General features: G+C 47.6%; 44 protein-coding genes. 21 read left to right on the forward strand and 23 right to left on the reverse strand.

Annotated elements, in window-relative coordinates; all coding sequences use genetic code 11:
• Positions 1-218 precede the first annotated feature (218 nt).
• Genes ACH2BK_RS05545 through ACH2BK_RS05570 form a run of 6 tightly spaced genes read left to right on the forward strand, consistent with a single transcriptional unit; the run spans position 219 to position 6,636 of the window.
• On the forward strand, positions 219-1,442 hold the full coding sequence (locus tag ACH2BK_RS05545; protein ID WP_395002462.1) for a hypothetical protein: 1,224 nt from the start codon (positions 219-221) through the stop codon (positions 1,440-1,442).
• The gene (gene gspM / locus ACH2BK_RS05550) at positions 1,435-1,986 is read left to right on the forward strand and encodes a type II secretion system protein GspM (RefSeq protein WP_394995329.1); all 552 of its coding nucleotides are present in this window, start codon (positions 1,435-1,437) and stop codon (positions 1,984-1,986) included. Before ACH2BK_RS05545 ends, gspM begins: the two co-directional genes overlap by 8 nt.
• Before the next feature lie 5 nt (positions 1,987-1,991).
• Positions 1,992-2,354 (forward strand): hypothetical protein, encoded by a 363-nt coding sequence (locus tag ACH2BK_RS05555; RefSeq protein ID WP_394995332.1) that lies wholly within the window; start codon positions 1,992-1,994, stop codon positions 2,352-2,354.
• A gap of 5 nt (positions 2,355-2,359) precedes the next feature.
• Entirely contained in the window at positions 2,360-4,111 is a 1,752-nt protein-coding gene (gene mshL, locus ACH2BK_RS05560) for a pilus (MSHA type) biogenesis protein MshL (RefSeq protein ID WP_395002464.1), read from the forward strand.
• Positions 4,108-5,583: a GspE/PulE family protein gene (locus ACH2BK_RS05565; RefSeq protein WP_395002466.1), complete on the forward strand. Its 1,476-nt coding sequence runs from the start codon at positions 4,108-4,110 to the stop codon at positions 5,581-5,583. The genes mshL and ACH2BK_RS05565 overlap by 4 nt, the downstream gene beginning before the upstream one ends.
• A 3-nt stretch (positions 5,584-5,586) precedes the next feature.
• On the forward strand, positions 5,587-6,636 hold the full coding sequence (locus ACH2BK_RS05570) for a type II secretion system F family protein (protein WP_395002468.1): 1,050 nt from the start codon (positions 5,587-5,589) through the stop codon (positions 6,634-6,636).
• A 6-nt stretch (positions 6,637-6,642) separates the two neighbouring features.
• On the opposite strand, the gene ACH2BK_RS05575 is transcribed toward ACH2BK_RS05570, so the two are convergent.
• Positions 6,643-7,491 (reverse strand): phospholipase A, encoded by an 849-nt coding sequence (locus ACH2BK_RS05575; protein ID WP_395002470.1) that lies wholly within the window; start codon positions 7,489-7,491, stop codon positions 6,643-6,645.
• Between the two features lie 84 nt (positions 7,492-7,575).
• Between ACH2BK_RS05575 and glmS the strand changes: the two genes are divergently transcribed.
• Positions 7,576-9,363, forward strand: a complete 1,788-nt coding sequence (gene glmS / locus ACH2BK_RS05580) for a glutamine--fructose-6-phosphate transaminase (isomerizing) (protein ID WP_394995347.1) — start codon at positions 7,576-7,578, stop codon at positions 9,361-9,363.
• A 52-nt stretch (positions 9,364-9,415) separates the two neighbouring features.
• On the opposite strand, the gene ACH2BK_RS05585 is transcribed toward glmS, so the two are convergent.
• Positions 9,416-10,129 carry a carbonic anhydrase gene (locus ACH2BK_RS05585; RefSeq protein WP_394995350.1) on the reverse strand — a complete coding sequence of 238 codons (714 nt, stop codon included), beginning with the start codon at positions 10,127-10,129 and terminating at the stop codon, positions 9,416-9,418.
• 100 nt (positions 10,130-10,229) lie between these two features.
• Entirely contained in the window at positions 10,230-11,639 is a 1,410-nt protein-coding gene (locus ACH2BK_RS05590; RefSeq protein WP_395002472.1) for a M23 family metallopeptidase, read from the reverse strand.
• Positions 11,640-11,799: 160 nt separating this feature from the next.
• Here ACH2BK_RS05590 and ACH2BK_RS05595 point away from each other — a divergent pair, with 160 nt between their 5' ends.
• From ACH2BK_RS05595 to lon, 7 genes are all read left to right on the forward strand, one after another.
• A complete protein-coding gene (locus ACH2BK_RS05595) occupies positions 11,800-12,978 on the forward strand; it encodes a peptidoglycan DD-metalloendopeptidase family protein (RefSeq protein WP_395002474.1) in 1,179 nt (392 codons plus the stop codon).
• An 8-nt stretch (positions 12,979-12,986) separates the two neighbouring features.
• The gene (locus ACH2BK_RS05600; RefSeq protein WP_395002476.1) at positions 12,987-13,574 is read left to right on the forward strand and encodes an NUDIX domain-containing protein; all 588 of its coding nucleotides are present in this window, start codon (positions 12,987-12,989) and stop codon (positions 13,572-13,574) included.
• On the forward strand, positions 13,571-14,287 hold the full coding sequence (locus tag ACH2BK_RS05605; RefSeq protein ID WP_394995361.1) for a plasminogen-binding N-terminal domain-containing protein: 717 nt from the start codon (positions 13,571-13,573) through the stop codon (positions 14,285-14,287). Before ACH2BK_RS05600 ends, ACH2BK_RS05605 begins: the two co-directional genes overlap by 4 nt.
• Positions 14,288-14,303: 16 nt before the next feature.
• Positions 14,304-15,452, forward strand: coding sequence for a flagellar biosynthesis protein FlhB (gene flhB, locus ACH2BK_RS05610; protein WP_394995364.1), 1,149 nt, complete (start codon positions 14,304-14,306; stop codon positions 15,450-15,452).
• Positions 15,453-15,749: 297 nt separating this feature from the next.
• Positions 15,750-18,413 (forward strand): alanine--tRNA ligase, encoded by a 2,664-nt coding sequence (alaS, locus tag ACH2BK_RS05615; protein ID WP_395002478.1) that lies wholly within the window; start codon positions 15,750-15,752, stop codon positions 18,411-18,413.
• 88 nt (positions 18,414-18,501) lie between these two features.
• Entirely contained in the window at positions 18,502-19,143 is a 642-nt protein-coding gene (locus ACH2BK_RS05620; RefSeq protein ID WP_395002480.1) for an outer membrane protein assembly factor BamD, read from the forward strand.
• A gap of 24 nt (positions 19,144-19,167) precedes the next feature.
• Entirely contained in the window at positions 19,168-21,531 is a 2,364-nt protein-coding gene (gene lon / locus ACH2BK_RS05625; RefSeq protein ID WP_395002482.1) for an endopeptidase La, read from the forward strand.
• Between the two features lie 488 nt (positions 21,532-22,019).
• On the opposite strand, the gene ACH2BK_RS05630 is transcribed toward lon, so the two are convergent.
• The 4 genes from ACH2BK_RS05630 to ACH2BK_RS05645 form a co-directional block, all read right to left on the reverse strand.
• Positions 22,020-23,171: a capsular biosynthesis protein gene (locus tag ACH2BK_RS05630; RefSeq protein WP_394995372.1), complete on the reverse strand. Its 1,152-nt coding sequence runs from the start codon at positions 23,169-23,171 to the stop codon at positions 22,020-22,022.
• Complete coding sequence (locus tag ACH2BK_RS05635; protein ID WP_395002484.1) at positions 23,161-23,865, reverse strand: hypothetical protein; 705 nt, start codon at positions 23,863-23,865, stop codon at positions 23,161-23,163. The genes ACH2BK_RS05630 and ACH2BK_RS05635 overlap by 11 nt, the downstream gene beginning before the upstream one ends.
• Complete coding sequence (locus ACH2BK_RS05640) at positions 23,865-25,070, reverse strand: hypothetical protein (protein WP_395002486.1); 1,206 nt, start codon at positions 25,068-25,070, stop codon at positions 23,865-23,867. Before ACH2BK_RS05640 ends, ACH2BK_RS05635 begins: the two co-directional genes overlap by 1 nt.
• A gap of 177 nt (positions 25,071-25,247) precedes the next feature.
• Positions 25,248-25,424: a hypothetical protein gene (locus tag ACH2BK_RS05645; protein ID WP_395002488.1), complete on the reverse strand. Its 177-nt coding sequence runs from the start codon at positions 25,422-25,424 to the stop codon at positions 25,248-25,250.
• Between ACH2BK_RS05645 and ACH2BK_RS05650 the strand changes: the two genes are divergently transcribed.
• The gene (locus tag ACH2BK_RS05650) at positions 25,424-26,629 is read left to right on the forward strand and encodes a HipA domain-containing protein (RefSeq protein WP_395002490.1); all 1,206 of its coding nucleotides are present in this window, start codon (positions 25,424-25,426) and stop codon (positions 26,627-26,629) included. The genes ACH2BK_RS05645 and ACH2BK_RS05650 overlap by 1 nt on opposite strands.
• A 197-nt stretch (positions 26,630-26,826) precedes the next feature.
• On the opposite strand, the gene ACH2BK_RS05655 is transcribed toward ACH2BK_RS05650, so the two are convergent.
• From ACH2BK_RS05655 to ACH2BK_RS05705, 11 genes are all read right to left on the reverse strand, one after another.
• Positions 26,827-28,212 carry a radical SAM protein gene (locus ACH2BK_RS05655; RefSeq protein WP_395002492.1) on the reverse strand — a complete coding sequence of 462 codons (1,386 nt, stop codon included), beginning with the start codon at positions 28,210-28,212 and terminating at the stop codon, positions 26,827-26,829.
• Complete coding sequence (locus ACH2BK_RS05660; RefSeq protein WP_395002494.1) at positions 28,212-29,294, reverse strand: glycosyltransferase family 8 protein; 1,083 nt, start codon at positions 29,292-29,294, stop codon at positions 28,212-28,214. The genes ACH2BK_RS05655 and ACH2BK_RS05660 overlap by 1 nt, the downstream gene beginning before the upstream one ends.
• On the reverse strand, positions 29,218-29,415 hold the full coding sequence (locus ACH2BK_RS05665; protein WP_395002496.1) for a hypothetical protein: 198 nt from the start codon (positions 29,413-29,415) through the stop codon (positions 29,218-29,220). The genes ACH2BK_RS05660 and ACH2BK_RS05665 overlap by 77 nt, the downstream gene beginning before the upstream one ends.
• Positions 29,416-29,475: 60 nt before the next feature.
• Positions 29,476-29,985, reverse strand: a complete 510-nt coding sequence (locus ACH2BK_RS05670) for a hypothetical protein (RefSeq protein WP_394995385.1) — start codon at positions 29,983-29,985, stop codon at positions 29,476-29,478.
• A 97-nt stretch (positions 29,986-30,082) separates the two neighbouring features.
• Positions 30,083-31,126: a cytochrome-c peroxidase gene (locus ACH2BK_RS05675; protein ID WP_395002498.1), complete on the reverse strand. Its 1,044-nt coding sequence runs from the start codon at positions 31,124-31,126 to the stop codon at positions 30,083-30,085.
• 249 nt (positions 31,127-31,375) lie between these two features.
• Positions 31,376-33,031: a conjugal transfer protein TraF gene (gene traF, locus ACH2BK_RS05680; RefSeq protein WP_395002500.1), complete on the reverse strand. Its 1,656-nt coding sequence runs from the start codon at positions 33,029-33,031 to the stop codon at positions 31,376-31,378.
• A gap of 26 nt (positions 33,032-33,057) precedes the next feature.
• On the reverse strand, positions 33,058-34,188 hold the full coding sequence (traF, locus tag ACH2BK_RS05685) for a conjugal transfer protein TraF (RefSeq protein ID WP_395002502.1): 1,131 nt from the start codon (positions 34,186-34,188) through the stop codon (positions 33,058-33,060).
• 105 nt (positions 34,189-34,293) lie between these two features.
• Complete coding sequence (locus ACH2BK_RS05690; RefSeq protein ID WP_394995394.1) at positions 34,294-34,872, reverse strand: hypothetical protein; 579 nt, start codon at positions 34,870-34,872, stop codon at positions 34,294-34,296.
• 54 nt (positions 34,873-34,926) lie between these two features.
• Positions 34,927-35,481: a hypothetical protein gene (locus ACH2BK_RS05695; protein ID WP_394995397.1), complete on the reverse strand. Its 555-nt coding sequence runs from the start codon at positions 35,479-35,481 to the stop codon at positions 34,927-34,929.
• Positions 35,482-36,498 (reverse strand): hypothetical protein, encoded by a 1,017-nt coding sequence (locus ACH2BK_RS05700; RefSeq protein ID WP_394995401.1) that lies wholly within the window; start codon positions 36,496-36,498, stop codon positions 35,482-35,484. It abuts the gene before it with no gap.
• A 47-nt stretch (positions 36,499-36,545) separates the two neighbouring features.
• Positions 36,546-37,208, reverse strand: a complete 663-nt coding sequence (locus ACH2BK_RS05705) for a lysophospholipid acyltransferase family protein (RefSeq protein WP_394995405.1) — start codon at positions 37,206-37,208, stop codon at positions 36,546-36,548.
• A 140-nt stretch (positions 37,209-37,348) separates the two neighbouring features.
• Between ACH2BK_RS05705 and mqnE the strand changes: the two genes are divergently transcribed.
• From mqnE to ACH2BK_RS05720, 3 genes are all read left to right on the forward strand, one after another.
• Positions 37,349-38,437 carry an aminofutalosine synthase MqnE gene (mqnE, locus tag ACH2BK_RS05710; RefSeq protein WP_395002504.1) on the forward strand — a complete coding sequence of 363 codons (1,089 nt, stop codon included), beginning with the start codon at positions 37,349-37,351 and terminating at the stop codon, positions 38,435-38,437.
• A gap of 60 nt (positions 38,438-38,497) precedes the next feature.
• Positions 38,498-39,406: a UDP-3-O-acyl-N-acetylglucosamine deacetylase gene (gene lpxC, locus ACH2BK_RS05715; RefSeq protein WP_394995411.1), complete on the forward strand. Its 909-nt coding sequence runs from the start codon at positions 38,498-38,500 to the stop codon at positions 39,404-39,406.
• A gap of 544 nt (positions 39,407-39,950) precedes the next feature.
• Complete coding sequence (locus ACH2BK_RS05720; RefSeq protein ID WP_395002506.1) at positions 39,951-40,115, forward strand: hypothetical protein; 165 nt, start codon at positions 39,951-39,953, stop codon at positions 40,113-40,115.
• A gap of 287 nt (positions 40,116-40,402) precedes the next feature.
• On the opposite strand, the gene rpsR is transcribed toward ACH2BK_RS05720, so the two are convergent.
• From rpsR to holA, 4 genes are all read right to left on the reverse strand, one after another.
• Positions 40,403-40,657, reverse strand: a complete 255-nt coding sequence (rpsR, locus tag ACH2BK_RS05725) for a 30S ribosomal protein S18 (RefSeq protein WP_394995416.1) — start codon at positions 40,655-40,657, stop codon at positions 40,403-40,405.
• A gap of 10 nt (positions 40,658-40,667) precedes the next feature.
• On the reverse strand, positions 40,668-41,177 hold the full coding sequence (locus ACH2BK_RS05730; RefSeq protein ID WP_395002508.1) for a single-stranded DNA-binding protein: 510 nt from the start codon (positions 41,175-41,177) through the stop codon (positions 40,668-40,670).
• Positions 41,178-41,201: 24 nt separating this feature from the next.
• The gene (gene rpsF, locus ACH2BK_RS05735) at positions 41,202-41,621 is read right to left on the reverse strand and encodes a 30S ribosomal protein S6 (RefSeq protein ID WP_395002510.1); all 420 of its coding nucleotides are present in this window, start codon (positions 41,619-41,621) and stop codon (positions 41,202-41,204) included.
• A gap of 78 nt (positions 41,622-41,699) precedes the next feature.
• The gene (holA, locus tag ACH2BK_RS05740; protein WP_395002518.1) at positions 41,700-42,716 is read right to left on the reverse strand and encodes a DNA polymerase III subunit delta; all 1,017 of its coding nucleotides are present in this window, start codon (positions 42,714-42,716) and stop codon (positions 41,700-41,702) included.
• 136 nt (positions 42,717-42,852) lie between these two features.
• Here holA and ACH2BK_RS05745 point away from each other — a divergent pair, with 136 nt between their 5' ends.
• From ACH2BK_RS05745 to ACH2BK_RS05755, 3 genes are read left to right on the forward strand one after another with little or no spacing between them, the layout of a single operon-like run.
• Positions 42,853-43,311 carry a hypothetical protein gene (locus ACH2BK_RS05745; RefSeq protein ID WP_394995420.1) on the forward strand — a complete coding sequence of 153 codons (459 nt, stop codon included), beginning with the start codon at positions 42,853-42,855 and terminating at the stop codon, positions 43,309-43,311.
• A gap of 11 nt (positions 43,312-43,322) precedes the next feature.
• Entirely contained in the window at positions 43,323-43,460 is a 138-nt protein-coding gene (locus tag ACH2BK_RS05750; RefSeq protein ID WP_395002512.1) for a hypothetical protein, read from the forward strand.
• 16 nt (positions 43,461-43,476) lie between these two features.
• Positions 43,477-45,717, forward strand: coding sequence for an ATP-dependent endonuclease (locus ACH2BK_RS05755; protein WP_395002514.1), 2,241 nt, complete (start codon positions 43,477-43,479; stop codon positions 45,715-45,717).
• Positions 45,718-45,720: 3 nt separating this feature from the next.
• Here the strand turns inward: ACH2BK_RS05755 and ACH2BK_RS05760 are convergent.
• Positions 45,721-47,906 (reverse strand): RNB domain-containing ribonuclease (locus tag ACH2BK_RS05760; protein ID WP_395002516.1); only part of this gene is annotated, 2,186 nt, incomplete at its 5' end.

Below are 47,906 nucleotides of genomic sequence, written 5' to 3' on the forward strand. Positions count from 1 at the left end.
GATACAAGATTTAGAATGATTGATAAAACTTGATTTGCTCTAAGCTCCTCAAAATTGGGAAACGAAATACTACACATACAAAGCTTAAAGTTTGCTTTATAAGAAAAATTTCTATAGCAGTTCTCTTTAATAAAAAATAAAGTTTTCTTTAACTACAATTCTGGCTTTATTTTTTATTCTGCGTAGAGCAATGAACGATCTTAAAACCAAAGGTTATTATGTCTGCATATTCGCATATCTTTTATAATGGCACTCTTTTTGACAAACGCACTTTCGCGCCATCACCCACCACAAAACGAGCCAAGATTCTCTATGTCTGCGAGCTAGACAAATTGCCCAAATTCGCATTTGATATCTCCGCTTCACTCAACTCCCAGATTCAAGAAGATACAGAAAAGATTATAGAATCCATCTATGCAAAAGCCAACGAGAGCGGTATTATCGACTCTTCGCACACATACAGCCTGTATTTTGCGTGCAAGCCGCATTTTTATGACGAGAGCCTACAGGAGTGCGAGGCATACCTCATAGATCACAGCATTTTTGCCCAGCTACCCAAGCACTTCAAAGTGTGTGAGATCGCTCTAGACGCGCATCTTTTGGCATTGCATATCCAAGAGGGCTTTGTGTATATCAAAAAATCCCAAATCCTCTATTACATCAATCACGCGCAGGTTCTTAGCACGATCGCTAGCACAGAGAGTAAGATCACACAAAAAGCCCAGCTTTTTGCCAAAATGTTTGGCGAGCACACGCTGCAGATTCTAGAATCTATGCCCACCACCACGCTTTTAGAATCTAGCGCAATCCGCTTACAGAGCAAGCGCAGCAGATTCTCTACCTTTATCCAAAAATGCAAAGACGAGTATTACACCTGCACGAGAGCCCTGCTGCACAACAAGCTCGGCTTTGTCCGCAATGCTTTTGGGCTCTTTGGCAAATCACAAACACACATTTTTCGCAACCTAGCCATAGCCCTTAGCGTGGGCTTTGGGCTTGTCTATCCCAGTGCGCTTTTTGCCCACACCCACACGCTCAAATCCCACATCGCCGCCCTCCAATCCCAAGAATACGATTTCCTTAGCCTAGAATCTAGCACCACAGCCCAAACCAATGAGCTAAACGAGCTCCTAACGCAAAATAAAAATATGTATCAAAAAATCTCCTTTGTGTTAGATTCACTAAATGCCCCGCTCCTAGGCGAGGCTATGGAGGAGGCTTTCTCACTCCTCTCCCAGCACGCCACGCACACCACTCGCGTGAGCTTTGCCAAAGCCACAGGCTCGAGCGTGGCGATTATGGACATCTACGCTCCGACACAATCCCACATCACGCAGCTACTAAAAACCCTCAACACCGAAAAATCACAGGCTAAAATTACCCATATCACGCACCAAGATGGCAAAGCCCATTCCCAAATCTCTATGGTGCGCTATGAGTAGATTCACCCGCCTCAAACCACGCGAAAAGATTCTAGCCTTCATCTGCGCCCTGCTTGTGTTTGTGCTCTGTGCGCATATGCTTCTGATACAGCCTGCCGAGCAAGCCCACAGCCACGCCTCTAGCCTGCTAGCCCAGCTCCGAGAGGACGACGCCCTGTATGAGAGCAGCTATAAGCAAGCCCTGCAAGACACCACCACGCTCCATTCCCAACGCTCCGAGCTCCTCACAGAGCTTGTGCGAGCCAATGCCTCGCTCCATTCCTTGTGGCGCGAGATTACCACCAATGGGCGCAATGCCTTTGAGAATCTAGATTCTATCCTCACGCTTTCCCAAGATTATCGCCTCACGCTCACGGATATCAACATCACTAATGAAAAGCTGGGTATCATCTCCCTAAAGGGCAGCGGGGCGTTTGAAGACATCGCCCGATTTATCGACAGCATCGAGAGCCTACAAAGGCGGTATGTGAGCCTAGATTTTGTCCATATCGCGCTCCAAGACGCCCTAGAGTTTGAGCTCCTTATCCAAGATATGAGGATTTAACCTAAATGCGCTACGCCCTCATCTGCCTGCTTGCACACCTTGCCTTTGGTGCAGAATCTATCCCTTGTGATGTGCTCTGTGCTGATACTCTCCACTCTCACATACAAAGCCACAAATCCCCTAAGAATCTAGCGCACAATCCTTTCCCCACTCCCGCACCACACCCACCCACGCGCGTGCAAAAGCCCCATTACCTCAAGCTCGAAGCGGTGATGAATGCCAAAGCCCTCATTGATGGCGTGTGGTATGCAAGCGGCAAAGCACCCTTTGGCACGATCACAGGCGTTTATAGTGATCACATCACTCTAGCCCAAGGAGGCAAGCTCCACACGATAAAAATCTCCCAAAACATCGTGTGGTATAAGTGAGAGCAGTGAGCCTTTTATCCACGATTTGGCTGCGTGCGATATTTGCGCTCTTCCTCTTTTCCCAGCCTCTGCTCCACTCCTGCGAGTCTATCAGCTTTAGTGCTAGCACCACGCTTTCTAAGATCCTAGAGGCTATCGCTTCAGACTGCAAGCTCAATGTCATCTACACCCAAGATCTCGCCCGCAAGATTTTAGATTCTAAAAAAATGTCCTTGCAGTTTTCTGACACCCCACTGCAGCAAGTTTTAGATACCTTGCTCACACAAAACGATCTAAGCTTCACGCTCCAAGACAATCTCCTTAGCATTTGGGCACTCCAGACTAAAACCTTTAGTATCAATTACATATCCACCGCGCGCGTGGGCTCTAGCAACACCGATGTGTTTTTCTCTCAAGATTCTCAAAACACCCTAAACACTTACCAAAACTCCTACGCCACACAGGGCTTTAATACCTTTGAATCCACCCAGCAAGCGCACAAAATGGCACTCAACAAAGCCGCCGGGCACACGCTTGGCACGGGCAAAAGCGGCACGAAAATTTATTCTATCGATGAGATGGATTTTTGGGGCGAGCTGGAAAATGAAATCTATAACATTGCCTATCGCCCGGGGGATTGGTATGTGCCAGATTCTAGCAATGGCGCACAATCTCAAGAATCTAAGCTCGCACACAAAGATATTGTGATCAACAAAGGCGCGGGGCTTTTGACCATCACAGGCTCACAGAGGCAGGTGAGTCGCGTGGAGGAATACCTCGCCTCGCTTGCCCAAAAGATTCACGCACAAGTGCTTATTGATGTCAATATTTTCAATGTCGAGCACAACGATAGCGCGACTTATGGCATTGATTGGGAGCAGTTTTTTAACCTCACCAACCTCGCCACCACACCCATAGGGAGCGAGGGCTCTAGCTCGCTTGTGCTTAATAATGCGGGCAATTCCTATGGGATTAATATATTCTCACAAGGCGTGAGCATCGAGCGTATTGTGGAGTTTTTGCAAACCTATGGCAAAGTAGAATCTATCTCCAATCCCAAAGTCCTCACGCTCAATAATCAGCCCGCCATCATCAGTGTGGGCAGTGTGCTGCGCTATCAGCAGAGCACCACATACCAAACCACCACGCAAGGCACTTCGGTGCAAAATGCCTCCGAGATTTTCCCCTCAGTGTTTGCGGGGATTTTGCTTGATGTTACGCCAAGCATTCAAGACAAAAAGATTATCCTAAAGATTAATCCCTCGATTACCAAGACTAAAGATTCATCAGTGGAGAATCAAACAACCGCCCTTAGCTCCCCGCCCAATCTCGCCACCAAGCACCTCTCCTCGCTCGTAGCCATTGACGATGGGCAGCGTATCGTGCTAGGCGGGCTGATTGACAAAACCAACGCAAAGATTCTCAAAAAAGTCCCCGTGTTGGGGAGCATACCGCTTGTAAAATACCTCTTTAGCTATACCAAAAACACGCAGGTAACCAAAGAAATGGTGATAATCCTCTCGCCAAAGATTATGACTAAAGAAGCAATCCAAGCCCAAGAGCTGCCACAGATATTGCTAGAATCTAGAGAGATGCTAGATTCTCAAAAACCCCAAAAATCAGCCACAGAATCTCTAGAATCCACACAAATCCTAGAGCAGCTCCAAGATAAGCTCCCGCCCATAGATATGTTACAATCCCCAGATACCAAAAGCATAGATTCACATCACGCACACGCTCTCACGGGGCAATCTCACGCTATCATAGGCACTCTATGAGCACCGCCCCCACGCACTCCCCTGAGAACCTCGACCACAAAGCCCTCTGCGCGCTCAATCTCTCGTTTATAGAAAAGCTGCGCTGCTTTGCCTTTAAGCTAGATTCTACTCATATCGCCCTCGCCACAGATCCGGATAATCCCCCAGATATGGAGCTTGTGAGGTTTCATATACACAAACAATTCCCAAACCTTGCCCTAGAATGCACCCCCATCAACGACTTTGAGCTGTTTTATCAAAAAGCCCTTGCTAATGCTAGATTCACTGCCCTCACACAAAGCCTATGCGCCAACCTCACGCTTTTGCAAGGAGACACAGAGACTACTAGCGACAAAAGCGGCGATATTGGCAGCCTCCTAGATTTTATCCTCGAGTATGGCATACAACACCAAAGCAGCGATATACATTTAGAATCTAGCGCGCACGCGGCAAGTATCCGCTATCGCATTGATGGAATCTTGCACAAAAGTTTTGAAATCCCCCTTAGCCTCTTTGAGGTGCTCTCCACGCGCCTCAAACTAGAGTGCAAGCTTGATATCAGTGAAAAGCGCAAAGCCCTTGATGGGCGATTTTCTCGGGATTTTGCACAAGGTGCGTTTGATTTTAGATTCTCAAGTATGCCTAGCATTGATGGCGAGTCGCTTGTCCTGCGTATCCTGCAAAAAGGAGCCAAAAGCCACACGCTCCACTCCCTAGGATTTTTGCCCTCTACTCTCCATCTTATCCATCAAGAAATCACTAAAGGCAGCGGCGTGGTGCTACTCGTAGGACCCACAGGCTGTGGCAAAAGCACCACGCTCTATGCAATGCTAGAGGCGATAAAAGATAGCACCAAAAAAATCATCACCCTAGAAGATCCAATAGAATACCAAGTGAGCGGCATTACCCAAGTGCTCCTTAATCCGCAATACGATTTTAGCTTTGAGCGCGCCCTGCGGGGCTGCCTACGGCAAGATCCCGATGTGCTGATGATAGGGGAGATTCGCGATTTTCAGACACTTGAGCTCGCGCTCCAAGCCTCGCTTACCGGACATTTAGTCTTTGCAACCTTGCACGCTAACGACACACTAGGTGCGCTTGATAGAATCTTAAGCCTAGGTGGCAAGCCCGAAATCCTCACGACAAATCTTAGTATGATTATCGCCCAACGCCTCGCTCGCAGGCTCTGTGAGCATTGCAAATATAGCGTGCCACAAGACTTTTATGCTACCTTCAAAGAGGGCTTATACCAAGACTTCCTCGCACGCTTTGTACTCCAAACCCCGCTCTATCGCTCTAGGGGCTGCGCGTATTGTGATAATAGCGGCTTTAGCGGGCGTTTGCTGCTTAGCGAAGTGCTCCAAAACCCTCGCGCCTCTAGCCTTAGCAAAGACACCTTGCAAACACACCTCATACCTATGCGCACGCATATCATAGACATTCTCACGCGAGGGCTGTGCAGCGTAGAAGAGATCTATCGTGTGTGGGGCTAGGCTATGAATCTAGGGCGCACGCCAAACCCGCAGGATCTTAGCGCGCTCTTTTTGCAAATGGGGCTTTTGTTAGATTCTGGCGTGGGGGTGCTAGAGTGTATGCAAAGCGTGCGAACCCCTCACAAAGCCCTTAAATGCGTCATAGATGATATAGCCCAAAGCCTCCAACACGGGCGAAACCTCGCCCAATCCTTTGAGAAGCACAAAGCGGTGTTTGGCGAACTCTCCTGCGTGCTCCTTAGTCTGGGGCAGCAAAGCGGCAACCTCCCATCAATATTGCTTGAGTTAAGCGAGTATTTCAAAAAACGCGCCCAAAACAAAGCCATCATCACCAAAGCCCTATTCTACCCCGCCCTTGTGCTATGCGCGATGGTGGGGGCGTTTTTGGCGATTATTTGGTTTGTGATACCGCCATTTATGGTGCTTTTTGGCGAACTTGGCGTGGAGCTGCCTATCTATACGCAAATACTGCTATGGCTCTATGAGTTTGCGCACACCTTTGGGGCTTTGAGTGTCCTTTTGCTCGTGCTTATTGGCTTTATCACACTCCTTGCATACAGGCACCATCTCGCCTTTAGGCACAGGCTTGATGCGCTCGCGCTCCGCCTGCCGCTTGTGGGTGCGCTCATCATCTCACAGGAGCGGTATAGATTCTCATTTGCGCTTAGCTGTATGCTAAAGGGCGCGCTGCCGCTAGATAGAGCTCTCCCACTTGCTGCCAAAAGCGTGCAGAATCGCGCTCTACGCTCACGCTACCACGCCCTTTTGGGCTATATCCAAACCACCGCAGCCACGCTAAGCCAAGCCCTTGAAGCACTTAGCCTCTTAGATCCTCTCTCTATCACGCTCGTGCGCGCAGGCGAGAAGAGTGCCAAACTCCCCCAAATCTTTGAATCCATCGCCCAAAATCTCCAAACTCACAATACCCAAAAACTCGACACACTCGTGCGCCTCATAGAGCCCACGCTTAGCCTTATTATGGGCGCACTCATCGTGTTTTTGGCATTAGGAGTGTTTGTGCCTATGTGGGATATGAGCGCAAATGTGCTCTAGCACTCACTAAAACACGCCCTGCCAGAGCCGAAGCCCGATCCCTAGCCTATTTGAGTGGATATTGTATTCATAGATATTATCGCCATAGCCATTGCTGTATTGCACGTAGATTCCGAGATTTTTGGTTAGGCGATAGGTGTAGCCTATCTCAAAGTGGGGTTTATAGAATCCAAAATCGCTCACGATGGGCGAGGCTTTGAGCTCTAGGAGGTGGTTGGTGTATTTGAGATACAAAAACAAATCCGCATAACCCCGATAGCGCGCCAAATCCGGATTATCGTGCAGATAGCCCTCATAACGCAAACTCATCCAAAGCCAAGTGCGCGCGATTGCCCCGATTTTTAGCCCCCAAGGCGTGTCGTATTGCAAACGGACTTTGAGCAAAAGCTGATTTTGGGTGCGTGAGCGCAGGGCACGCTCGCCATTTGAGATGTGTTTGTAGCCTAGCTGCACCCAACGCACGATATCATTTATCCCCTCATAGGACCAATACAACTCCGGCGCATAGTCCGTATCGCGAAACGGGCGTGAATCTGGCTCATTGTAGTTTTGGAAAAACGCGGTTTGCGTGTAGGCAAAGAAAAATCTATTGCGCTCACCGATAGAAAACATAGGGATTCTGAAGCTAAATTGGAATTTTGTCTCTGTCGGCATATTGTTGTCATAAGTGGGTGAAAAGCTATGATAATAGGGCAGGATATAAATCGCCTCGTGCGCATAGAGCGCGCTAAGCCGCGAAAATATCTCTTGGGGGCTCTCCTGCTTTGTGGGTGTTGGTGAATCTGTAGCTAGATTCTCATCTGCGAGCACCCACACACCCACCACCAAAGCCAAAACCACAAAGCCCTTTCTCATCACGCACCCTCAAACTTAAGCTAAAAAATCGTAAGATTGTAGTCCTAAAACGCTTAAAAGTAAAGTTTGTGTAAAGGATTGTAAATGTGTGGGATCGTGGGCTACATCGGCAGTAATGAAAAAAAGCAAATCCTCCTTGATGGCTTAAAAGAACTAGAATACAGAGGCTATGACAGCGCAGGAATCGCGGTATTAGCCCACAAGCAACTCCATAATTTTAAATCCGTGGGCAAAATCGCCAATCTCGAAGAAAAATGCAAAGACTTCCACTCAGAGGGCTTTGGGCTAGGCATAGGGCACACGCGCTGGGCGACACACGGCAAGCCCACAGAGGCAAATGCCCACCCACACTTCGCAGAATTTAGCAATGTCGTGCATAATGGGATCATTGAAAATTACGCCCAAATCAAGCAAGCCCTCAAAGACAAAGGGCATCAATTCACTAGCCAAACCGATACGGAAGTTATCGTGCATTTGTTTGAAGAAAACCTAAAAACCCACAAAGATCCGATGGAAGCTTTCAAGCACACCATACAAGCCCTTAGCGGCGCGTATGCAATCCTGCTTATCACCAAAGCCGATGAAGAGGCGATTTTTTATGCCAAAAAGGGCTCGCCACTCATTATCGCCCAAGGCGAAGGGGGCGTGTATTTTGCTAGTTCGGACGCGCCGCTTATCGGGCTTGCTAGTAAGGTGCATTATGTCGCCGATGAGAGTATCGGGCGTATGGATTTGGAGGGCTTTGCGCATTTGCAGGATATCAAAGAGCTTAGTATCAGTAAGTCTTATGCGCAAAAAGATGGCTATCGATTCTTTATGGAAAAAGAGATTTATGAGCAGCACAAAGTCCTGCTAGAGACGATGATGGGGCGCGTGAGCGATGAATTTATCGGATTTGAAGAAGTGGGGGGCGAGTTTTTTAGTGGTATTGAGGAGATTACAATTTGTGCGTGTGGGACGAGCTACCACGCGGGGCTTAGTGCCAAATACCTCCTAGAGCGACTAGCCAAAATCCGCGCTAATGTCGTCTTTGCTAGCGAGTTCCGCTACGCCAAGCCCGTGCTGCACCCAAATGAGCTCTTTGTGTGCGTCTCTCAAAGTGGCGAGACTGCCGATACACTCGAAGCCCTCAAACTCGCCAAATCTAGCGGGCTAAAAACCCTCGCCATCTGCAATGTCGATAATAGCTCCATTGTGCGTGAAGCGGACAAAACAATCCTCACGCGCGCAGGGATAGAAAAGGGCGTGGCAAGCACCAAAGCCTTTGCCACACAGATGATGGTGCTTTGGATTCTCAGCGTGTATTTGGGGCATTTGCGCGGGCACATTGGGGCGGGGGATTTCAAGCACTACGCTCGCACAATGCTAAATGCTGCTAAGCTCACCAAGATAGATTCACAACTCCACGATCGCTTGAAGCGACTTTCTAAGCGGTATTTACACGGGCACGGCTTTTTCTTTATCGGGCGCGATATTTTCTACCCACTCGCACTTGAGGGCGCACTCAAGCTTAAAGAGATTAGTTACTTGCACGCCGAGGGCTACCCAAGCGGCGAGATGAAGCACGGACCTATCGCGCTTGCTGATGCCGAGCTCTTTTGCCTCGCACTCCTGCCCAAAAACCTGCTCTTTGAAAAAATCAAAAGCAATGTCGAGGAGCTAGGCGCGCGTGATACGACGATTTGTGCGATTTGTAGCGAAGAGATACAAGAAGCCGATGATATGGTGTATATCCCCAAATGCAGCGAGTATATGGAAGAGTTTTATGCGATGATGGTGGTGCTCCAGCTCCTCGCCCTTGAGATCGCCACCAAACTCGGCAATGATGTGGATATGCCGCGCAACCTCGCCAAATCCGTAACCGTGGAATGAGGCTTGGCGATAGTGTAAGCGAGATTGGCACAAATACAGAATCTAGCGCGATCTAGCGCGCGCTTTTGACTTCCCTGCCATTGAGCGGCTGGACATCACGCGAGTTATCGTGCATAATCTTATGCAGCCCATCAATTTGCTTTTTAGACGCGCTTAGTGCCTCTCCCAGCACCACCCACTGCACCTTTTGACTACAAGGGGGCGTCGTCAAACTCCCATCAAACGCGTAATACGCTTGTGATTGTGGCAAGAGATTGCGGGGATTGAGCTTAGTGAGCTTGTTGTTGCCGCCATTTTTTTTGGGTGCGCTAGAGAGGATTTTTTGCAGCTCCGCATTTGCCCCACCCTCCTCAAAAAGCACGCCAATCACGAGCAACTCCCCTTCAGCACTACTATGCACGAGGTGCATCTCTAGCGGATAGACGACATTATCTATCGTGTTTTCTGAAGGCGTGTGAAAATGCAGCTGCATAAGCTTGTATTCCTTGCCCTGATAGGTTATGCCGCCCTTTTGTGTGAAATTCACTTGCACAGAATGCCCATTATTGATGATATTTTTAGAATCTGCTTCATACGCGATTGAAAGTGCGCGCTCTACCGAAGTCGTGTTTTTGGTAAGGATATTTATGGGGGATTGCTCCTTGCCATTGCACTCGGGGTAATGCTCGCCCCACTTACTTGGTCCATTATGCTCATCATACCCCCAGTGCGCTGCATTTAGCACACCAACGCCCAGCAAAATTGCTAGTAGCCAACCACACTTCATTACAAACTCCTTGAAACAAAAATAAAAGCCGTATTGTTACGCATTTTGGCTTAAAAATGCTTTGTGCGGGGCGGAGATTCTTAGTTTGTGAAAATTTTGGCTATTTGGCTTGCCCTCTTAGCATATTTTGCTCTAATAATCGCGCTCGGGCTTGCTCAAACACCGCATTTATGCTCTCTTGCACCCATTTGGGATTGCTCCACTCCTGCACGCTCACCGCGTGCCCCTGCACAAGTATCTCCAAATGCAAATGATCGCCAAACGCCCATCCGCTAGAGCCTGTGTAGCCGATGATATCGCCGCTTTCTATCTCATCGCCCACTTTGAGCGTGGAATCCGACATATGCGCATACAGACTTGAGAGCCCAAAGCCGTGGTAAATCACAGCGGTATTGCCGTGCAAGCCTAGGTATTGGCGCAATATTACCACGCCGCCATTACTCGCAAATATCGGGGCATTGCGCACGCTCGCGAGATCTAGCCCCATATGATACACCACGCTCACAAGGTTTTTGTCTAGATAATAACTCCGCTCATCGCCAAAATACCCCACGACAACGGCATTTTTGAGCGCGGAAAATGGCGAGATTCCATAAGGAATGTAGCTTTTGTTAGAAATCGTGGTGGTGGTGGCTTCTAAAATCTGCTTAGAATCCCTAGAGCGCGCCTGCTCGTTGATAAACAAAAACCGCTCTTTATCGTCTGCAAACCCCTCATAACTCACATTGCTGATTTGCTCAAGCAAAGATCGGAGCTTAGATTCTAAAAACTCCGGTTTTAGGCGTATGTTAGACTTCCGGATAGGGGCGGTAAGGTTTTTGGGGAAATTAAGCGCGATTTGTGCGCTATTGGCAGCCTTATCCACGGCTTTAATCCTGCCCTCAAAAAGCACATTTTCTAGGGGCCACGCGACAAACGCCCCATACACCGCCTCATCGGGCGCGAGCACAATGCCATCAAAATGATGCCTAAAGGCGCGAAATTCATTTTTGCCATTGCTAAGGGTTACAGAATCTAGCGCGAGATCTTTGACTTTAAAGAGCACAAAGGCACTGCCACTGCGAGAGATCTTAGGCGAGCGCGCGAGAATCTCAATCTGTGGCGCGCTCGTATCGATGATGAGAGACACATCGACACAAGTTGTGTTGCCTGCGAAAAAATTCGTATTGCTCCAATCACTCACACAGACTTTATACACGAGCGTTGTGCCGTCCTTTAGCTCGGTTAGGGGCTTAGGGAGGGAGAGCGTGAAATTTTTGGGCTTATTGAGCACCACTTCACCTTGACTAAAGAGGATTTGAGAATCTAAAAGCACCTCCACGCTATAGCTCCGTATCCCGCTCTCATCGCTAAAGCGTAGCGACAAATCGTCCTTTAGATTCCAATGTGTGGGGAGGCTAGAGAGTGATTGGAAGATAGGCTTTTGGCGTTCAAAAACAAAAAAATTAAGCACCAAATACAAAACCGCACCCAAACACGCCACAAAGACTGCAATGACTAGATTCCTCACTCTACTCCCTTAGCCTAGAATTCCCACTATATCGTGGTTTTTTCACAAAACTTAAGTGAAATTTGCCTATTTTTTTAGGATTTTTTATGATAGGATTGCAAAAGCCGATTTGGTGGTGTTGCGTTGTATCTCACACATTATTCTCTTTTTAAGGTTAGCAATGAAGCGGTATTTTTTAATTTTGTGCGTGGCTTATCAGGCGGCTTTTGGCGCGGTGGTAAGCAATCAGATTTGGGAGAGCGGTAGCACACTTTTTGGATTTTTCCAAAAATACAATATCCCCGCAAGCGTGTATTACGACTTGCCCCCAGAGGACAGAGAGCTTACAAGCGAGATTTATGCAGGCGTGCGCTACTACACGGCGTTCAGCGAGGAGGGCAGCCTTTTACAAGCCCTTATCCCCATCGGCGATGGTATGCAAATTCACATCTTCCGCTACAAAGACGGCTACAAGATGGACTTCACACCCATCGCGTATTTTGAAAATGAGCAGCGCATCGTGCTCCCAATCCAACGCTCCATCTATCAAGATCTTATGGAAGTTACCGACGATCAAGGGCTTGTCAATGAGCTACTCAATGCCTACAAAAACAGCATTAGCTTCAATCGCACTGTGCTAAAGGGCGATAAAGTCGCGCTCATCTACAATCGCAAATACCGCCTAGGCAAGCCCCTAGGCAATGCCCAAATCAAAGTCGCTATGGTGGAAACCAACAAAAAACCAAACTATCTCTTTGCCTACAATGGTCGTTATTACGACATCAAGGGCAAGGAGATTGAGGGATTTTTGCTCTCTATGCCAATTGTAGGGGCGCGCATTAGCTCCAAATTCTCTCTAGGGCGCAAGCACCCGATACTAGGCTTTGTGCGCCCACACTATGGCGTGGATTATGCCGCACCAAAAGGCACGGTGGTGAGCGCAGCGGGGAGTGGCACCATCATATTTGTCGGGCAAAAGGGCGGCTATGGCAATGTCATCGAGGTGCGCCACGAAAATGGCATAAAAACCGTGTATGCGCACCTCAACTCCTTTGCTCCCGGAATGAAAGTGGGCAAATATGTCAAAAAGGGGCAATACATCGCAAAAGTGGGCAACACCGGGCTTAGCACGGGACCGCATTTGCACTTTGGCGTGTATAAAAACAACCAACCCGTAAATCCCCTAGGCAACATCAAAGCCGCCACAAAAGAGCTAGACAAATCCCACAAAGAGCAGTTTGCTAAGCTTAGCGATGAGTTCAAAGGGCAGATTGAGACAATCCTCGCACAAGTCCAAGAGGAGCAGCGAGAATCCATCGTCGTGAGCCTCCCTGTGGGCGGTGCCGAGGGCTTGCAATAGGGAGTGAGATGAAAACCGATATACGCGATATTTGTATCACCCAATGCACAGATTCCCCCTACATCAAGCCCCAGCGAATGACTTATACCGAAAATGGCTACAAAAAAACTTGGGACTTTGTCCAGAGCCTTGATAGCGTGGCGATTATTATCCACAGAGTCGATGAGGACGCGCTCGTGGTAGTGCGGCAGTTTCGCCCACCAGTGTTTTTAAAAAACAACGACGGCTACACATACGAGCTATGCGCAGGACTCATCGACAAGGAGGGCAAAACTATCCGCCAAATCGCCGCGGAGGAAGTGCTAGAGGAATGCGGCTATGAGGTGGATTCAGAGGATTTGCGCGAAGTGGCGGTGTTTCACACTTCTGTGGGGACAAGCGGAGCGAGGCAACATCTCTTTTATGCGCAAGTAACTGCAAGCGATAAACGCTCTGAAGGCGGTGGCGTCGATGGGGAGGTTATAGAATCTATGCTGATTAAGCGCGCCGAGCTAGAGGCGTTTTTGCTAGATACAAGCCTTGTCAAAACGCCCGGGCTTGGGTTTGGAATCTTGTGGTTTTTGCGCCATACCACAGACAAAGGGGTGCGTGTATGAGGTGGATTGTGTGCGTTGTGCTAGCGTGGAGCTGCGCGCTTGGGATAGATGCTAGAGTCGTGCGAGTGAGCGTGGATTCTGTGCAGAGAGATACCATCGTCTTTGACGCACAGAATCTGCAAGTGGGCGAGAGCGGCGTGGTGCTGACAAAAAACCAATCCCACGCAATCATCATCGCCAAAGCCATTATAGAATCTATCGAGGGAGGCAGGGCGAGTGCTAGGGTAGAAGCCTTTGACACCATAGAGCAGCGATACCTCCCAACCCCCATAAACAAACCCCAAGTGGGCGATGAAGTGCTTTTTAGGAGTTTTTATAACCGCGCCATTGTTCTCGCGCCAAACCAAGAGAGTTATCAATTTGTGATTGATAGCAATCCTGCGATTGACTTTATGCACATCGATCTCTTTGCGGCATACCTCCAGCAGCAGAGCCTTAATGATCCAAAGCCAAAGCAGTTTGGGGAGTTCTGCCCCAAATACAGCATAGGTTTGGTGTTTATCGTAGATTCTGCACACACAAAGGTGTTTGATTGCCAATCCTTCGCCCTCCTTGAAACGCAAGCCCCACCGCCCAGCGAGATACTGCACGCTAGCACACTCACGCCATTTTTCTCACGCCTAAGCCACCCAAACAAACCCCTTGGCAGTAGATTCAAATCCTACAAATCCAAAGACTACTTTCCCTACTACGATACCCTCACGCAGGAGTGAGTGCTAAGGAAGCGCAATGCCTGCAGATGATGAAGAAAAAACCCTAGCCCCCTCGCAGCACAAACTCCAGCAGGCACGCGAGGAGGGCAATGTCAGCAAAAGCATCGAGCTTGTAGGCTTTTTTGTGATGCTCAGTGGCTTGGCACTTATTTTTTTTATGATTCCCTATTGGGTGAGTGGATGCAAGGGGATTTTTACCTATATCGTGGGCTTTTTTACACTTAGTGAGTTTAGCGCGCAAGAGCTTTTGTGGCTAAGCCTTGGCATAGGGGCGGAGATGCTCAAAATGGTGCTGCCTGTGTTTGTGGGGCTAATGATTATGGGTGTGGTGGCAAATGTCGGGCAGTTTGGATTTTTGCTCTCTACCAAAGCCCTGCAGCCCAAACTCTCTAAAATCAATCCCATTTTGGGCATAAAAAATGTCTTTTCACTCAAAAAACTCCTTGATGGCTTTATGATTACCTTCAAAGTCTCCATAGCCTTCATCGTGGGCTTTGTCGTGTTTGTGGGGTTTTTTGGGGAGTTGCCCACCATATCGCGCCTTAGAATCTACGATCAGATTCTGTGGTTTAGGCAAAAGGTGCTTATCTTGATCGGGATTTTGCTCATACTCTTCTTAGCTATGGCGATAGCAGACTATCTCATCAAACGCTACCAGTATATGAAAAGTCTGCGTATGAGCGTCAAGGAGCTAAAAGACGAAACCAAACGCTATGAGGGAAATCCCGAAATCAAATCGCGCATCCGCCAAACCCAGCAAAAAATGGCGCGCTCTCGTATGATGCAAGAAATCCCCACTGCCTCCGTGGTGATCACCAACCCCACGCATTATGCCGTAGCCGTGCGCTATCAAGACGAAGATGTGGATCTGGGTATGCCTCCGCGCGTGGTGGCAAAGGGCGTCGATGAGCTCGCCATACGCATTAAGGCCGTGGCGCGGGAGCACGACATACGCATTATTGAGAATCCACCGCTAGCGCGGAGTTTGTATGCGATGGTAGAGGTGGGGAGCTTTATCCACCCCGATCTTTTTAGAGCAGTTTCAGAAGTCCTGCAGCAAGTGGCGTGGCTCGATCACTTGCAGGGCAAAGACACATTGCTAAACACCACGCTCAAAGCCCGCCAAAAAGCCCAGCAAGCCCAGCAGCAAAGCCCTATGACTTAGATTCTAAATCTAATACCCAAAACAAGCACAGAATCTAAAAAGAGAGATTCTAAAAATAAGCAAAACAGAATCTAAAAGAGCTCCACAATCCAAATTGGGCTTAGCATTTAGCCCCTTATTCTATGCACTCTTTAAGATTCTAAATCCGCGCTAGATTCTGTGTGCTTAGAAACGATGAGTAGGTTTGGGCTAGCAAACTTGCATAAATAGTGCGCTTAGGCGTGGGCAGGGTTTAGAAAAAATTTTATGTTTTTAAGATACAATGCCACAAATTGCTTTAGAAAGGACTAGCAGGGTATGGATGTGCGCGCTGCGTTTTTAGAGTTTTTCAGACAAAAGGGGCATAGGGTGTATGATTCTATGCCGCTTGTGCCAAACGATGCGAGCCTGCTTTTCACAAATGCGGGTATGGTGCAGTTTAAGGATATTTTTACAGGCAAGCTCCCGCGTCCAGAGATCCCCCGCGCCACTAGCTCACAAGTTTGTATGCGTGCAGGGGGCAAACACAACGATTTAGAAAATGTCGGCTACACCGCGCGCCATCACACACTTTTTGAAATGCTAGGGAATTTTAGCTTTGGGGATTACTTCAAACAAGAGGCGATCGCGTATGCGTGGGAGCTCGTAACCAAAGTCCTAGGCTTTGATGAGCGGGTGCTGTATGTGAGCGTGCATAAGAGTGATGATGAGGCGTTTAGAATCTGGAGTGAGTATATAGATCCTAGCAAAATCGCGCGTATGGGGGATAAGGATAATTTTTGGCAAATGGGCGATGTGGGGGCTTGCGGTCCTTGTAGCGAGATTTATGTGGATCAGGGGAGTGAGTTTTTTCACTCAAGCGAGGATTATTTTGGCGGTGAGGGCGATAGATTCTTAGAAATATGGAATCTCGTGTTTATGCAATATGAGCGCGATGAGAGCGGTGCCCTAAAGCCCCTGCCAAGCCCAAGTATCGATACGGGTATGGGGCTAGAGCGCGTGGTGGCACTCAAAGAGGGCAAAATAAACAACTTCGATACCTCACTTTTCGCGCCGCTTATGCGCTGTATTGAGAATCTCACACAAGAGGCGTATATCAGCGATGATGTGCTACTTAAGGGCTCTTATACACAAGAGGAGCGCGAGCGTATCAAAGCGCGTATCTCAAGCTTTCGCGTGATAGCCGATCACGCGCGCAGCGTGGCGTTTTTGCTCGCTCAAGGGGTGCATTTTGACAAAGAGGGGCGCGGCTATGTCCTGCGTAGAATCTTGCGCCGAGCGGTGCGGCACGGGTATCTGCTAGGGCTAAAAGAGGCGTTTTTGTATAAGGTTATAGAATCTCTCGCGCATTCTATGCAGGGTGCGTATCCCTACCTACTAGAGCGCAAAGACACGATCACAAAGCAGTGCAAGAGCGAGGAAGAGCGATTTTTAGAGACTATCGATGCGGGTATGGAGCTTTTTAACAAAGAATTGTATGCAATGAGTGGTGCGCAGGATTTGCACGAGATTCACTCCAATACGCCTAAGGCACGCTTTAGCGGCGAGGTGGCGTTTAGACTCTATGATACCTATGGCTTCCCGCTAGATCTCACGCAGGATATGCTACGTGATAGGGGCATAGAGGTGGATATGGGAGAGTTTGAAGCACATATGGATGCTCAAAAGCAACGCTCTAAGGCTAGCTGGAAAGGCAGTGGGGATAGCGCGCAAGAGGGCGATTTCAAAGAGATTGTGAGTGCGTTTGGAGAAAATACATTCGTGGGCTATGAGAGCGATAGCGCACAAACGAAAATCCTCGCATTGCTAGATTCTGCGTTTAGGCGTGTGGAGGTGCTTGGAGCGGATTCAGAGGGCTATGTGCTTTTGCACACTACGCCATTTTATCCAGAATCTGGCGGACCTGTGGGCGATAAAGGCGTGTTGTTAGATTCACAAGGGCAGGTGTGCGCACAGGTGAGCGATACCAAAAAATACTTCGGGCTTAATATCTCTCAAGTGCGAACACTCAAGAGACTAGAGCAAGATAAGGAGGTGCTAGCACAAGTAGATAGCGCGCGCGATGAGATAGCCAAGCACCATTCCGCCACGCATTTGCTGCATTTGTCGTTGCGCAAGATTTTGGGCGAGCATATCGCACAGGCAGGGAGCTTGGTGGAGCCCCATCGTCTGCGCTTTGACTTTAGCCACAATAAGCCCCTTAGTCAAGAGGAGCTTGAGCGCATAGAATCTGATGTCAATGCCCAAATTTGTGCAGCAAACCCGCAGATATGTGAGAGTATGCCCCTAGAGGAGGCAAAGGCAAAGGGCGCGATGGCACTCTTTGGCGAGAAATACGCACAAAGCGTGCGTGTGGTGAGCTTTGGGGAGTCTATCGAGCTGTGTGGGGGCATACACGTGGCAAATAGTGCGCAAATTGGGAGCTTTTATATCACCAAAGAAAGTGGCGTGAGCAGTGGCGTGCGGCGCATAGAAGCGGTGTGTGGGTATGCCGCCTATGAGTGGGGCAAAAAAGCCCTAGAGACACTAAGAGACGCCAAAGACGCGCTAAAATCCCAAGATGTGCTTTTGGGCATTACTAAGATGAAAGCCCAACTAAAAGAGCTCAAACAAACCTCATCGCGTGTGGCAAACAATCTCAAGGGGCTTGCCTATGAGCAAGTAGGCGCGTATCAGCTCGTAGTCTCAAGGCTAGAGGGGATACAGAGCGCGGAGGCAAAAGCGGCTATCGATGAGGCAAAAAACAAATACCAACGCGTAGCGATTTTGCTCATCACAGAGAATGAAGGCAAGGTGTTCATCGCTGCGGGGGTTAAAAACGCTCCGCTCAAAGCTGGTGCGTGGGTGAAAGAAGTCGCACAAATCCTAGGAGGCAATGGCGGTGGGCGCGATGACTTCGCCACTGCTGGCGGCAAAGATGTGGCAAGTATCGCTAAAGCCCTAGAGTGCGCTAGGGAGTTTGCCCTCAAATCCCTTAAGTAGTGTGTGCTTTCAATAGTGAGCGTCTTAAAAACTCAAGTGATCATAGGTGCGCGCCACCCCAAGCTAACAAACTTGCAAAGAGGAGAATATGCGTAAGATTCTATATATCGGGCTTATGAGTGCGTGGGCGCTGTATTTTGGTGCGTGCTCGCAAAAAGAGCTAGAATACAACAAGCCAGCTGTGTATTGGTATGAAAACATACTCAAAGAAGTGAATTTTGGGAATCTCGAGGGTGCGGATTCTAGCTTTTCTTCCCTGCAGTCTGAGCATATCAACTCGCCTCTTTTGCCCGAGGCTATGCTCATACTAGCCCAAGCACATATGGACAAAGAGGAGTATTTGCTCGCGACTTTTTATATCGATGAGTATGAGAAGCGATACTCCACGCTTGCCGATCAGGACTATTTGGGCTATCTCAAGATCCTTGCTAACTACTACGGGTTTAAAAACTATGCGAAAGATCAGGAGTTTATGTATCGCGCCATTAGCGAGATTGAAAACTACTTAGAGACATTCCCAAATAGCCGATACGCACCCTTTGTCGAGTATGTGTTTATCAAATTTAAGCTTGGCGAAAATGAGCTCAACACCGCAATAGCCAATGTCTATAAGCGCAAGGGCAAGGAGAGAGCGCGCGAGGACTATCTCTCAAGGAATCAAGATATTATCGAGGGCATTAAGGTAAAACCCTCGCATATCCCGTGGTATGTGCGGATTTTTAATTGGTAGCACAATTTACAAAAAGGTTTGACAATGAATAACGATGAACTTTTAGAGTTTCCTATGACTTTGCCTCTGCTCGTGCAAGATGAGCTTTTTATCTATCCGTTTATGATTTTGCCCATTTTTGTGAGCGATGAGGAGAATATCCGCGCCATTGACAAGGCGATGGAGAGCAAGGATATGGAGCAAAAGCGTATTTTTGTCTCGGTGGCAAAGGACGATGAGGGGTTTTATGATGTGGGAGTGATGGGGCATATTATGCGCAAAACCGCTGTGCCCGATGGGCGTATAAAAATCCTCTTCCAAGGCTTGTATAAATGTAGGGTGCTTGATATTATGCAGCAAGATCCGCTAGAAGTGTGCATAGAGCGCATAGAATCTAAGCCCTATGAGGAAAATACCGCCAACGCGCTCCTAGAGATTTTGCGCGAAAAAGTCAAGGTGCTAGCCAATATGGCGCAGCATTTCCCTCCTGATTTGCTCAAAGCTCTCGATGAAAACCACGACCCCAATCGTATCGTGGATCTCGTGGCATCTGGGATTAGGCTCAAAAAAGATGTCGCCTACACGCTCTTTGCCAAAGACGATGTGCTAGAGCGGCTGGAGCTCATCATAGAATGCGTGATGGAGGAGATCCAAGCCCAAAAAATGCAAAAAGAGATAAAATCCAAAGTCCATAACAAAATGGAGCAAATCAACAAAGAATATTTCCTAAAAGAGCAGCTAAAGCTTATCCAAAAAGAGCTAGGCGAGAATCCAAAAGATGAAGAGATAGAACGCTACACCCAAAAGCTAGAATCTCTGCGAGCACATATGAGCGAGGAAGCCTACAAGGAGATAAAAAAGCAAATCACGCGCCTAAGTCGTATGCACCAAGATAGTGCCGATGCGAATTTGTTGCAAAATTATGTCGAGTGGTGCCTAGAAATCCCTTTTGGCAAGCTCGCACAAACCAAAATCAGCATAAAAAACCTCGCTAGGCAGCTAGATTCTGATCATTACGCCCTGCAAAAGCCAAAGGAGCGGATTGTAGAATACTTCGCGGTGCGCGAGCTCGCACACAGGCGCAAGCAAGAGAGCAAAGATTCTAAGGGCACGATTTTGTGTTTTTATGGACCGCCGGGCGTGGGCAAGACAAGCCTCGCAAACTCCATCGCCAAAGCCGCTAAACGCGCGCTTGTGCGTATCGCGCTAGGTGGTATGGAAGATGTCAATGAGCTGCGTGGGCATAGGCGCACCTATATCGGAGCGATGCCCGGGCGTATCACACAAGGGCTTATCGAGGCAAAGGAATTCAACCCCGTAATCGTGCTCGATGAGATAGACAAAGTCGGCAAGAGCTATCGTGGCGATCCCTCTAGCGTGCTACTAGAGATTTTGGATCCCGAGCAAAATACCGCCTTTAGGGATTATTACACAAACTTCGATCTCGATCTCTCCCAAGTGATTTTTATCGCCACGGCAAACGATATAGGCGCGATCCCCCCTCCACTGCGCGATAGAATGGAGTTTATTGAGATCTCTAGCTACACGCCTCAAGAGAAGTTTGAAATCGCGCGCAAATACCTAATCCCCCAAGAGATCAAAAAACACGCGCTCAAAAATACCGAGGTGGCTATCAGCACGGGCGCGCTTAGGGAGATCATCGAGAAATACACGCGAGAAGCGGGCGTGCGCAACCTCCGTCGGCAAATCGCTAGCATAATGCGCAAGGTGGCTAAGGAGATCCTAAACAACGAGGGAGATTCTAAAATCACCATTGCGCAAAAAGATTTGCCCGCATACCTACACAAAAAGGTGTTTGAAATCTCTAGCGCGGATAAGAAAAATCAAGTCGGAGTTACCAACGGCTTGGCTTGGACGAGTGTGGGTGGCGATGTGCTAAAGATCGAGGCTATCAAGATTAAGGGCAAGGGGGAGCTCACGCTTACCGGTAGCCTTGGCGATGTGATGAAAGAATCTGCCAAAATCGCGCATTCTGTGGTAAAGACACTTTTTGATACTAAATTTTTGCATAGCGCAGGACACAAGCAGGATCAGCAGATTTATAATAGCTATGATATACACCTGCATATCCCCGAGGGTGCGACGCCTAAAGACGGACCGAGTGCGGGCATCACGATGGCTTGCACGATTGCAAGTGTTTTGTCTAATCAATGCGTGGATAGTAGCGTGGCGATGACAGGGGAGCTCACGCTAAGTGGGAGTGTGCTACCCATAGGTGGGCTTAAAGAAAAGCTTATCGCCGCGCACAAAGCCGGGATAAAAAAGGCACTAATACCGATGAAAAACTACCAACAGGATTTAGATGAGATTAGCCCGCACATTAAGGAGCAGATGGAGATAATCGGCGTGAGCACGATAAAAGAAGTGCTAAAGATCGCGCTTGTGTAGGGCAAAATAGGCGTATGCGGGGACTTAGATTCTGTGCATTTGGGATTGAGGATTCTAAAAATTTGCTTTGTGCGCAGTAAATGGCTCTTTTACTCGCGCTGCACTTGCTTAAGCCAAGCGGGTAGCTATCACGTGATGAGCACCCTTAGCACTTTTGGAGGCACTCACTTTGCACTGAAGACAACTCCTACCCCCGCCCGCCAAAACTCCCCAAGCCACACCACAACGCCTAAGTTTTGCTAGTGGTGGTAACCCTAAATAAAATCCACACCAAGCGAAGCAAAGCCAAGCACGGAATGTAAGAAAAACAGAATCTAGCGTAGGCTTAAACTCCAATTTGCTGCCTAAGATTCAAAGACAAAATCTAATCAATCAAAGCTCTTTTTGAATCTATTCCAACAGATTGAGAATCTAAGCAATTTGCACAATCCACAACGCAAAAACCAAATCTCGTGCGTCAGCACCAATCGCCCCTCTCGCTTCTATCCTCACGATAGAATCTGCTCCACGATGCACCTAATCTCTGCAGTGTTGCGCTGGGTGCTAAAAGTGTGGGCGAGCTCGTGGGCGCGCGCCTTGTGGGCTAGAATCTCCTCGCGTGAGAGGGCAGCGAGCGCGCTAAGGAGCGAGTCTGTGCTAGATTCCCTCGCGCACACGCCACAGCACTGCGTAGAGACAAAGCGCGCAATCTCGCTAAGAGGCGTGGAGAGGATACAAAGCCGTGCTTGGAGGTATTCAAAAAGCTTGTTTGGCAGGCAGTGCTCGAGGTTAAAAGTCGTGGGGAAAAAGGGAATAAGCCCTATATCAAAGGCATTGGAAAAGGGCACGATAGATTCTAAGCGCACGGGGGGCAAAAATATGAGATTGCTCGGCGCGCGCTCCTTTAAGGAGCGGAAAAACTCGGGCTGATTGCTTAGAGCCATCGCATAGAGGACATACCCGCTGGGGAGCTTGCGCGCGAGCTCGATGAGATTGGCACTGCTCCTATCAGGGCTCACAAAGCCGTGATAGAGGATTTTTATAGGAGTGTGCAGCGGCGTGGGCGTGAGGGCAAAAAATGGTGGCAGCGACAAAAACACCCTTGAGCGCACCCCAAAGCTCTCATAATACTTGCGCGCGATGCCCTCACTCACGCACAGCGCGCCATCTACTTGGGGCAGATACACCTCGCACAAATGCTGGAAAAACAGCCCAAAGCTCTCTAGCCACTCCTTACTATCCTCGTATTCTAGCGGGTAATACTCGCGCAAATCAATGAGCACCTTTGCCCCCCTGTGCTGCGTGCGGTATTGCAGTGCGAAGGGCAAAAGCGTGATATCCTCTACGATGAGTAGCTGCTGGGGTGGGAGGCTAGCGAGATACTCGCGGATAAGGAGGCGATTGGGGGTAAAGATGAGATTCTCAAACGCGCCATTTTGGCAGTGGTTTTTAAGAATCTCATTTTGTGCGGGAGTGCGATCTTTGGCGGTTGGCATAGCGGGGAAGCTAAAGCACTGCACGCCGTCTATGGGCGTGCATTCTTTGGCAATCACGCTAAGGGTGTGAATCTCGCGCAGCATAGCAATCAGCCGTGCGGGGCGCGGACGCCTACTCGCGTCAAAATCACACAAAATCGTGATATTAGCAGCCCTAGCAGCCATTGAGAGAGCCCAGAATCTTGCCCTGTGGCAGGACACACACGGATTTGCTCACGCCTTTTTTGCTAAGGCGCACTTCATACGCTCCCCTCACTCCATGCGCGCCCTGCAGCTCTAGCGGGACTTTGGCACAATACACAAAGCCCAAGTGATCGAAATACACTCGCCCGCTCTCGCGCTCCCCGCACCCGCTAGGCGAGAAAATCTCCATACTCTCAAGCCCGAGATTCTCCCCTAGGCGCGCGTGTATGGAGAGATTGTTTTTGCAATCAAAAGATGTGTTGGTGTTGTTATACCCGCTGATACACTGCCGCGCGCCATCCATAGCGATGATATCCCCCGCCATAGGGCGCGAGTCAAAGTCCGTGCTGAGAGAATCTCTAGGCGTATCGATATAAAGCGAGAAGCTAGAAGTCGCATACATCTTGCCTATGTGGAGCTGCACCTGCCACAGGGCATTTTTGGAATGCGCGATGAGCTTGCGCACATTGATAGAGGGATAGCGCACAGACACAGAATCTAGCTGGGCGGTATGCGTGAAATGCCTCTCATCGGTAAGGGCGAGAATCTGCGCGTTTTGCAGCTGGTGTAGCAGCGTGCGCTGCGCGATAAAAAGGCTTTGGTTTTGGCTTGGGAGACTAAAGGCAAAGGCGATGGCTAGGAGCACAAAGGCTAGCAGGAGCTCGAGCAGATTCACTATTGCTGCCTATGCGGTGGGGTTTTAGAATCTTGGATAATCTCATAGCGCGCGATTGTCCTGCCTAGGTATTCTAGGCTCACATCATAGTGCGCCAAATCCCGTGCCGGGCGCAAAACTCTAGGAGAATCGTTGCTAATGCCATAAAAGCGCAGTTGGAGCTCGAGGCGTTTGTCTTGGGCTTGGATCGCGCTAATGCCCATAGCTTTTAGCTTGTGGGCTAAGTCCTTGCCATAATAATACGACTTGGCAAAGTGGCTTTTCACTCCAAGCAAGTAGGCGAGCTTGTTGGCATAGAGCACGCTTGTCTGCGCGCAGGCGAGGGCTATGATACACACTAATCTCGCGACATAGCCCTTGCGGAATTGGGGCAGGCGCACGCGTATATCACTCATAAAGCGATTGATAAGCACCGGTAGCCCCACCACACTCATCGGGATAAGCGTGTGGATATCGACTTTTTGGCGCAGCGAGAGGATAAGCACAAACACAATCGCACTCAAACTCACATAACTCATAAACTCATCATAACGCCTGATAGAATAGATGAGCGAGTAGATATAATACGCAAGCAAAAGCGGCGAGAACAAAAAGATAAGCCCGCCTAGCGTATCTAAAAAATAGCTCTGTGGGTGCCCGCTGACACTGATCCCAAAGAGATTCATATTTATCGCAAAGCAAATGAGTGCAAACACCATATAGCGCGTGTTTTTGTGGTGCAATGCATAAAAAAACATACCCAAAAACAGCACGCTACACCCAGCGTCCAAAAACACGCTGATAGATGGGAGGAGGTAGGCATTGCGCCTAAAGCGGATCTGCCAATACACGCACATCAGCGCGATAGTCATTATGATCGTGGATTTGGACACAAGGGCTGAGTTAAACACCACGCCGGGCAGTATCATAAAGATAAGAACGCACAGCAGGCTATCGATGGGCTTTTTGAAGTAGATTCTAGAGATGGCATACATCAGGCAGACATTGAGCGTGTGCAGTGCCAAAAACGGGGCGCGCAGCGCGAGATCATCGCGCCCAAGGTGCTCATAGCTAAAGCGCGCTAGAGCAAAAAGCCAGCTTTTGTCATAAAAAAATCCAAAGGCTTCTGTGTGGTGGATACTCATCTCGCTGATATTAAAGAGCAAGCTCGCAATATGCGCAATGAGAAGGAGGACAAAGAGAAAAGTCGTGCCTAGAGTTCGCATAGGAGCCTTTGTGGTTTTTTGCGCTGATTATAGCATAGGTTGTCTTGTGTGCGGGTTTGGGTAGGCTTTGGTGTGTGAAGTGGCTATGAAGAGAGCGCAAAAGCCAAGGGGCTTTAGAAATTGAGCGCTAGCCAAAGCGCGTAAGCAAATCGTTATTATGATAAAATCCCGCTTGTCTTATAGAATCTCGACAAACGCCAAACCGCGTTCCTGACGTGCCGACACTAAACAATCACAGAATCTCGCTTCAAGATTGCGTGTATGCTCGCGTAGCGGAGCGAAGTGGAGATTCACTCTCCACGAGCGATACACAAGTTTGTGAAACAAACTTGCATAAAATGATAGGAAAACCAATGGAATATGTGCTTAAAAATAAAGATAAAGAGGTGCTAAGGTTTAGCGTGGAGGAAGTAGAAGCTTTCGTAGCAGGAAGTGATAACAATATCACGAGAAAAAAAGAGGTGTTACGTGATATTGAGATTATCCACAAAGACTTGCTGCCCATAAACCTTGACACATTTGACATAGCCAATTCCTTGCAAAACTGGATTAATAAAAGAAAAGTGCCAAGCAATAGGGAATTTGTAGAAAAGATTGTGGCGACTTATGAGCACCAAAAACTTATGGGCTATGTTGATATCTCACTCGCCCTCTCTCTGAACGACTCGTATTGGATAGTGCCTACTGATAAGGCGTATCAATGGAAAGACTACAATCTCTATCACAATGAGTTCTCTGAGGCATTAGAGCTAGTAGCCTTTGGTATGCAGGATTCTTACCAAGCACAAAGGGGCGAAACCTCACCCGAATACACCACCAATGGTATGCTAAAAAAATGTTGGCACAGAGAAAATGGCAAGATCTATCTCTACAAAGGCTCAAGCAGAATCTATCACAAAAATGCAGAGGCGTTTAGCGAGTATTATATGGCGCAAGTGGCGCAAACTCTAGGCTTTGAATGTGTGAGTTATGATTTGGTGGAGTTTCATAACCAAATCGTGAGTGCTTGCCCTATTTTTACCAGTGAGAGTGAGGGCTATGTGCCAATGTATCAATGCTTGCAGACTAAAAAAAGCTTTTCTAACGACAAGCAAGCCCTGATACAAGAGATTCTAAAAGTGTATGATAGGCAAGCTTTTCAAGATATGATGGTCTTTGATGCGCTTATAGGCAATATTGATAGGCATTTGGGGAATTTTGGAATGATTATTGACAACGATGCCAACGCTCTCCTGCGCCCTGCGCCCATCTTTGATAATGGCTTATCGCTAATGGCGAGGTTGTCGCCCCATGAATTGCGCGCCATTGACATATCCTTAGCAAACCAAACCACATATTTTGAGCTAGGCTTTGATGAGCAATTATCCTTTTATGTCCAAAAACGCCATCTCCAAGCTCTCGAAAACCTAAGCAAATTTGAATTTAGTAAGCACCCAAGCTACAATGTAGCAGATTCTCTCCTAGAGTCTATCAGTGCCCATATTAGGCAAAGGGCACTAAAGGCTATTGATATGATACACAAGCGTGAGAGAAGTATTGTAAAAACCGCAGACACCTAGCCAAGCAAAGCCAAATCCTAAACCACGAAAGCAATAAGGAGCGATAAGACAAAATAGGCGTGTGGGTAGACTTATCAATGTTTAAAGAATATCCAAAAAACAATGTCGTGCCTCTCTCATCGATGAACACCATAGAGCGTTTTATTATCAAGGTTTAAAAGAGTATCCAAACACCAAGTGGCACAACAAAATCTGCCCTATTTGCTTAAAGCGAGCACCTCTTTTGTCTGCACTGCGATGGGTATGTCTCGCTTAGCTCCCCACATATCGTGGCAATAATCACACGCCTTGAAATACTCCTGTGTGTAAAATCGCCTAAAATCCGCCTTGCTCGTGTGTGAATCTAGCGTGATAAAATCCCCCTCAAACTCCTCTAAGCCTTTGAGCCTCGAGAGCGAACTAGCGATGGGGCAGATAAAGATATGCCCAAAAGCGGCGTGGGTGCGTGCAGTCTCTGCGGTGCGCGCGGCGGTGGCAGTATCCATAATGTCCGTGTGCTTAGAATCTAGCGTATCGCTTGGCGCGCTAGAAACGCGATTTGGCATTTTGCTAGATTCTGTATTTTGGGATTTTGGCTCTGCATTCTTTGCAGACGCACTCAAATCGCTATCTTCTAAGCTGTGTAATTGCCCCCCCCCCGGATAAGGTTTGAGCGCAAAGCTCTCATTGCTCATCACGCTCACGCACGCCATCATACACGCCTTGAAATTTTTGATAATCCCCTCTTTGTCGCGTCCGCGCTTATAGATTTTTCCCGGATCAAACCAACTACTGCCCTCACTCTGCCATAGGATATGGTGCGCTATCCTGCGCTCTGTAAGCACCCGCGAAATCTCATTTATCTTTAACTTGACTTTGAGATTTGGTGAGGTGGAGTAGTCGCTGATACTCACCCAACTCTTTTGCGAGCGTGCCAAAACCTCTAGTAGCGCAGAATCTGGCATAATCGTGCCGTTGGTTACAATATCAAACATTTTGACTTTTTGCTCCCGCTCTAGGGCTTGTGCTACCTTAGCAATGTCTTTAAAGAGCAGCGGCTCCCCACCGATGATACGCACATACGCCACACTATCTACCACCCTGCACAAAGCCTCTAATGTCTCTAAAATCTTCTCCAAACTGCAAGTGTAGGCGTTTTTGCTATCAAAATACTGCATAAGGTTATTGCAAGATTCACACCGCAGGGAGCAGCGCGTGGTGAGCACTAGCTCGAAGTAGGGTATGTCGATTTTGCCTAATTTGTAGCGCAAAAACACATAGGGGCGCAGCAGCATCGCCCCCACAGGCTGACTTTTGACAAACCAAAGCCACGCCCTATGCGCCACAAAAACAGGCAAGAGGTGGTATGCCCTCTGCTTTTGTATGCGCTTGCGATATTGCGCGCGGGCGTAGGATTTGATGACTTTAGCCCTATAGCTATCTGATAGAGTGAGTGAGGTGATAGCTTTACGCACCACAAGCAGGAGTGCAAATCGCAAGCTTTTAGATTCTAAAAAACTCTTTTTATAATCCTTACGCAAAAAGTTTTGCCACAGGGCGTTTGCGTTGCGCTTAAGGTAGCGTTTTTTTAGCATTGTGTTCATTATTTTCTCCTTTTTAGTAAGTGTTTGAGCTTGCGCGCTAGTGGGTAGAGCGCGGGGGCGTAGGCTTTGGTGTATGCGCTAAGCGTGATATTAGCAGAGCGTTTTAAATAGGGTAGCAAAATCTCTAGATAAAACACATTTTTGCGCGCTATGCGCCACCAGCTTTTGTGGTAGGGGTTTTGGACAAACTTTGGCTTAACTCTTAGTTTGCCACTATCTTTTGGTGCGAAGTTTAGCTTCTCCCATGGCTTGTAGCCACCTAGCATATGCACGATAGCGGGATTGCGCAGTGCGTGCGTGAATGTCTCTAGGCTATACGCGCAGGGCAAAACCTCAATCCCATTGCGCTCATACCTCTGCGCCGCGCCCTCAAAGTCTAGGCGCGAGGGGTGGAGCCATTGGAGATTCCACCTCAAGGCTAGAGTGTGGATCTCGCCCCTAAAGAGGAAATTGACAAAATCCTGATCGGCGGCACCTGTGTAGGCAAAGCTCTGAATCTGCGTGAAATCCTTGGTGCGCCATTTGGGCAAGTCAATAAGCAGCACGCCGGAGTTGTGATACTCCTGCGCATTTACTAGCCCATCACACACGATAGCCACATCGGCGGATACATTGCGCACCGCTCCTATCGCCCTGCCCTCTAAGTCGCTCATAAAAAGCGCGCGGATATCATCAAGCACGAGCGTATCGACATCGAGATACACGCAACGCGCGATGGTGGGATCGAGCACCTCGCCGATTTTTAGGCGGAAATACGCGCACCAATTCGCCCCCGCCTCGCCCCAAGGCGTGAGATTGCTAAACTCCTCTTGGCTTAGGGGGTGGAGCGCGATAGCACAGGGGTAGATGGCATTGAGATGGGATTCTAAAATGCGGAGTTTGTGCTTGGTGCTAGGGCGTAGGGTATCGCACAGGAGGTGGAAGCTCACAGGAAGTGCGGGGAGGGTGCTAGATTGTGTATTGCGGGAATTTGGGGTTGTGGGGTTTGTAGAGGTGGCTAGATTTTTATCTTCTAAGCTGTGTAATTGCCCCCCCCCCGAGCTTGGATTTATCGGACTTGGATTTGCTGAGCTTAGATTCACTCGCGTGCTCACTAGAGGCAATGGCGGCGATGATACTTTGCATAGTTACTGCGGCGTATTTGGCGTAGTTGTCATCGCAGCCAAAGACGATGTGATAGCTTAAGTCGGTGAAGTGGTGCATAGGAAGCCTTTACAAAGTGGATTAGAGGGCGCATTATAGCAGAGATTGGGGGGATAAGGGCTAGGGATTTTTGTGGAATTCTAGCTTTTTGCTAAGCCCTAGGGCGTTGTTGGTGTATTTGGCATAGAGGATCTCTAGCGCATAGAGCTCGCCCGCCCCAAGGCGCGCAAAGGGAAAGCGCGCGTAGTAAATCTCGCCTTGGGCTTGTGTGGCGAGGGAAAATCTCGCTTGGATTTGCAGTCCTTTTATCTTAGCGATTTTTAGCGTGTTAGTGGCGATAGTCGCGCTGACATTGGGATAGCGCGTGGCTAGCTGTATGTGGCGCGTGTGCGGCTCGCTTTTAAACACAAGCGCGATATTTGCCTCATCAAAGGCATAAAAGCAATTTGCGCTATGAATCCATACAGAATCTAGCGTGATAGAATCTCGTGTGGGAGAATCTGATGCGCTAGATTCTAGCGCGCACGGCTCGCGTAGGGCTTGTGAATCTAGCAAATCATAGCGGGGCTCAAGGACGCTTAGGGCTAATAAATGCTCAGCGTGCAAAAACTCTCTCATCGCTTGGTGCATAGCCTCTCCTTGTTTTGCTTGTTGTTTTGTGTGATTGGTGCGCTAGGGCATCAGAGCCCCGCGAGCTTTGCGCGGGACTTATGGGAGGAATTATAGCCTAGTGAAACTCGGGCTTTGGCGTCTTAGTCGTAGAATCTGGAAGCATTGGGTATTCTACCTTGGGCTTGCGTCCTGTGAGTGAATCTAAGAATCTAGCGATTTTGCTAGCCTCTGTGTCGTCTATCTCTATGCCTAGCTGGATACTGCCCATCTCTTTGATCGCATCAGTGAGATTCCAAAACGCGCCATTATGAAAATACGGGGCGGTTTGGGCGACATTGCGCAAAGTCGGGGCTTTTACCAAGCCATCTTTGTTGCCCTTAAAGCCACCAAGCGAGGCGAAGCGGTAGTCTTTTACCACTGCAAAGGGCTGCATACTGCCACCCAGATTGATCCCGCTGTGGCAAGTCGCACAACCCTTGTCTAAGAAAATCGCCAAGCCCTCTTTTTGCTCCTTGCTTAGGGCTTTGTCATCGCCGTTGAGAAAGTCATCAAAGGGCGCGGGGGTGATGAGTGTGCGCTCATACACGCCAATTGTCGAGGCGATGAGCTCAAAGGTTATCTTAGTATCCGCGCCATAGGCTTTTTTGAACGCCTCCACATATCCGGGGATGGAGTTTATGCGCTCCACTATCAGCTCCTTTGGTGCTGCCATCTCCACGGGATTTTCGATATGTCCTTGTGCCTGCTCGGCGAGATGTGCCGCACGCCCGTCCCAAAACTGAATCTCATTAAACACGCTGTTATACACTGTGGGGGAATTAAGATGATGTCCATTTGGCTGCCATTTGTGCCCGATAGCCGCAGGCACGAGATCCGCGCCACCAAGCCCGAGATTGTGGCAGGTGTTGCAGGAGATGAGGTTGCTTTTTGAAAGGCGCGGATCGAAGTAGAGCATTTTGCCTAGCTCTACCTTAGCTGGCGTGGTTTTGTTGCTCTTAGCATCGGGAGCGAGCTTATCGACTAGGGCTTGGATTTGGGCTTGTGTCTTTGGCAGGGCTTGCAAGCCATTATCTTTAGCCATCTGACGCAGCGCGGCATTATCGGGTGTAGCGGCTAGAGCGATACTTATCGCGCTTAATGCTAGCAGGATTTTATACATACGATCTCCTTAAAGTTGTGTTGTGTTTTCTAAACCACTAGGGATTTAGAAAATTATTATTTGATAACTAAGCTTAAGGAATTATAAAAATGAAGGCGTCAAAAAAGGCTTGGATTGGAGGCTGAAAGAAGCGCAGTGTGTGAATCTATGGGCGCGGTGGGAGTATTTGGCGTAAGTGGGGGGCGTGGTTGGCGTAAATGCGGCGTGTAGGGGCGTTTGGCGTAGGTAGGGGGGCGTGGTGGGGTGTGCCTACCAGCTTAGATTCCCACCTACGCGGAGGCTGAAGTATTGTGGTATCGGGTAGCCCTGCAAATCGGTAAATTTCGTGCTGGACTGCAAGGCAATATCAAGGAAGCCTAGCACATTTAGTCCGCCTGTGAGGATTAGCCCATTGTCTTGGCGCAAGTCTTTCATCGCACCAAGGCGCAGATCAAAGCCCTTCCAGATAAATCCCGCACCTCCGCCTACCATTTGGCTTTTTTGATCCTTGGTGCTAAAGGCAATGATATCATTTTGTGTGAGATCCACATCAAAGGCGAGGTTAAACCCTGATTGTGTGTAATACGCCGCTCCAGCACGCACTTGGGGCTTGATCACGATATTTTCTAGCGTGGATTGGAAGGTGGGGGAGTTTAGGTTTTTGCCCACAAGCCCAAAGGTGAGATTACGGAATTTGGGCAAATCGATCTCATACACCATACCCACATCCACGCCTATGGCTTTGTCCATCGTCGCGTTTTTAAAGTCCTGCACGATATTGCTCATCTCCGCGCCAAAGTCCGTGCTCGTGGTGATGGCGATTTTGTTTTGCATACTCATACTATTCATCAGCTTTCCCGCGACACCTATGTTGAGATTGCCGCTTTTGAGATAAAAGGTGCGCGCGTAGCCAATTGGGATCTCGCTTAGCACGAAAGAAGTCATATAGATACTGTGCGCATCTTGGGCGTTTGTGCCTTGCAGGGAGGCGATGAGTGAGTGATTGTCGTAGGCATTTTTGTCCGAGATTCCATAAGTGTAGCCACTATCGGTGATTTTTAGCTCATAGTATTGGTTGCCCGCTTCGATGATGAGGCGCATTCTATCTGGATTGGCATTAAGCGAGATATTAGAATACAGCGAGCCAAATAGCCCTACCGCAAATGTGCCTATCATATCGTTGAGCGGGCGCGAGCCTAGCTGGAAGACTAGCCCGTTTTGACTGACGAGATTCATATGATTGTCTTGGAGGGCGCGCTGCACCATCGCGATGTCTTCCATAGATTTATCAAGCCCTTTGTCCGAGCCTTTGCTGATACTAATAGAAGAGATGGCGTTAGTGAGAGCACCTGACACACTGCCTGCGCCACTACCATTGCCGATTTGGAGATTGTCAAAGTCTATGCCCCCCGCCACGCTCTCTATGAGGTCCTTTTGGATATCTGTGAGACTGGAGCTGCTTTGGATATTTTCTTTGATTTTGTCGATGAGGTCGTTGTAGTTGCCACTTTTGTGGCTTTGGAGATAAGATTCTAGCTTTTGCTGTGTGGTTTGTCCGGTGGTGGTGCCCCCTAATACAGAATCTAATGCCTTGTCAATCGCGCCTACCACACCATCAACCGCGCCACTTGCGCCACCACCACTGAAAGTGCTTGCAAGCCTTGTCGCGGTGTCTTGCATATTGGCAATATCGATCGTGGCGAGCTGGGCGATGTTTTTCTCTTGGACATTGACACCAAAGCTATAGCCAAACTTCACTTTTGGCGAGGCAGAGAGCAGTGCTGGATTGTAATACAAGCCAAAGGCTGAGTTTTTGAGCGCGACACCCGCGCCGCCCATACTCGCCGAGACATTGCCCATCGTCCCAAACTCTAGTGCATACGCACTCGCACCCATCGCCGCTAGCACATACGCAATCTTTTTCATACGCTTATCCTTAGATTCTAAAATCTCTAAAAGACAAAGCCGCCGCCGATTTGCAACGCAAGGTATCGTGGGAGGGTGCTGCCATCAAAGCGTCCTGTGGAAGTCGAAACCGCAAATGCCACATCGACAAACCCAAACCCAAGGCCGGCTGAAAAAATCGCGCCATTATCCTGACGCAAATCCTTTGCTAACCCAGCACGCACATCAAAGAGTGCAAAATCCACATCGATTCCCGCGCCTAGCTTTTGGGATTGGAGCTTTGTATTGGTGAGATTCCACACATCGTTATTAGTGAGATCCGCATCGGCTGCGATGGTGATATGCTCTCCGATAGCATAGCCCACACCAAGCCTTGCTTGTGGGCGCACCTTAAGCTCTGAATCTGCAAAAGAAAAGGTGGGGGTATTGAGATTTTTGCCCACGAGTCCTATCGTGAGATTTTTCATCGGCTCGTATGTCACGCCCACATCGATACCAAAGGCACTGCGCTTGTCATCGCCCACTTTTAAGACATCTTGGAGCGTATCTTGGATTTGATCTGCCTTAAAAGTCGTATCAAACTTCACGCTAGAGTGGGTAAATGCAGCACTCATAAACTTCAGAGCAAGCCCTGTGCTAAACTCCCCTATGGGTGTCTTAAACGCATAGGCATAGCCTAGCGGTATCTCTGTAACGCTCAATCCACGTGCCTCAAAGGTTAGATTCGCACTATCCACATTGGTTTGACTTGTAGGCAAAAACCCACCAAACGAAGTAGAGGCATACAGGCTCTGCGTGTAGCCAATCCCAAGATTCCCAAAGGGCAATTCCGGAAGTTGTAGCACCAAAGCTGCGTTAATCTTAAAAGCCACATTATTATCTTTAAGGAGTGTGTTAAAGGCATTGATATCGGATACGGAGCTTAGGTTGTAGTTTAGAATCTCAAACATATTTTTATGGCTAATCGCTCCACTCACGCTATAGCCTAACTTGACACCGGGCTTTGCACCCAAAAGCGCGGGGTTAAAGAATAATCCATAAGGGCTATTTTTTACCGCGACACCCACGCCGCCCATACCAAAAGCTTTGTGCCCCACTTCATTAAACTCTAGCGCCAAGCCAACGCTAGAAAATCCAAAAACCAATGTGCTTGCCACAAGTGCTTTAAGTGATTTCATCTCATCTCCTTGTGTTTTTGTCTAGTTTTCTGAAGAGTTGCTTATGGTAGCATAAAACTCATAAATCGGCAATTTAAACAAAAATTCACAACCTAGATTCTAGGTTTAGTGAGCCTGCTCTGGCTTGTAATCGAGGTTTTCTTGCACCACAAGCGCGTGGGGCTTGTAGTGGCTTTGTAAAAGCTCAATATGCAATGAGACTTTTAGCGTGCCTGAAGCGCGATCCTCGCGCACCTCAAGTGGCGCGCTAAGCTCGAGGACATAGGGCAGCTTGCTAAGCCTGCGCATAAACTCCAAAAGCTTGGCATTAGAATCCACATAGCCGCTAAGCTCGTAGCGAGTTTTGCTAAGCGCGTCCTGCTCACTGCGCAATAAGACTTCGAGTGAAAGACTCACAAAGTCCTCGTGCAATAGCTCCAAAAGCTCATCGGGAGTGCTCGCATAGAGCTTGTTAAACAATGCGCGATTGTCATCGATAAATCCCCGCACCTGCGCGCTAAGAGCGGTAAAATCGGCGTTAGTTTGCTTATAGATGAGCTCGGCGCGTCTATTCTCGGTTAGCTGGGCTTTGTAGGCATAGATTTTGGGCATAATCACCTTGGTAATGCCAATGAGGGCAAGCACGACAAACAGACAAAAAAACAGCGCATTTTTCACGATAAATTCTGTTTTGTATTCGCTCATTTGCCACTCCTTGTGCGGATTTTGCTTGTAGATTCTGTGCGCATAGATTCTTACCTATGGATTTTGCAAGCTCTGCAATCTGGGGTGTTTTTGGCTCACTGAAACAAAATTAAACCACCCATTCACAAGCGGGAAAAACTCCGCCCTGCTCTCATCAAAGCTCGCCTTTAGCGGAGCTTCTAGCAAAAACACATACACTTCCTTAGATGGCGTGATACCGCCAAGCTCGAGCTTGTGCGTATCGATTTTGAGCCAATGGAGCGTGATTTGGGCGGGGATAATGTCTAAGAGCCGCTTAAAGCCATCGGCAAATCGCTCATTGCTCGATTTTGTCTGTGAATCTGCCCCCCCGATGATAGCGCTCACGCGCGCTTGCTCAAAGTGCAGGCGACTGAGATAATCCTTAGCAGCGATGATATTTATATCGAGGCGTTGGGTGCGGGATTCTAAATCTTGTAGCTCGTTTTGCTTGCGGTGCGTCTGATAGTCTATGAGCATACCAAAAAGCGCGATACAAATCATCATAAGCACGATATAAAAAATCCATATTTTAGTAAGGCGGCGGAAAATCGATTTGGGCTTAGGCTGGATAAAGCTATAGGTGCGCATTTATGGATTCTCCCTCTGCATAAGCTCGATGAGAATCTTAGCGAGATTCACACGCTTTAGCTCCACATCTAGTAGCAGGGTGTTTTGGATATGCGTGAGGGCTTGGGGCGACATACCATAGGTGTCAAAAATCACGATTTTTTCTAAAAAGTCGCTGCGATAGAGATCGTTGCTATAAAATTCATTGATACAATTGATAATCGTCTCGGCGGCATTGTGCGCGCGGGCGATATCGCGAAACTCCTCGATACGCGAGTGCTCCTCTTGCTTTTGCTTTTTTAGCTCGATTTCTTTAGGGAGGAATTCCTCCTCTAGCACCTCTTTATCGATATCCTCTAGCTCGCCGATTTCTTTGAGTTCATCAATAGAAGAGCCTATCGCCCCTTCGAGATTTTTCATATCTAATAGAGAGCTCACCTCGCCTATCTCATCTTGCGTCTCATCGCTAGATTCTAGGGAATTACCGAGAGAAAAATATCCGCCAAAGGACACGCCCTGCGTATCGGCTACCATTATGCTGATACTGCCGCGCGAGTGGAGGACATACATACGATTGCGCTTGTGCAGATTGCTCTTGCTCAAAAACTCAAGCGCAACAAATGGCGAAAAGAGATAATCTAGCCCTAATGCCTTGAGGTAGCGCACGCGGTTTTCATCAATAGCGCGCTTTTGGATATAGCACATCCACCCATCAAAGGCGATGAAAGTATTATCGCTTGCCTTGATGCCAAACTTCTGGACTTGGGATTTTTGCGTGGTGCTCACTAAGCCTTGGTTGTAGGTTTTAGAAAACGCACCTAGAAAGCTAAAGGGATATTTGCGCTTATAGCTTCTGATGAGTTTGGCGGCTTCTATGGGGAGCTCGCTATTGCTACATTTGAATTCTTTGTGAATCTCTTCTTTGGTGTGCTTGTTTTTTTTTACCACGATAGAGAGGTTGCAAGTCTTGCCATCAACATCTACGCCGATGAGCGTGGTGCAAAAGAGCGGTCGCAAAAGACTAGAGAAGTGTAGCAAGCCCAATCCTTAGACTAAAATCTCATCTATTGTATCTTATAAAACTTTTAAACTTCTTTATGCGCGCCATCTATGCTATCCATATAGGCTAAAAGCTTGTCCTTAGCCTCTGCTAGTGACATAGCAGCCTCCACGCTAAAGCCCTCAATGGCATAAAAATCCATCGTGCCAAAGGGCTTTGGGATTTTGAATCTATCCCAAGTCTTTAACTCCCAATATTTGCTAAACTTCACGCGCAGAGGCACGATGGGCACGCCCGTTTTTTGACTCATCGCTATCACGCCATCGGCAATAGAGTGATAGGGTCCCTTAGGTCCATCGGGAGTGATGCCCATATCATAGCCTTGCTTTAGGAGCTGGATAGATTCTATAAGCACCTTCAAGCCGCCCTTAGAGCTAGAGCCGCGCAGGGTATCAAGCCCGAAATATTTATAGAGCTTTACCATAATCTCCCCATCAAAGTGCTGGGAAGAGATGATATAAAAGCCCTTGGCGCGCTCTTTGCCCATTTGCTTTTTGGCATATCTGTATAAAAATGGCAGCATCAAAAACTCCCCGTGCCAAAAGGCTGCCACGAAGTTTTTGTGCATCATCGCTTCGTGGAGATGGAATCTACGCCGTGAAGTGAGATAGAGCACCCATAGCAGTGCCCACACAATGCGCGGCAGGAAAAACAACAAAAGCTTGCGTTTAGTCTGCTTGGACAGCATACAACTCCCCTATGGATTGAAATCGCGCCATTGTAACGCATCTTTGCTTACTTGTCTATTTGTGAGGACATTAACTAACGCTTTAGCGTATCTTTGGCATAATGGCGCGGATTTAGATTCTGTATTTTAAGGAGTCCTTGATGGCAGATATACTAGAGCAGGCACTTAGAGGAGAAAACCTCACTCCAAGCGAGCTTAGCAAGCTTTATGATCTAGATATTTTCACACTGGGCAAGGCGGCAGATTCTATCCGCACGCACAAATACCAAAAAAAGGCGTTTTTTAACCTCAACCGCCACATAAATCCTAGCAATATTTGCGCGGATGTGTGCAAATTCTGCGCGTTTTCGGCACATAGAAAAAACCCAAACCCCTATGAGATGAATCTCGATGAGATCCTCGCCCAAGCCATCGCCTCCTACAACAACGGCGCCAAAGAAGTGCATATCGTCTCTAGCCACAATCCAAACTACACATATGAGTGGTATATGAGTGTCTTTAAAGAAATCAAAAAAGCCCTGCCACATATCCATATCAAAGCCCTAACCGCGGCGGAGGTGGATTTTTTGGACAGGAAGTTTAATAAGGGCTATGATCGCGTGCTAGAGGATATGATAGAATCTGGCGTAGATTCTATGCCCGGTGGCGGCGCAGAGATCTTTGATGAAAAGGTGCGTGCGTATATCTGCAAAGGCAAAGTGAGCTCCACGCGCTGGCTTGAGATCCACAAAGCGTGGCATTCTCTGGGCAAGATGAGTAATGCCACTATGCTCTTTGGACATATAGAATCCCGCGCGCACCGTATCGATCATATGCTGCGCCTAAGAGAGGCTCAAAGCCCACAGGAGCGCGTAGATTCTAAAAATGGCGGGTTTAATGCCTTTATCCCCCTGCTGTATCAAAGGCAAAATAATTACCTAAGTATCAAAGACTTTCCAAGTGGGCAGGAGATCCTAAAGACTATCGCCATAGCGCGGATTTTGCTCCATAATATCCCGCATATCAAGGCTTATTGGGCGACTTTGGGGATTAATCTCGCGGTGGTGGCGCAGGAGTTTGGCGCGGATGATTTAGACGGCACAATTGAGATGGAGAGCATACAATCTGCTGGCGGGGCAAAGAGCAAAAATGGCTTTGACAAAGATGAGCTCATCTTTCAGATACAAAATGCCGGATTTACCCCCGTAGAGAGGGATTCGCTCTATAATGAAATCAAAGTGTATGCGTGAGGGTAACCGCGCAAAAAGCCGATATATGAGGTGTATTTATAGCGTTTTGGAGGGCAGAATATGAGACAAAAAACTATACAAAAAAAAGTCGAGCTTGTGGGCATAGGACTACACAAAGGCGTGCCTGTCAAGATGACGCTAGAGCCGCTAGCAGAGAATAGCGGGATTGTGTTTTATCGCGAGGATATGGGCGTGAGTATCGAGCTAAAGCCACAAAATGTGATCGATACGACTATGGCAACCGTGCTGGGCAAGGATGGCGCGAAAGTCTCTACAATCGAGCACCTCCTCTCGGCTATCCACGCACACGGGATTGACAATCTCAAAATCTCGCTTGATAACGAGGAAGTGCCCATAATGGATGGCAGCGCGATAGGGTATTGTATGCTTTTGGAGGAAGCGGGGATTATCAAGCAAAACGCGCCCAAAAAAGCCCTAGGGATTAAGAAGCCCATAGAAGTCAAAGACGGCGATAAATTCGTGCGCCTAGAGCCTAGTGAAAAGACGATTTTTGACTTTTCTATCCAATTCCCCCATCAAGCCATCAAAAACCAAAGCTACAAATTCACCTTTAGCACCAAAGCCTATATCGATGAGATTGCGCGCGCGCGCACCTTTGGGTTTTTGAGCGAGGTAAATTATCTGCGCTCCATAGGACTGGCAAAAGGCGGGGATTTGAGTAATTGTATCGTGCTTGATGATCACGGCGTGATGAACAAGGAGGGGCTGCGGTATAAAGATGAGTTTGTGCGGCATAAGATCCTCGATGCGATTGGCGATATGGCGCTTATTGGTATGCCATTGCTTGGCACATACATCGCCTTTGCCGGAAGCCACAAGCTCAATCACTTGCTGACGGAGAAAATCCTAGATGATGAAAGCGCGTATGAGCTCATCACGCTTGAGAATGAAGCAGAAGATGAAGCGATGGATTATGCGATAGCACCACAGGAAGTAGAAAAAATCTAAAGCCATAGCGGCGTTATAGAATCTCGCGCAGAGATTCTATAATCGTATGTGCGCATAGAGCCAGAGCAGGGACTTGCCCCAAGCCCTAGTGCAAGCTTGCCCTAGCAAATGTATTAAAGGATAGAATCTACAAAATCCACAACGCAGATTCTAAACAATACAGAATCTAAAGCAAATTCACAATCTCATCAAAGCTCAGAATCTAACCTCTTAGATTCATATCCTTTAAGGGTGTCCCATAGATTCACAAATCTCGTGTTTGCGCAAAAAAAAATGGGTTTTATCCCCTCCCCGCACTCGCTAAAAGCCCCCAAAAAGATAAAGCCGCTTTTTGCTGTGGCTTGGATTGCAACCCGTTGGCTCTTTTGGCTCTTTTTGCGCAGCCACAGCACACATATCTTTTAGTAGGAGAGCCTCGCTGTAGGCAAAGTGCAAGATTCTGTAAAAACGCAGTTTCTTTAGAAAAATCGGCGGTGGGGCTGCTGGCACCTTATTGCTGATGCTTCTAAAGAAGCTACGCTTTGCCACACACAATGAGCGCAAAATGGGGCGATGGGGGTGGTATGCGCTTTGCGTGCTGCACATTTATGTGATTTTTGCTGCGCAAATCCGTAAAAATGGCAGAATCTATGGCAATAATTCTGCTAGAGACTTGCGCTACCGCCCGTTATTTGGATATAGCAAAGGCTTAATGAGGTTTTTGGTGTGATGAATTGTGTGATGGCTTTAGAATCTGCTTGAGTGAGATTCTAATCTCTAAACATAGATTCTGTGATCCTGTAAGGTTTTAGACTCTATAACGCATTTTATAGAATCTAGCTTGCTTTATAGAATCTACGCAAACGCCGCGCCGCATTCCCAAGCGCAACTACACTAACAGATTCTATAATCTTACTCTAGATTCTGTGTATGCTCGCACAAGCGGAGCGAGCGGGGGTTACCCCCTTGAAGTGATAACAACTTGCCTTTGACAAATTGCACTACAGACATAAACTCCTAGAGCTTAAAAGGATTTTCGACAACCTTTTTGCGATCGATGATATATGGGATGAGTGCCATATGTCTCGCACGCTTAATCGCCACTTCCACGCGCTCCTGCCACTTCTTGGTATTGCCTGTGAGGCGGCGGGGCATAATCTTGTAGCGTTCTGAAAGGGAATGCTTGAGCATATCCACATCTTTGTAGTCGATAAATTCTAGCTTTGCCTCTGTGTAGCGGCAGTATCGTTTTGAGTATTTTTTCTTTTCCATAATTTCTCCTTTAGAATGGTATTTCTTCGTCGTCTATGTTGATTTCTGGGATATTTTGCGCATAAGCATTGCTTGGTTGGGCGTTGTATGCTTGTTGTGGTTGGTTGTAGCTTGGATTTTGCGGTGCTTGGGTGTAGCCACTATTATTGTAGCCACCATCATAGCCATTGTAGCCCGCGCCATCTGCGCTTTGCGAGCGAGAATCTAGCATTTGCATACTTTCAGCGATGATGCTATGCTTGGAGCGTTTTTGTCCGCTCTGATCTGTCCAACTCTCAAAGGACAATCGCCCCTCAATGAGGATTTTTGAGCCCTTTTTAAGGTATTGGTTAGCGACTTCTGCGCTCCTGCCAAATAGCCTAACATCCACGAAGCACACTTCCTCGCCCTTGCTCCCATCTTGCTTGTTGTAGCGGCGATTTGACGCAAGCCCGAGTGTCGCCACCGCACTCCCACTAGGCAAATAACGCAAATCCACATCACGCGTGAGATTCCCTACCATAATGATCTTATTATACATCATATCCCCCTTAGGCTTCCTAGCTTACGCCTCTTGTGTCGCCTCAGTCTCTTGCACTCCTGCCTCTTGAGGTGGGGTAGGCTGGGCTTTTTGCTTTTTTGGTTCTGGCTTGTTGTTAGCCCTATCTACGAGCGTTTGCCACGCTTTTTGCTCTCTTTTGTTTTCGTATTTGATGACGATAAACCGCAAAATCTCTTCGTTGATTCTATAATTCCTCTCAAGCTCTGTGATGAGGGTCGTTGGGGCTTTGAAGTAGATTACAAAGTAGTATCCGCGCTTGTTTTTCTTAATCTCATAGGCGAGATTTCTCATACCCATATCTAAGCAAGTCTCGATAACGCCGCCATTTTTGGTGATAATGTCTTTGAAAAAATCAATCTTTGCCTTGATTTCTTCCTCCACTAGAGTGGGTTTGATGATAAACATCGTTTCGTAGTGTTTCATAAGCTCTCCTTTTGGTGTAACCGCCCTTTCGTCCAAATCTCCACAATCGGCAAAAGAGCAAGGCTTAAGGGGCGGATTTTATCTCAGCATAGCTTGAATTTTGATTAAAGTGGTCAGAGAGTTTTTGCTCCTGCCGCTCTTGGCGTCCATATCCCAACGATTGAGCAAATCAAAAATCTCAATATAATCCACCTCCTTGAAATACAAGCAATACTTGCGCTGCCGCTCTAGAATATGCTTAGGCGGGGTAAATCCTAGAATCTCGCTCGCATTGAGGCTGCCGTGCGTCTTGATATAGCTAAAAAACAAAAAAAGCTGATAAAAAAACCGCTGCAACTCCCGCACAATCATCACTTCGCTCGTGCCCTCCTCATAGATATTTTGTAAAATCTTCACAAAGGGCTTTTTGTCCATCAGGGCACAAAATAGCTCCTCGACGCTAAAGCTCGCTATCCCCTCGCACAAAAACCGCACCTCCTCGCTGCTCACCACTCGCGCGCCCTCTTGTGAATCTAGCCCGATAGCAAACTTCTCTAGCTCCTTGTGGGCGATTGCAAGGTTGCTATTTTGTAGCTCTAGGATATAGCGCAAATCTTGGGTGTGAATCTCTATCCCTAGCTCTTTTGTGCGTGCGCGCAAAAACTCCACGCTCTCCTGCACACTTGGCTCAAAAAAGCGCACCTCCGCCACCGGGATAGCACTGCTACTAAAGGCATTGGCAAACGCGCGCGCATCTTGCATATACTCCGCCTCACTTTTAGAACTAGAGATATGAAACTCGATGATAAGCGCGTTGCTTGGGTTAGATTCTATGGCCTTGAGCAGGGATTGGCAGGATTTTTTATCGAGCTTTTTATCAAGCTTTAGCAGGATAAAGGTATCGCCCCCAAAAAGCGAGTTTTGGCTAAGGAGCGAGTGGATAGCCTCCACATCGCACTCATCATAAAAAAACCGCTGCACCTCCTGCCCGTTTGAGAGCAGCGCAGCGATCTTGCTCCCATAATGACTGATGAGAAACTCATCTGCCCCATAGAGCAGATAGGCACGGGGCGGATTTGGCTTACTAAGGAGAGAATCTAAATCTTTTTTATACATCAACGCGCACATTCCTTTACATTTTTTGTAAAAAAATATTGACAAAATATGTAAAAATTTTTATAATAACACAAAAATTTTAGCATCTAGGGATATAAAAATGAATAAACCACACAAAAAACTTTTGCGGAACAAAATGAAAGATTTAGGGCTACATTTGGTGGATCTCGCGGAGTTTTTGGACATTTCAAGACCCACAGCCTATAAATTTATAGAATTGTATGAATTAGGACATAGAAACAAACTAGATTCACACATATTGGGGCTTTTTGACTTTATCGACCAGACTCCAAACCTCACAAAAACAAAGGTTTTTAGCTATATCGTGGAGCATATCACAAAACTTAGCGAGCTAAAGACCAAGGAGCAGCTCATAAAAAACCTCATAGACAAAAACAATCCCACAAAAGTGGAGTTTATCAGCAAAATCTGCAAAGAAAGTATTTTTGATCCAATCCTAGGATATTTGCTTGAGTGTGAAAAGATTTTGCACACAAAGAGTGGTACTCGCAGAAAAAATCTCAATCAAAGTGATTGTGAAAAACTAAGAGCCCTCAAGGTTTTTTATGAAAGCTTGGGGCTAAAACTCATATAAAAGGAACAACGATGGACATCACAAAAATAACATTTAAGGATTTTAGAAATTTGGGTTGTATCAACTTGGCATCAGACAACACAAATGGCTTGAGCAATACTCTTAAGCTAAATGGGGGGGGGGCTAATAGTCCTTTTGGGCGCGAATAACGAGGGTAAAAGCAATGTGCTAGATGGCTTAAGCAAGCTTGGGAGATTCTATGAAGATGAAGCCCTTAATAAAGAAAAGGATAAGCCAAATTTTTATAGCTATGAGGGCTTACCAAGAATAATAGCACACTTAGAGGACACACTAGAGCAAGCCCAAGATGATTTCTCGGATAAAACATACAACATCACTTTTACAAAGGGAGTGATTGAGAAGGGATTAGAAAATCATCCAGAAATTGGAGATGAGGCGACATACAAAGCATTTTTACAAAAACTTTTGGAGAGCGATAAGACAATAGTCTATGGAAAAGATCAAGAAGGCACAAGAGATGAGATAAAGATTTTTCTCGCAGAACATAATCTCACATTGTGTTGTAGTGCGACAAATGGTGGGAGGTCTTTGCAATGCTTTTCTATCCTAGAAAACAAAAGTTGTGAATCTATCAAGGATTTTGATAGGGCTACTACATTGCGATGTGGGTTTGTAACCAACGGCTCCAAGGGCACAAATGATGCTAGTGAGCTACGAGAGTACCTCAAAAATTTCAAAAAAAACATCAAAGAAAAATATCAACTAGAAATGTGGCTAGAAAATGGTAGCACGCGATACGAATCTAACCTGCCACAGATTGAAGACATAAGCGAATTGACAGAAGAGATAGAGCGGATTATCACAAATATAAAAAACCTTGATAAAACATTGGTAGAACTGGATTCTGGCTGGAATTCTGCTGGATGGAGGCGTAATCCAAACAGGGGAGAACTTCATAAGATTCTTAAACAACTAGAGGATTCAAAGCACAATTCTGGTGAGGCAATACAAGCCTATGAGAAATTTCATACATTTTTTCAAGACAATATGGAGAGTTTGATAGAAACATATAAATATAAACTTAAATCTAAAAATATAGACTTAGAGCCTCGCTCGCCCAGTGCGCTGCGCCATCTCGTCAAGATTGATGAAGCATTCCCCCAAATTTACCATTATAAGCAAAGCGAACTCAAAGATGATGATTTAGAATCCAAACCAAACGACTTTCAGGATTCTGCATTTTTCAAGGCACTTTTTGCAATATTAGGGGAGGACACACAATCCACCATACGAAAAATATATGAAGACCACAAAAATACCCCACATCTAAAATCATATCTCACCAGCGCACAAAAAGAACTCAATAAACTTGTGCAAGAAAAAATTGATAGACGATTTAATGAGCTATATTGCCTAGAGCAAGTCGTGTATCACTTTGAGCTAGGGCTAGAGACAGGATTGCTCTCTTTTATGATGTATAAAAATGATGAAGTCCTTGAACTAAGCAAACAAAGCGTGGGCTTTAGGAAATTTTTTGCTCTATTTTTTAATTTTCTCTATCGAGCCAATCTCAAAAGTGGTGATATCGTGCTTATCGATGAAGCCGAAGCCCACCTAAGTGTGCCAGCCCAAAGAGATTTTAGGAAGTTTTTAAAGGATTTTGGACAAAATCAGGGCATTATCTTTATCATCGCCACACATTCGCCCTATATGCTTGATAGCGATTATCTTGATGAAATTAGGATTGTGAAAAATCTCAGTGCGCAAGATGCAGATTCTATGGGATACAAGGGCACGGCGATTATCAATGACTTTTCGGTTATTGCTGAAGAAGATGCTGATACGCTCCACGAGATTCGCAAGGCTTTAGGCACAAACTTCACACCAGATGATAGGGTGATTTTTGTAGAGGGCATTTCGGATTACAACTATCTCACAGCTTTTAAAAATCTCTACAAGCAGGAAAAAGGAAAGATAGACCTAGCCTTTTTGCCAATCGCTGGAGTGGGCAGAGGCGAGGAGGGCAAGGGCATCAGCAAAGCCCAAGAGCAAAAACTCAAAGCCATACTTAAATTTGCCAAAAGCTGCAGGATAGCTAACCCCATACTTTTGGTAGATAACGATGGAGCAGGCAAAAGTATGGAAGATTTGGGGAAGGGAGAATTTAAAAAAGAACTATCTGTTTTAAATCTTGCAGAATTCGCACAAACAGAAGGTATAAAAGATATAGAATCTCTGTTTTCTAATGAGGAACAAAAAAGATTTGGCATACTCACAAGCGATGAGATTAAAGAACATAAAAAGAACGATACCTATCAAAAAGATATGAGCAAAAATATCACAAGTCGTAGATTCAAATACAGCCACATTAAAGAAGTGAGCAAAGAAACAAAAGAACGCTTTTTCACGCTTTTAGAATCTCTGAAAAAATATGAGGCTTTGTGACAACTACCCCATAGCTCCCAATGCCACGCCATATATCTCACGCGCTATGAGATCCGCGCCCACAATGCGCACGCACAAAGTGGCAAACTTCTCTAGCTCCCCGCTAGTGTCCGCCAAGCCCACTGCATTTGGCGCATTTGCCACATTTGGCGCGCTTAACGCATTTATAGAATCTACGCAATCCAACTCCGCACAATCCACCAACACATACGCGTGGGGGATAAGAGTAAGCGCCAAGCAGCGCACAAACCCATCATCGCGCTCACCAAGCACGATTGCTTCACACACGAGCGCCCTTTTGCTCGATGTTTTGCTCGCCCTTTTGCGCGACGATTTTTGCACCTCCAGCAGCCCTAGCACATAGCGCACACTTTTGTAATCATTAAACTCCCGCTCTAGGCGGTTTATGGCTTTTTGCTTGAGGTTGAGCTCTTGAGCGATGCTCTGTGTGTGCTCACAGAGGTATTCTAGCTCTTTAGTCTCACGCAGGAGGGACTTTAGTATCCTATGCACGCACAGATCGCTATATCGGCGGATTGGCGAGGTAAAATGCGTATAAAGGCTAAAGCCTAGCCCAAAGTGCTCCGCAGGAGTCGCGCTATAGCACGCCTTGGCAAAAGAGCGGATAATAAGCGTGTCGATGACTTGCGCAAACTGCTCGCCCCGCTCCCGCGCCCAGCTCTGAATCCCCGCAATCTGTGCGCGCAGCTCCCCGCGCACTATGGGCGCGCCAAGCTCCTGCATATCGTAGAGGAGCTGCGAGATTTTGCTCTCTTTGGGCGGTTGGTGGATTCTATAAATCCCGCTAGGCGCGTGCGTGTGGAGCATTTGCGCCGCAGCGATATTGGCTAGGAGCATAGATTCTTCGATGATATGATGAGAGAGCGAGCTAGTCTCAAGGCGTATGCGCGCCACCTCGCCCTGTGAATCCAACTCTATGCGCACATCGGGGCTATGGAGATCGTAACCACTGCGCAGGCGATTAGCGCGGAGTTTGCGCACCTGTGGGATATAGGATTTGAGCCATTGCAGGGATTGGGGCAAGCTATCGCCCTCCAAAAGTGAATCCAAACTATCATAATCCCTATGCTCACGCGCTTTGATAATCCCCTCATAGAGCCTAGCATCCACCGCCCTGCCCTCGCTTAAACTAATCTCCCACACGAGTGCGAGGCGCAAGCGATTTTTTTGCAACGAGCAAAGCCCGCTAGAGAGCGCAAAGGGCAGCATAGGCACGACGCAATCCGGGAAATACACGCTAAAGCCCCGCTCCCGCGCCTCTTTATCCAGCGCGCTATTTTTGCTCACATACTCACTCACATCGGCAATCGCCACATAGAGCGTTTGGGCGCGCTCATCATAATAAATCGCGTCATCGTGATCCTTAGCCCCCTTAGGATCGATGACGCAAAACTCCAAATGCGTGTAATCGCGTCTGTGTGGGTAATGCGCGCGCAGCACACGCGTGCCATAGCTCTGAGCGAGCAGGAGGCTTTGTGGCGTGAAGTCCTGCGCTATGGCGTATTGCTCGAGCACAATTTGCGTATCGATACGCGCGTCATCAAGCACGCCTAGCACCTTTGTGATCTCAAGCGAACGGAGATTGATTTTGATCACGCAGTTTGGGGGCAGGGCGCGGAGGGATTTTTGTGAGGCTTTGGGGGTGTATCTCTGTGCGTTTTGTAGGTTTAGGGCGTATATCGCGCCCTTTTGCTGGAGCAGCACACAGATAGCAAAGCCCTCTCTCGCCTCTAGCACGCACACAAAGCGCGCTATCTTTTTGTAGCGCATTATGCCTTTGCGCTTGCCCTGCTTGATGGATTCTATCTTAGCAAGCACGATATCGCCGCTAAAGGCGTTGCGCGGGAGGTTTTTGATAATGAGATCTTGGCGGTGGTGCGGGTGTAGGGGCGTGAGGAAGGCGTGGGATTTGCCTAGAGGGAGATCTAGGATACCGATGAGGAAGTTTGGCTTTAGCCTCACATAGGGTTTGTTTTGTGAATCTCGGTTTGGGTTTTTTGGGGTGGGTTGCGTGCTTTGTTGTGAATCTATGTGGCTAGATTCTGTAAATGCCTTGGATTCTATGCCCCCTAGATTCTGTATTTTTTCATTTTTCAGAATCTCTTTAGATTCTGTGATTGTTTCAGAATCTAAGTGGCTAGATTCCGAAAGTTGTGTGTCCTTTAGAA

The organism is uncultured Helicobacter sp., assembly GCF_949282165.1.
GTDB lineage: Bacteria > Campylobacterota > Campylobacteria > Campylobacterales > Helicobacteraceae > Helicobacter_F.

What these genes read in the sequence shown, in the direction of transcription:
- ACH2BK_RS05545 (WP_395002462.1), top strand. Translation starts at nt 219, where the DNA reads ATGTCTGCATATTCGCATATCTTTTATAATGGCACTCTTTTTGACAAA.
- gspM (WP_394995329.1), top strand. Translation starts at nt 1,435, where the DNA reads ATGAGTAGATTCACCCGCCTCAAACCACGCGAAAAGATTCTAGCCTTC.
- ACH2BK_RS05555 (WP_394995332.1), top strand. Translation starts at nt 1,992, where the DNA reads ATGCGCTACGCCCTCATCTGCCTGCTTGCACACCTTGCCTTTGGTGCA.
- ACH2BK_RS05565 (WP_395002466.1), top strand. Translation starts at nt 4,108, where the DNA reads ATGAGCACCGCCCCCACGCACTCCCCTGAGAACCTCGACCACAAAGCC.
- ACH2BK_RS05570 (WP_395002468.1), top strand. Translation starts at nt 5,587, where the DNA reads ATGAATCTAGGGCGCACGCCAAACCCGCAGGATCTTAGCGCGCTCTTT.
- ACH2BK_RS05575 (WP_395002470.1), bottom strand. Translation starts at nt 7,491, where the DNA reads ATGAGAAAGGGCTTTGTGGTTTTGGCTTTGGTGGTGGGTGTGTGGGTG.
- glmS (WP_394995347.1), top strand. Translation starts at nt 7,576, where the DNA reads ATGTGTGGGATCGTGGGCTACATCGGCAGTAATGAAAAAAAGCAAATC.
- ACH2BK_RS05585 (WP_394995350.1), bottom strand. Translation starts at nt 10,129, where the DNA reads ATGAAGTGTGGTTGGCTACTAGCAATTTTGCTGGGCGTTGGTGTGCTA.
- ACH2BK_RS05595 (WP_395002474.1), top strand. Translation starts at nt 11,800, where the DNA reads ATGAAGCGGTATTTTTTAATTTTGTGCGTGGCTTATCAGGCGGCTTTT.
- ACH2BK_RS05600 (WP_395002476.1), top strand. Translation starts at nt 12,987, where the DNA reads ATGAAAACCGATATACGCGATATTTGTATCACCCAATGCACAGATTCC.
- ACH2BK_RS05605 (WP_394995361.1), top strand. Translation starts at nt 13,571, where the DNA reads ATGAGGTGGATTGTGTGCGTTGTGCTAGCGTGGAGCTGCGCGCTTGGG.
- flhB (WP_394995364.1), top strand. Translation starts at nt 14,304, where the DNA reads ATGCCTGCAGATGATGAAGAAAAAACCCTAGCCCCCTCGCAGCACAAA.
- alaS (WP_395002478.1), top strand. Translation starts at nt 15,750, where the DNA reads ATGGATGTGCGCGCTGCGTTTTTAGAGTTTTTCAGACAAAAGGGGCAT.
- ACH2BK_RS05620 (WP_395002480.1), top strand. Translation starts at nt 18,502, where the DNA reads ATGCGTAAGATTCTATATATCGGGCTTATGAGTGCGTGGGCGCTGTAT.
- lon (WP_395002482.1), top strand. Translation starts at nt 19,168, where the DNA reads ATGAATAACGATGAACTTTTAGAGTTTCCTATGACTTTGCCTCTGCTC.
- ACH2BK_RS05630 (WP_394995372.1), bottom strand. Translation starts at nt 23,171, where the DNA reads ATGGCTGCTAGGGCTGCTAATATCACGATTTTGTGTGATTTTGACGCG.
- ACH2BK_RS05640 (WP_395002486.1), bottom strand. Translation starts at nt 25,070, where the DNA reads ATGCGAACTCTAGGCACGACTTTTCTCTTTGTCCTCCTTCTCATTGCG.
- ACH2BK_RS05650 (WP_395002490.1), top strand. Translation starts at nt 25,424, where the DNA reads ATGGAATATGTGCTTAAAAATAAAGATAAAGAGGTGCTAAGGTTTAGC.
- ACH2BK_RS05655 (WP_395002492.1), bottom strand. Translation starts at nt 28,212, where the DNA reads ATGAACACAATGCTAAAAAAACGCTACCTTAAGCGCAACGCAAACGCC.
- ACH2BK_RS05665 (WP_395002496.1), bottom strand. Translation starts at nt 29,415, where the DNA reads ATGCACCACTTCACCGACTTAAGCTATCACATCGTCTTTGGCTGCGAT.
- ACH2BK_RS05670 (WP_394995385.1), bottom strand. Translation starts at nt 29,985, where the DNA reads ATGCACCAAGCGATGAGAGAGTTTTTGCACGCTGAGCATTTATTAGCC.
- ACH2BK_RS05675 (WP_395002498.1), bottom strand. Translation starts at nt 31,126, where the DNA reads ATGTATAAAATCCTGCTAGCATTAAGCGCGATAAGTATCGCTCTAGCC.
- traF (WP_395002500.1), bottom strand. Translation starts at nt 33,031, where the DNA reads ATGAAAAAGATTGCGTATGTGCTAGCGGCGATGGGTGCGAGTGCGTAT.
- traF (WP_395002502.1), bottom strand. Translation starts at nt 34,188, where the DNA reads ATGAAATCACTTAAAGCACTTGTGGCAAGCACATTGGTTTTTGGATTT.
- ACH2BK_RS05690 (WP_394995394.1), bottom strand. Translation starts at nt 34,872, where the DNA reads ATGAGCGAATACAAAACAGAATTTATCGTGAAAAATGCGCTGTTTTTT.
- ACH2BK_RS05695 (WP_394995397.1), bottom strand. Translation starts at nt 35,481, where the DNA reads ATGCGCACCTATAGCTTTATCCAGCCTAAGCCCAAATCGATTTTCCGC.
- ACH2BK_RS05705 (WP_394995405.1), bottom strand. Translation starts at nt 37,208, where the DNA reads ATGCTGTCCAAGCAGACTAAACGCAAGCTTTTGTTGTTTTTCCTGCCG.
- mqnE (WP_395002504.1), top strand. Translation starts at nt 37,349, where the DNA reads ATGGCAGATATACTAGAGCAGGCACTTAGAGGAGAAAACCTCACTCCA.
- lpxC (WP_394995411.1), top strand. Translation starts at nt 38,498, where the DNA reads ATGAGACAAAAAACTATACAAAAAAAAGTCGAGCTTGTGGGCATAGGA.
- ACH2BK_RS05720 (WP_395002506.1), top strand. Translation starts at nt 39,951, where the DNA reads ATGGGGCGATGGGGGTGGTATGCGCTTTGCGTGCTGCACATTTATGTG.
- rpsR (WP_394995416.1), bottom strand. Translation starts at nt 40,657, where the DNA reads ATGGAAAAGAAAAAATACTCAAAACGATACTGCCGCTACACAGAGGCA.
- ACH2BK_RS05730 (WP_395002508.1), bottom strand. Translation starts at nt 41,177, where the DNA reads ATGTATAATAAGATCATTATGGTAGGGAATCTCACGCGTGATGTGGAT.
- rpsF (WP_395002510.1), bottom strand. Translation starts at nt 41,621, where the DNA reads ATGAAACACTACGAAACGATGTTTATCATCAAACCCACTCTAGTGGAG.
- holA (WP_395002518.1), bottom strand. Translation starts at nt 42,716, where the DNA reads ATGTATAAAAAAGATTTAGATTCTCTCCTTAGTAAGCCAAATCCGCCC.
- ACH2BK_RS05745 (WP_394995420.1), top strand. Translation starts at nt 42,853, where the DNA reads ATGAAAGATTTAGGGCTACATTTGGTGGATCTCGCGGAGTTTTTGGAC.
- ACH2BK_RS05750 (WP_395002512.1), top strand. Translation starts at nt 43,323, where the DNA reads ATGGACATCACAAAAATAACATTTAAGGATTTTAGAAATTTGGGTTGT.